The sequence below is a fragment of the Pseudochrobactrum sp. B5 genome, assembly GCF_001939785.1.
Lineage (GTDB): Bacteria > Pseudomonadota > Alphaproteobacteria > Rhizobiales > Rhizobiaceae > Pseudochrobactrum > Pseudochrobactrum saccharolyticum.
Genome location: NZ_MOYL01000005.1, coordinates 230,685 through 287,936 on the forward strand (window position 1 = coordinate 230,685; position 57,252 = coordinate 287,936).

Consider the following 57,252-nt stretch of genomic DNA (forward strand, 5'->3'; position numbering starts at 1 on the left):
AGGTCTGATAAATAAGTATATGCAGAACAATGGGCTTTTAGAAACCGATCAACACTCCGTCTACAGTCTACGCCACACGTTTAAAGACCGCTTGAGAAAGCACGGCATCCCTGAAGAACTACAGCACGACTTAATGGGACATAAAGATCAAGGAATGGGTTCCCATTACGGAAATGGTTATCCGCTAGAAGAAACCGTGACATATTTACAACGAATGAGTGCCGATTGGAAATATCTCTCTTTGAATGATAAAGAAAATCGACTTTCTAGATAAATACTTTTGTTAGCAGGCTCTGCAGGTCATTCACCCTCATCGCACAACCATTCGTGATGAAGACCAAAGTCAGGACTGCATAACAGAAGGGACATCGATGCATTGATCAATGCATGATAAATACAAACACATTGACCTTGATAACTATAAAGCATGCCTGCAAGAAGTCGGGGATATGCTCAGAAAAAATAATGATCATAACGGTTTTCGAAAAATCACTGCTGAATGGAACGCAGTCAAAGCCTATGAAAACTCGATGATTGCACCATGGGATTAATACGCTTCCCGTAATTCATGCGTATTCGTTGCCTGATAATACCTTCCGAAGGCAACACTCAGCAAACCACTCTCATCGATAAATACCAGACAGAGGAACTTTGCCTCTGCAGCATGAGCACATGTTATTTCTGGTCGGTGCAGCAAGATAAATACAACGTAGATGTTCGGCAAAAGTACTTTACTGCTTCCTGCATACTTGCCTCATCACACAGTAAAGTTCTCTTTGTTGTTCATAACAGAGCAAAAAAGCAATAGAACTAATATCACCATAGCCCAATGCGTCCTGATAAATCAGGGTCACATCATTCATTACTTCTGAAAAGAATTGAGATCAATGTATGAGCGGCACAAGCTATTTCCAATAGCAAGTATCGAAGGCAAAAATGCATCGAGAACGTGGAAATAGATTTCATTTACATTCAACAGTTCAAGGATTTCCTTGCACTGATGGTATACTATTATGAGAAACAATATGAGAAAAGTATTTTTACATGAAGAATTAGTAACGCACATTCCGAACTTGATGAATGCATACGGACGATTTCAGTACCATTCAGAACCAGACAAAATATGGTCACTGGGGAATGAAATTGATCACCAAAAACACGTTTACGAACTCACCGCACACTTTAACAACACTGATAGAAGAACGACTGAATTACAGTTCGGTATGGATAAGATGTGCTGTGACTTTCACAGCCATTTAAGTCGCTCACTACTGGGGAACAACTGGACTATTACTAAGAACCTTCATAAGCAGCCAATGCTGGTATGCTTCTTTGATCACGAAGGTACAAGACAACGTCAAAGCCTAGCCCGCAGCGTATACCCACATATTCATGGTCTGTTGCTCATTCATGATGCCACCTTCGAAAAGTTTATAGATATTACAGAAAAACGCCCCAACGAACGACGGTACTTACTGCAAAAGCCATGGGCTTTCAAAGAAGTGTCATTCAAACCGACGTTCAACGGCGTCGAAGGAATGAAGGAGTTTGTAAGTTACGCGTTGAAGTTTGACAAATCCAGTGCGAAATCTGGCAACAACCTGTTCCCATGGGATATCTATCCAAAATCCAACAAGAAATGGAACTCCGCTCTGAACGAAATTCCAGAGAACGAACTGAGATATTATAGCAGTGCACTGAAGCGATACCGGAATTAATCATCAATAGACATCATCGCGCAACCATAGCAGCGAATAAATACTCAGTGGGATATAATTGCAAAATACAAGATTTCCGATATTTATGGGGCATTAACAAGGACTCGGTGCAATTCCGAGTGGCTCTTCTGGCCGCCTATCCGCCAGACAACACTGCAACGGCATTCTTAAAAGCCAAATTTTCAGTTCGTTGCATCAGTGTGTAAAATTCCCAATGCTAAGATTAAAAGAATACCGCAGTCAGTGGTTTTCAAACATTCGTGGCGATATCTTATCGGGTATCGTTGTTGCTCTCGCTCTTATTCCTGAAGCGATAGGGTTTTCTGTTATTGCAGGCGTGGACCCCAAAGTTGGTTTGTATGCTTCATTTGCAATTGCATGTGTGGCAGCTTTTACCGGTGGTCGCCCTGCAATGATTTCAGCGGCTACAGCGGCCACAGCTGTCGTCATGGTATCACTCGTTAAAGAACATGGACTGCAATATCTTTTCGCAGCCACAATCTTAATGGGTATTCTTCAGATACTTGCCGGAGCATTAAAGTTGGCGCGGGTAATGCGTTTTGTTTCCCGTTCCGTCATTACCGGCTTTGTAAATGCACTGGCCATTTTGATCTTTATGGCTCAGCTACCGGAACTGATCGATGTTCCGACACAAACCTACTGGATGATTGCAGCCGGACTGGGGATAATCTATCTTTTCCCTTATCTGACCAAGGCAATCCCCTCGCCATTAATCGCAATTGTCGTACTGACGTTCATTGCATGGTCAACTGGTATGGAGTTACGGACAGTCGGTGATTTAGGGGAACTCCCTTCAGCTTTTCCAATTTTCGCCTTGCCACAAGTACCCCTCACCTTCGAAACTCTGCAGATCATATTCCCTTATTCCGTAACACTGGCATCTGTTGGCTTGCTTGAATCATTGCTGACAGCTCAAATTGTTGATGACATGACTGATACGCCCAGCAATAAAAATCAGGAATGCTACGGACAAGGAACAAGCAATATAGCTTCTGCACTTATCGGCGGAATGGGTGGCTGTGCCATGATCGGCCAGTCCGTGATCAATGTGTCGTCAGGCGGTCGCGGCAGACTCTCAACATTTGTAGCAGGCGCGTTTCTTCTTTTCCTGATTGTTGTGCTTAACGATCTTGTCAAAATCATTCCAATGGCAGCACTTGTTGCAGTAATGATTATGGTTTCAATCGGAACATTTTCTTGGCGCTCTGTGCTTGATCTGAGACGCAATCCGCTGCCTTCTTCAGTCGTCATGATTGCTACAGTTGTAACAGTCATTACAACGCATGATTTGGCAAAAGGCGTCATCGTTGGAGTGCTGTTATCAGGCATATTCTTTGCTGGAAAAGTTGCTAAACTTTTTACTGTTACCAAACAAAGCGACGAGAGCACAAACACACTTACCTATATGGTTGAAGGACAGATTTTCTTCGCTTCAGCTGAGAGTTTTATCCATTCTTTCGATTTCAGCAGCACACACGCTCTTATCATGATTGATGTCAGCCGAGCGCATTTGTGGGACATAACTGCTGTTGGGGCTCTTGATAAAGTCGTCTTAAAGCTTCGATCTTCCGGAGCACAGGTCGAAGTACGCGGTTTTAACCGTGCAAGCGCAGATATGATCGACAAGTTTGCTCTGCATGACAAAGCAGAACGACAAGCCGCCAGTAATTCGCTTCATTAAAAACAATGCTGGCATAGTCGAAAACTATGCCAGCACTCCCCCTCAGGTAGCCCCCCCTAATAATTTATCATTTGTGTTGACACAGTCCATATATCTATTATTCTAGATATATGGAAAATGAAACAGCAATCACTGCACTCGCAGCCTTAGCACAGGCCACACGACTGGAAACTTTCCGGTTGCTGGTCAAACACGAACCGAACGGTTTACCGGCAGGTGAACTGGCACGTGTATTGGATGTGCCCCAGAATACAATGTCAGCCCACCTGTCCACGCTGTCCCGCGCAGGATTGATCAAAGGAGAACGTCAGAGCCGGTCAATCATCTACCGTGCTGATCTTGATACATTTCGGGAACTGACGCTTTTCATGATCAAGGATTGTTGTGGCGGCAGTGAAGAACTCTGCACTCCCCTTATCCGGAGTCTTACGCCCTGCTGTACGTCAAAGGAGCAGCCGGATCATCCAGTCTGAATCCTCCTGCATAACAATCTGAAATTCACTGATTATCACAACTGAATAAGGCCGGTTTCGCTCCATGGCATAAAACCAGCCAAGGAAAAGCCATGTCTGTCTTTGAACGATATCTGACACTCTGGGTTGCCCTATGTATCATCATCGGGATTGCCTTGGGGCATCTGTTTCCCACAGCCTTCCATATGGTCGGGGCAGCAGAGATTGCCAAGGTCAATATACCTGTTGCCATCCTGATCTGGCTGATGATCATTCCCATGCTGCTCAAAATCGACTTCTCAGCGATGCGTCAGGTCGGCCAGTATTGGCGTGGCATCAGTGTGACACTCTTCGTCAACTGGGCAGTCAAACCCTTCTCTATGGCCTTGTTGGGTTGGCTGTTCATCGGTTGGCTGTTCCGGCCATATCTCCCGCAAGACCAAATCGACTCTTACATTGCCGGACTGATTATTCTGGCCGCAGCGCCATGCACAGCAATGGTCTTTGTCTGGTCTAACCTGATTAAGGGCGAACCCCATTTCACCCTGTCTCAGGTAGCACTGAATGACGCGATCATGGTCATTGCTTTTGCCCCGATTGTCGGCCTGCTTTTAGGATTATCAGCGATCACAGTGCCGTGGAATACACTGATTTTCTCAGTGGTTTTGTACATCATCTTTCCCGTCATCATCGCACAACTGATACGACGACGCAGCCTGCTCTCCAAGAATGGTAGCCAGCCCTTAAACAAACTGCTGAAGGCATTACAGCCATTATCGCTGATTGCTCTTCTTGCCACGCTTGTTTTGCTGTTTGGTTTTCAGGGGGAACAGATCATCGCCCAGCCACAGATCATCGCCATGCTTGCTGTACCGATCCTGATCCAAGTCTATTTCAACTCCGGTCTGGCCTATCTCCTGAACCGGATGTCGGGCGAACAACATTGTATTGCAGGCCCGTCTGCCATGATCGGCGCCTCAAACTTCTTCGAATTAGCCGTTGCTGCAGCCATCAGCCTTTTCGGCTTCAGTTCCGGTGCCGCCCTTGCAACTGTTGTGGGCGTATTGGTGGAAGTCCCCGTTATGCTCTCCGTTGTCTGGATCGTGAACAGATCGAAAGGCTGGTATGAACAAGGCAATAATCAAACGAAGACAGGTGATATCTAATGTCCGTTATAATCTATCACAACCCACAATGCGGAACTTCACGCAACACACTCGCCATGATCCGCGCCAGTGGTGAAGAGCCTGTCATCATTGAATATTTGCAAACGCCACTATCCAAAGAACAACTCTCAGAACTTGTTGCTGCCATGAAAATTTCCGTGCGGGATTTGCTGCGGGAAAAAGGCACGCCTTTTGCCGAACTGGATTTAGCCAATGCGAAATGGTCGGATGATCAATTGCTGGATTTCATTGTGCAACATCCGATCCTGATGAACAGACCGGTCGTAGCGACACCTCATGGCACAGCCCTTTGTCGCCCGTCAGAACGTGTTCTTGATCTTCTGGAAAATCCCGCTGTCAACTTTACCAAAGAAGACGGGGAACAGATCACTTATGAGCGGAAGGACAGATAATCGTGACACTGCCCAATCTTGACCTGCAGGCGTTTCGCACACCCGATTACGATAAGCTCCAAGCACCTTTACTGACACATAAACCGCGCATCCTGCTTCTATACGGGTCGCTGAGAGAACGTTCTTACAGCCGCTTCTTAACACTGGAAGCACAGCGGTTACTGGAGTTTATGGGGGCAGAAACACGGATATATCATGCCGATGGCCTGCCATTGCCAGATGACAGTACTGCTGATCACAGCAAGGTTCAGGAGTTGCGGGAAGCAATGGTGTGGTCAGAAGGACAAGTCTGGACCAGTCCTGAACGCCACGGCGCAATGAGTGCTGTCATGAAATCACAAATTGACTGGATACCTTTAGCGGGCGGTTCTGTACGCCCGACGCAAGGTCGCACACTGGCACTGATGCAGGTTTCCGGCGGCTCTCAGTCTTTCAACGCTTTGAACCAAATGCGTGTCTTAGGTCGATGGATGCGCATGATTACAATCCCCAACCAATCATCAGTCGCCAAAGCATGGCAAGAGTTTGATGACGCCGGACGCATGAAACCCTCTTCATTCTATGAAAGGGTTGTTGATGTCATGGAAGAACTCATCAAATTCACTATCCTGACACGGGGCATATCTGACCACCTTACCGACCGTTACAGTGAACGAAAAGAAGCCGCAGAGAAACTGGAAACCCGTGTTTCGTTGAAATCCATATGACCGATCAGCGCCTTCCTGCTTATGCAATACTGAGCCTTGGCCTCACACAAATCATCGGCTACGGCACACTCTACTATTCATTCAGTGTGCTGGCTCCGTCCATTGCGCATGGCTATCAGGCAACAACGGAATGGGTCTATGGAATATTATCCATAGCACTGCTAGCAGGTGGTGTGCTGGCACCGTGGCTGGGCAAACTTATTGACCGCTTAGGTGCTGCACAAATTATGACAGTCGGCTCTGCTTTTGCAGCGCTTTCTCTCATCCTTTGCGCAGTCTCCCCCAATTCGCTGGCCTTCATTGTAACGCTTACAATCGTGGAGATTGCAGCCAATCTTGTACAATACGGCGCCGCCTTTGCACTGCTTGTGCAGATCAAACCAGTGGTTGCCCAGCGCAGCATTGTCTATCTGACACTGATAGCCGGTTTTGCATCCACCATCTTCTGGCCACTCACATCATTACTACTGCAATGGCTGACATGGCAGCAAATCTATCTGGTCTTTGCCGGTCTCCATCTGGTGATATGCCTGCCGCTGCATTATTCCCTGACACGCACCAGCAAAACAACTCATGATCAACGTAAGAATGACGGCAAAGCAATACCTTCTGTAGCTGGCGTACTGCCTTTGGCATTAAGACGTAAAGGTTTCGCAGTACTTCTAACAGCTTTCAGCCTGCAAGCATTGATATCCTCTGCAATCCTTGTTCATATGATCCCGTTACTGGCCATATTGGGCTTGGCAAAATCAGCAGTCTTTATCGGCGCTGTGTTCGGACCATCGCAAGTCGCCAGCCGCCTTATCAATATGATGGCGGGAAAAAACCTATCCCCCGTGAACTTAGCCGTCATCGCAGCCTCGTTCATTGCCTTATCCGTTATGATATTGATGATCGGCGCACCTTATATTCCTGCAGCAATATTATTCGCCTGCTTGTTTGGTTTCGGCAATGGTCTGTTCAGCATTATAAGCGGTTCCCTCCCGTTATATTTATTTGGAAGCGCCGGATATGGTGCGATGCAGGGAAAACTGATGTCTGCGAGATTGGTGCTATCTGCCATAGCGCCATTTGCCATGGCTTTCGCATTTAAGAATACGAGTGTTTACATCACTCTGGCGATAATCATCGTCGTATCGATAGCGGGAGGCGGTCTGTACTTCATAATAAAGCAAGACTTACAGAGCAGAGCTTTGAATTGAGCCTATTACGCACTTAGTCTGTAAGCTAGGCCACATAGCATAGCACATTTCCAATTATTTATATTTTCGCCCCGCCTTCATTGGCTGCGGTGGCAGTGCGTCTTTATCAGGAACTTCAAAAAGCTCACTGACTGTCACTTGCAGTGCATCAGCCAATGCTTCCAGTGTCGAAATCGTGACGTTCTCTGTACCCCGTTCGACCCTCCCTACATATGACCTGTCAACATTTGACTCCAAAGCTAACCGCTCCTGAGAGAAGCCTTTAGCCACGCGAAGTTTCCGTAAATTCCAACCGATAATCTGTCTTGCGTTCATAGAACGATTAACAGTATAGACGGCTTGACAATCGACGGACTGCTGGGCACATATTAATTTTCAGCACACGTTAGTGAATCCAATGGATTCACATAACAATGTCGGGGGCAAATGAAGTGCAGAGCGAAGCGATCAAACGTATCGGGTCAATCAGCCAATCAGCTGCAACCCATCAGAAACATACGCAACACGACTAAGGTCGGAAAACAAAGGTCGCTTCGATGGCATACCCAATTCAAATGATAGAACCAGTTACCCATAGAACAGCAGTTGGTTTCAAAGGAATTTCTTGGACCTGCTTATTCTTTGGTCCATTCCCCGCATTGTTTCGCGGTCACTTTGTTGGTTTCTTAGTCATCCTACTTGCCGTTCTCTGCACCTTAGGCCTTGCAAGTATTGTGTTTATGTTTGTTTACAACAACTGGCATTACAATTGGCTTGTATCAAAAGGTTTTAAACCAGCGGGCGCCGCTATGGGCATGGGAATGATGGCCAATCAGAACATGATCAATGTTCATGTTGCCGAGTCCAAATAATACCTAACCAGACAACTTTCGAACTAAACAACTCAAGCAGGGGCAATTATGAAAATCCTACTACTCGCAGCAAGTGCACTTTCAGTTTCAACCACATTTGCAGTTGCAGCTGACGCTATTGTAGCACCAATCAATGAACCGGCAGCCATTACGACAGATTCACCTCGTTGGTTTATTGATGCAGGCGTCGGTGGTGCATGGTCAAATGCAAATGCACTCCACTTCATCAACCCAATTGGCACAGCTTTTACTGACAATGTAGTATCAGGCGACCGTATCCACCTGAACGATGTTGATAAAAAAGACAGCTCCGTCGGAGCAGTATTTAGCGTAGGCTATATGCTGGCACCTAACTACTACGTTAAAGGTTCGTATCGTTATTTCGGTCAACACGACTATAGCGGAAATGCGACCTTCAGTGGCGATGACTACGATCAAGACCTTCGCGTTCGCGCACATGGAGTATTCGTAGGCGCAGGTTATATCCATGACCTCACAGACCGTTTTTACGTAGATGCATTCGGTGAAATCGGCGCGTCTTTCTTGAAAGCCTCTGCCAAGCAGGGCGAAAACCTTTATCCTGACGATTTCGCTTCATTCCCATCTAAAAGCCAGACAAACTTTGCTGGCGGCCTCGGTCTTGGCGTTGGTTATAAAGTTACAGAAAACGTAGACTTCACTGTTACAGGTACTTACCACTGGCTCGGCAAAGCTGAAACAAACAAGGCACTTAACGTTCAATATATGAATGACGGGGAAATGCTGAAAGCCAAGAACATTGGTGTCGCAGGTGTTACTGCCGGTATTCGTGTGAAATTCTAATAACTAAAATGGGCAGTTTAACTGCCCATTTTCATAACATGTTTTGGCATGTAAACCTTTCGCATAATCACAAGAGAACATCATGCATAAATTGCTATTGATAAGTGCCGCAACATTCATTGTTTCAAGCAATGCTTTAGCGGCAGATATAGGTGTTACCTTTGAATGGGGTCCAACAAAAAAGTGCTTTGATTCAAAGTCACCGCCAATCAAACTCTCCAATGTTCCACAAGGCACGGCAAAACTCTTGATCAAAATGATAGATCAAAATGCATCGAGTTTTGATCATGGCGGCGGCAGCGTAGCCTTCAAAGGACAGTCACAACTTCCTTATGGCGCCTTTAAATACAAAGGTCCATGCCCGCCATCAGGAACGCACTTCTATAAAATTACAGTAAAAGCTGTTGATGCATCCGGTAAGACTTTAGGCTCTGGTTCGGCAACTCAGCCCTTTGCAAAGAAATAATCTCCCCCTCCCCCTGCATATTACTGGAGGGGGGGTCATACACATTGATAATCCATAATAAACATTTACAACAAGACTTGCGTATTATTCTTCAGCCGCGAAAGGGTTGATCTGGAACATCCGGTTGCCTGTATGATGCTATTCCAGCTTTGGCCGCTTTCAAGCATTTTCAATATAGCCTGATTACGGGATTTATTCTCCGGACGCCCTTTATACAGCCCTTGCTCTTTAGCCTTGGCTATTCCCTGCTTCTGCCGTCTACGACGATCTTCATAGTCTTTACGGGCAATGGCCGCGATCATGTCCAGCATCATATTATTAATGGCTTCTGACATACGGGCAGTGAATTCATCTGTACTTGAAACGGCCATTCCCCATGATGTCGGCAAATCAAGAGCAACCACTTTAACCTGTCTGTCGCGAATTTCAGACTTCAAACGTTCCCAGTCCATAGCATTCAAACGACTTAAGCGGTCCACCTGCTCTATCAGCAAAATATCACCTGCCTGACAGTCAGATAACAGACGAAAAAGTTCCGGACGGTTTAGCGATGCGCCACTTTCATTTTCAATATACGTGGCTGCAATCTTCAGGCCTTTATCGCTAGCGAACCGAAACAAATCATCTTTCGCCCTGCTAGCATCTTGTTCTTTCGTCGATGCACGAAGGTAAGCTCTCACAAACATACGAACCACCATAAAGTTCCATTTACATGGTTCCATTATAGGTGGTTCGTTATAAGTAATCAAATGATATTTATGGAACCAAGATCAGTACGGTTCGCTTAAGGCATAGACAAATTGAACCACAAGAAACAATCAACAGATCACAAAGGATCATGTTTCTGATCGTTATTCTTTTTCCATTTTAGCCCACGTATGATCCTGATGTTCAATCTGAGCCATACAATCAAAACAAGAAATATTATCGCTGTAGTGCTCCAGCGCAGACAAATGTTCTTTATCAGTCAGGCGCTTTTCACAGTCATGTATTCTGTCCCCCTCACAAACCGGATTAAAGTAGCCTTTTAGTACGTATTTTTGCTTATCCGTCAGCGTATCAACCCCGCGTGCAACCGCCTGCGCAGCAACACCTTTAGCAGCATCACTTTCCAACAAATCCCTTTCGGATAAGATTCGTAGTATACTCTCTTTAATTCCCATAACTTCCTCCGCTTGTTACCTACGTACATTCTAAATAAAATATATATGATCAACATAGTTGATCATCACTTTGACAATCCAACGGACTTAGTCGTATGAACGTATCGAATCTCGCAGGCATTTATGCCATCGCATATCAACACGCGCCTGATCTTCCGTACCGTAGCACCACCCTGATTTTTCCAATGCCTGAACCACGGCACTCCGCCGTACACAAGCCTTCATAGTTTTTGGATCATCCGGATTACTCCCACGACAAATAGTTTCCTCAGCTTCCCATTGCATAATCAGTTTTTTCACACCCTTCACAAAGTACGAAATCTTTCCAGCATGATCTAACTCCGGTTTAGCGGCTGGTAGAGCTTCAAGTCCTTTTGCAGAACCATCCCACTCACATGCAACTAAGTCACGTCCATCAATTCGAATGTTCTTGCTCGACAATACATCAAGAAAAAATTGCTGCTCACCTATATCTTCAAATTCTCTGCAATCAGCTTTCACATAAAAACGCCCATTTCGAACCTTCTTCACCTCAGCAACCAGACAACTAACTTCCGGAAAGGAAAATTGACGCCCATTTTGTTCAATAGACAATTCGACAAAATCCAGCTCTCCTTTCTTAAGAAGGGTGCAGTCTGCCTTCGATGAAACAAAACTCCCTTCACTAATGGGCAATTGACTCTGCGCTACGGCACCCTCTGAATAAGTAAAAGTGAACAAAACGAACGACAATATGTATGAATAATTCTTCATCGAACACCTAAAAGCGATAAAAGATTGCTTTCTTTATTAATTCACATTTTATTTTTTGGAATCACTATGACAACAATAGGATACGATATTATTGGTGATATTCATGGAAATAGTACAAAATTACACAGTCTTTTATTTAAGTTAGGGTATACTAAGGCTAATTCTTATGGGTACACCCATTCCGAAAGGAAAGTAATTTTCCTTGGTGATTTCATTGATCGCGGACCGCAGCAACTTGATACCGTCCTGACGGCCAAAGCTATGATTGAAAACGGCTCTGCCTTAGCGGTAATGGGTAATCACGAATACAACGCCATTTGCTATGCCACGCCAAATCCATACGACCCCAAAGACTATTTACGCACCCATTCAGGGAACACTGGGAAAAAGAACTTCCAGCAACACGCTGCATTCCTGAATGGGGTGCAACATGATTCCGTTCTCTACAATGAACTTATTTCGTTCTTCAAGGCACTCCCCCTCTGGCTTGAAATTGACGACATCCGCGTCGTTCACGCCTGCTGGAATATGCAGAAACAAAAACAACTGAGGCCGTTCTTAACCAGCGACAACTGTTTGACAGAGGCAGGCATTATTGAGAGCGCCAAAGAAGGCAGCGTAGCCTTTGAAGCAACTGAATTGCTCTTGAAAGGACTGGAACTCCCCCTTCCCAGCGGCGTGAAGTTTCAAGACGCAGATGGTTATGAACGCCAATCTGTACGCCTAAAATGGTGGGACAACACCGCTAATGATTATGAATCCCTTGCGCTTTTGCCAAAAGCCATAACCCAGACCCTGCCAAGGGATATAATCCCAAACCTTGATGCTTATCGCTACAATGAAGATACTATGCTTTTCATTGGTCACTACTGGTTAACGGGCAAGCCAAAACCATTATCTTCCAATGTCATTTGCGTCGATTACAGTGCTGGTAAAGGCGGCGATCTCGTTGCTTATCGTCACGACATCGCGCAACCCTATTCAATCAATAACTTTATAACGTAAGCAATTTAATCGAGACTTGGACAAACAGCAAAGCATGGATATCGAAGGCATTACGCTTGTGATTCAATATCGTGATAATTCCCTTATATGCCAAGGCACAAATTCAGCATATTCTTATCTACCCCGCACGACTGGTTTCAACGATGTTGCTTCTGAATGCATCATCACCTAATCTTGCAATCAGCAACATATAGCGAGGGCCGTTATGAGAGAAAAAATTCATAAGCTTATCGTCGACGCCGTTACTATTGACCACACACTTAAAGAACCATTTTCAGCACATGATGTGCGTCGTATATGCCCCGGCTGGGGACTTCCCCGTTATTATTCTTATCTCGCTGCCAATTGCACTGAACATAGTATGGGAGAGGTAGCACTTTATATGAGGGTTGGGCGCGGAAGATATTCACTTAATAAATTCTCCCAACATACGGATACGAATTAGTATGCACTCATCCCGATTGCAAAGCCTTCCGTTCCCTTGCTAGTGTGAATGTCAAGACACACCTTACAGCTGCAGAACTAGCGTGTAGCATCATATAAAATGGCAATTGCTAAACTGTCTCTTGCAACTAGCTTCACAGAAGTACATTTCACCATAATACAAGATACAGTATATTCCACATGCACTAAAAAATGCATATCGCACCTCTCCATTACACTAGCATTTCAGCAACACTATATCTGACCATGTAATGGTGCGAGCATAGTCATGTCGTCTGGTTTTCATAGCCAGATAATCAATCACTACCCCCTGAACAAACCTGACCATCAGCTCGAAGGCCTTACGGCCATACACCAATTTGCTTTCACTTTTACAGGCAGATCAGCAAGGAGAATAAGAATGATACTTGAAACAGCGAAAGCGATTGCGCGAAAGTACCATCAAGGGCAGGTTGATAAAGCAGGCGTTGATTATTTTTCATGGCACTTAACCGCTGTCGCATCACAGATTAACGACAACGAACTAGCGAAAGCAATCGCTTATCTCCATGATATCATAGAAGACTGCGATATAGCACCAAAGCAACTTGAATCCGAATTAATGGCAGGCGGAATTACTGAACAGAGAGCTTTGACCATTTCACGCGTTGTGCAGCTCTTAACGAAGCCAGATGTCGACTACTTTGCTTACCTTGAAGCGGTCAAAGCTGACCCATTAGCGAAAATCGTAAAGCTTGCAGACCTAACCCACAATATGGATCGATCCCGCCTGAATTCCTTATCTGAAAAAGATGAAATGCGCCTTGCGAAATATGCAAAGGCATATGTTTTTTTGACTGATAGACATAACAATCCACAGCCAACACCGTAAGACAAACCTTCTACTTCAAAAATTCATCACAATTATGGTACAAAAAATGGTACAAAATTCATTTTTTGAATTTTCAATATATCTATAAAAATCAATATATTAATAGATTTAAATGAGAAAACAGAATCCCGCTCTCTCCGCCAGTTATCAAGTTTAAACATTTAATGCATCTGAATAGTTCACAAGTATCGGCTAGATACTCACCAACTCCCTTTGAAAACCGATAAATCTCTAAAATATAGCCGACCATACTTATTGAGGATCTATTAACATACATAACGTTGATTCAAACAATCAGCTCGCCTTAACTCCCACCCCTAAAAAACAAGGTTAAATTATTCTTAGGCCTCATTTTTACAATCCATTCAACTTAGACATATTTTATTTCAATTTTGACGACGCAGCTACACCTACTACTTTCTATACCCGCCAAAAAAGTAATCATACTTAGAAAGATCTATTTTTTCATCAATATAGTTTTGAAAAAAATTCGCCATTTCTTCGTCAAAAAAATATGTATCAAATATTGAATCATATGTATTTTTATTTAAAATCCTACGGATATCGCTTACAGAAATTTTATCAATCACATACTCTTTTATAAACTTATCACCGTCTTTCTCATAAATCTCGACAGACCAAGTTATGGCACTATAGTCTACATTTCCGCTCATAATCTTGTCCCCATACCTAAGGTTTAACCATCTAAGGCAATCAACGAAATTACCACTCTTTCATGGATAGAGCTAATCAAAGATCGATTCTAAAACACATCAATCATCTAGTGCGTTGATCCCGATATTTAGGCACCTTATGCTTTCATCATCAAGATGATTAACCGGCCAAAAAACTGGTATATGTAAGGCAATGATCGAACCAAGGCAGGTCAATCTCTGATGTCCGTTACAATTTATCATAACCCTGCATGCGGTACTTCACGCAATACACTCGCCATGATCCGCGCCAGCGGTGAAGAGTCTGTCATCATTGAATATTTGCAAACGCCACCTTCCAAAGAACAACTGTCAGAGCTTCTTGCAACCATGAAAATCCCGGTGCGTGATTTATTGCGGGAAAAAGGAACACCTTTTGCGGAGCTGGATCTGGAAAATCCCAAATGGTCTGACGATCAGTTGCTCGGTTTCATTGTGCAGCATCCCATCCTGATGAACAGACCGATTGTCGTGTCACCACGTGGCGCTGCGCTTTGTCGTCCGTCAGAGCTTGTTCTCGATCTTCTGGAAAATCCGGTTGCCAGTTTCACCAAAGAAGACGGCGAACAAATTACTCATGTCATTTCTCAATTGTGACCTGCAGACATAAAAAGGCGACCGGAAAACCGGCCGCCTCATGCACTGCATATCGATAATAATTATTCGAAGTCTTTATCGCTATAGAGCTTTGTTTTCTTCACTTCTTCAATGTTTTTCACACCACCCAGCATCATATTGATGGTCAGCTCTTTATTCAGCTGCTGGATCACGGAGTTGACACCTTCCGACCCGCCGAGATTAAGGCCATAAAGGATCGGACGGCCAACAGCGACCACATCCGCGCCGCTTGCCAGTGCCTTAAACACATGTGAACCGCGACGCACACCACTGTCGAAAACAATCGGAACGCGCTTATTCACGACCTTGGCAATCGAAGGCAGAACATCAAAAGAAGCAGGACCACTGTCGAGCTGACGGCCACCGTGGTTGGAAACCCAGATACTGTCTGCACCGGCTTTAATCACCACGTCAGCATCTTCCGGCGACTGAATACCTTTCACAATCACCGGCAGACCGGTCATGTCTTTTACATATTTAATATCGGCTGGTGTGAATGCCTGTTTGGCCTGTGCATAGATTTCACTGATGCCTGCACCTTTACCGGTTTTGGAACCATCATCATTCTGCTTGGCAAACAGTTCCAGATTGGCAAAGCCCAGCGGGAACTGGAAGTTATTCTTGATATCGTCTTCACGATAACCGCCGACCGGTGAGTCAACGGTCAGAATAATCGCCTTGGCACCGCTGTCTTTGGCACGTTTCAGAGTAAATTCGTTAAACGCTTCATTCTTGCTCATATAGAGCTGGAAGAAGAACGGATTACCGTCGGATACCGCAGCCACTTCTTCAATGGTTTTATTGCCATAGGTGCTCAGAGAGAAGATCGAACCCGCTTTTGCCATGCCTTTGGCCGTAGCGATTTCACCATCCTGATGTGCCAGCCCCTGTGCCGCCATCGGTGCCTGAATAACAGGGGTTTTCAGATCAATACCAAGATAATTAGTCTTCAGATCAATGTCTGACAATTCAATGCCCTGCATGACGCGCGGCATAATATATTTCTTGTCAAACACCGAGGTGTTGGAGCGCAGATTCTGCTCATTTTCTGCACCGCCACGAATATAGCCGAATGCGCCTTTATCCATATTGGCCTTAACCTGAGCTTCAAGTTCACCCAGATTGGTGATCTTGACAGGGCCTTCCGCGGTGCTGGCTTTATAGTCAGCGGCATGAGCAACGCCAAGGGAAAGAGCAAGCGCAATTGCGCTCAGCGAGACTGCATATTTTTTGCTAAGAAATGTTTTCATCGTACAAACTCCCGGCTTTGCGCCGATTGACTGTTTACTGTTTGACAGCTTCTGCCTGAATTTTCAGAGTGACCATTTTCTCCATGCCTTCTTTGACAAGGAAATCCACGCCCCATTTGGTGCGGTCGATTGTAACTTCGAAGTCACCGCCACAAACTTCAGCATTCAACATCGGGTTCTGGTAGCAGTTGAACTTGGTCGCCTTGAGCTGCACAGGATGTGTCTGGCCTTTGATAGTCAGATTACCGTCAACCGAAACCAGCTTGTTATCAGCGACATTCCACTTGGTAGATGTAAAATCGATTGTCGGATACTTCGCTGCATCAAGAAGATCAGCGCTTTTCATATGCGCATCGAAACCCTTGATGCCTGTATTCAAAGTATCGACAGGAATAGACACTTTCACAGAACCGGTCTGCGTTTCCGGTGAATAGCTGATGTCTCCTTTAATACCGTAGAAGCCACCGGTATTGGTGGAGGTATTAAAGTGATCAATATAAAATACTGCCTTTGTATGATCGGGATCCAGCTTATAGTCAGCCGCCTGCGCAGCAGAAACGGTCAGCAAAGAAGCAAGAAGCGGTAATATAATTTTCTTCATTTTTGTTATTCCTGTTTTAGGCATTCGATAATTAGTACAGCAAATGCGATCTTCAACCGGCGTGTGGCACAAAACAGAATGAGCCACTCTGCTTTGTTATCATCCGGTTCAAACCTGCATTTCGACATGCACTGTTTTCTGTGGTGGAGAGCTAGGGAATGAACTGAAAACCAGTTCCGCTCGTATGGCTAAACAATAAGCCTCTGGCGCGCTGCTGAGTAGAGCGGATTTTAATAAGCACTGTTCTAAAAACAGGACAATTATTCAGTACAGACTAATAAGATCAGAAATTCGACCTGTACGGATGATAAAAAAGCGCCAAAATGCGCTTTCTATAGTGGTAAAAGAGCTGTCAGAGCGACGTCTGTAAAATCTGCCGGATCTGCTCGAAATCCGTCATCGTATCAATATCGGCAAAGGCCGGTGCAGCGATTTCTGCAAATTCTGCCTGAGGCAAAAGACTGCGCGCTCCGCCCTCACCTGCAAGCGGCAAATTTCTCAAATGCTCTGTCAGGCACAAAGCCGGAGGGCCGCTATAATCACCGGATGAAGATGCAATCACCGGCGCTGTGCTGTGCGCAGCCAAATGCAATAAATGCTCAATATGAGAGTGCGGCACCAGCGGCATATCCGCAAGACAAATCAGCACCCGTGACTGCGCCTGAATTTCCGCCAGACCGCGATGCAGGGAGCCAAGCATGCCTGCCTCAACATCTTCTGTCAGCGCCAGCGTAAAGCCTGCATCCGCATAGGCATTCGTCCACGGCGCAAAGCTACGGCAGGTTACAATCCGTTTACCCCATGAAAACCCGTCAAGCACCTGCAATATGTGATGCGCCACAGGCTTGGTGCCGAGCATAGCATTCAGCTTATCGCCATCCGTATAGCGCGAACCTGCCCCTGCCCCCAGCACCAGAACAGCAACCGAAAACGCATCAACCATGACGCACATCCTTGGCTTGTTCTGTCTTACGCGCCATGATCTCTGCCAGAACCGATATAGCTAAAGAGCGTGCATCACGCACGGGTCCAAACAGGCCTATTGGCGCGGACAACCGCGCAATCTGCTCTTGTGAAAAACCGTCTTTCAGCAATTGCGCGCGCCGCACTTCATGGGTGCGCCTGCTGCCGAGACAGCCGATATAAAAAGCTGTGCCGTTCAATGCCTGCTTCAATAATGGTAGTTCCTTATCAAGATCATGCTGAAGAAATACCACGGCCGTCGCTTCATCTGTATCCGCAGGCAGTGTATCGCGCATAGCCTCGACATTCAGTGCTGTCGCAGCCTGGTAAAGCACTTCACTTTCCAGCCCCTGCCCCAGCAGCACAAGGCGCAATGCAGGCGGCAGAGCAACAGCGAACTGGCCTTCATGCCAGCCGGTGTTGCGCGATATTTCGGAACAGGTCAAAGACTGGTGCTGAGGGTGATAGAGCAATGCTGCACTCTGTCGGCGCGCATGATAGCCCAGCACCGCATCCAGTGCCTGCGTATCCCGCAGCACATGGATAGCCAGCACAATCCCGCCGCCGCAGGGCAGCACCACATCAAAATAGGAAGACCCTTTGCCGAGCCGCAATATTCTGTCCTGCTGCTCTGCCAACGCCTGCACAGCCTCGCGTGCAACGACACCTTCAACACAGCCACCGGAGACCATGCCGCAATAACCGCCATTCGCAGTAACGGCCATCATCGCACCGGCAGCACGGGAAGACCCGCCGATAATTTCCGTCAGCATAACCAGCGCGCAAGGTTTGCCCTGCTGCACAGTTTCATGCGCAAAACGCAGCACATCAATCGTCTGATCTGTATGAAATAAGCGATGCACATCGACTTTATCGGGTACGATACCATCGTCCATAGCAATGATGCCTTATAAAAATTATGTCTCAAAAACAGACCGGCGGATTTGCACCCGCCGGTTTAAACAAGTTGATTTAGTGGCTTGCTTTTTCTATGTCCTGCACGGTGATATTGGCAGGTTGGCCGCCCCATTCAGCGCGCATATAATTGACGAGATCAGCAATTTGCTGCTTTGTCAGCGCATCTTTGAAGCCCGGCATCGCCTGCATCACTTCACCATTGCCAAGGCGCTGTTCGGCAATACCATCCACAATCACATGGATCAGATTGCTCGGATCAGCCAGCATCGCACTGGTATTAGTGGTCATTGCCGGTGCAATATGCGGCTTGCCTTCACCATCCACACCATGACAACCGGCGCAGACAGCCATATAGGCATCACGACCGCTCTGACGCAGTGCAGCATCAATCGCAACCGGTGTCTGCTCAGGCGCTGCCGGAAGCTTGTCGCCGGTCAGATAGGTCTGAATAGCGGCAATATCCTCATCCGTCATATATTGGGATGAGTGCAGCAATACCGGATACATTTCCAGTGTCATTGTGCCCTGTGGCGACATACCGGTCTTGAGGAATTTACGCAGATCCTCAGCCGTCCAGCCACGGGCAGCAAGCGCTTCAGGCTTCAGGCTCGGACCTGTAATTTTGCCCAGCACACTGCCTTCATAGGCTGATGCCAGCTTCAGACCGCCGATCGCATTACGCGGCGTATGACATTCCTGACAATGACCGAGAACATCGGTCAGATAAGCACCATTGGCCTGTTCCGGTGTGGCATTGGCAGGCATTTGCAGCTTCGGATTGACCAGATTCCAGTAAGACAATGCCCAGCGCTGATTAAACGGGAAAGACAGGCCCAGTTCCGGATTGGCGCGTTTTACCGGCTGCTGATCCATCAGATAGGCATAGATCGCATCGGAATCTTCCGGACGGATTGTGTGATAGGACACATAAGGCATCGCCGGATAAACCCGTTTGCCGTCTGCCCGTACACCATCCACCACCGCATGATAGAAATCAGCCGATGTATAATTGCCGATACCGGTTTCTTTATCCGGCGTAATATTGGTGCCGTAAATCACGCCGAAAGGCGTTTCAATCGGATGACCGCCGGCATAAGGCGCACCGTCCGGCGACTGGTGACAGGCCGCACAATCAGCAACAGCGGCAAGATATTTACCGCGCTTGATAAGCTTGGCTTTATCTTCACCACTTACAGCCAGACGCTGTTCGGCCGCCTTATCATCATAGGCAGATTTTGCCGGCCAGAACGGTACGGAGGCCGCAACCACACCACCGACAACACCAAGCCCGAGAATCCATTTGATTACTGGTTTCATTTAACAAGCCCCGGCGTGTTCATGACAACATCATGCACCGCACTGTAATAACGGACATAGCCGGTGCAGCGGCAGATATGATCATTGAGGGAATCTTCGATGACCTGCTTCACGTCTTCTTTTGCCACAGGCTCTTTCTGCAAACGCTCCACCAGAACGGTAGCAGCATTCACAAAGCCCGGTGCGCAATAGGAGCACTGGAAGGAGAAATGATCGAGGAAAGCTTCCTGAATGGCAGAAAGCTTCAGCTGACCGTCTTCACCCTTGGTCGCGTGGCCTTCAACCGTGCGAATAGAACGGCCGTTGAAATAATGGGCACCGGTAATGCAGGTGCGCATTTCGCGGCTGGTACCATCCGGCTCGTCCACAATCACGGTACAGGCACGGCAAAGTCCCTGTCCGCAGCCAAAACGGCTGCCGGTCAGGTCTGCATATTCATGCAGGAAATCCACCATCGACAATTCTTCAGGAACCGTCATCGGTCCTACCTGCTGACCGTTGATGTTCAGCTTGATTTCGCGTGTCGGGATACTCATGACAATGCCTCTTTAATCTTTTCTTCCGTCAGCGGGAGTTCGCGCAGATATTTGCCAACGGCATGCGCAACCGCATTGGCGACCGCAGGAATGGTTGGAATCTGCACCACTTCTGCAATGCCTTTCGGATGATCTTCCTGTTCTGTAACCGGCAGAATATTTGCCGTCTGGTTCCAGACAGCTACATCCTTGCCGCGTGGCAGACGATAGCGGTTGAAGTTCCAGTCACCGCTGCCGGGACCGTCTTCATAGAGCGGCATGCCTTCATAAAGCGCATGACCGACCGACATTCCGATACCACCCTGCAACTGACCGGATACGAATTCCGGAACCAGCACACGACCGCAATCCATGGAGGAATGATGCGACAGAATTTTCACTTCGCCGGTACCGCGGTTAACACTGACTTCAATCAGTGCCGATGCCGGTGCAAAACGTGACCAGCTGGCATTATCCACCTGCGGGTCCATGTAATGCACATTGCGGCGCTCAATACGCTGCCACTGATCGGAACCGGTCTGAATTGCCAGACCGTCAATCGGACGACGACTGGTTTCACCGAGAATATCATAATCGGCTTCACCCCAGCCCCAGCGGTCAAAGGCGTGAACCATCGCACCGGTAATGCCTTTCAGCTCATAGGCTTTGGCAGCAAGTTCTGCCAACGTCAGCGCACGGCCATCGGCAAGCGTAAACTTCTCATCTTTCCACGAGGCAGCGGCTGCCTCTTCCAGCGTGACATTCCACAACGCCGCTGCCGCAGGCAGAATACCGCGCTCATAAATGAGACGACCTGCTTCATGGGTACCATGAGTGAAGTAGAATGCACTATTGGTTGCGCTCGATGCCGAAGCCATTGCCGGTGTCCAGCGCGGATCCGGCGACATCTCATCCTGATGGGCTTTATCCATCACAAACGGATTGAGCGTGGCAAACATTTCCAGCGGTGCCCAGTCAAGAGCAGCACTTTCAATCTCATCGGCCGGTTTACCCAACCAGCGCGAGCACATCAGTGCCTGCGTGCTAACCGCACCGGTGCCGATTTCCACGGCAATATGATGCAGACGAATTTTGCCTTCCGGTGTCAGAACAATCGAGGCTGCCACAGCTTCGTTCGAGTTACCGAAGCCTTTTTTAGCAATCGCATAGCCAACGCCGTATTTCAGAGCAGGGTTTTCTGCTTCGAACTCTGCTTTGCGCTTAGTGCGATTTGCCCAGACCGGATGCGCACGATCAGCTTCGATCATTTCACGCATACGGCACAGGCTCAGCGGGAATGCACCGGCAGAGCTGCGTTCCCCGTCCTGCAATGCATTGATCAGACGCAATTCCATCACGTCCACGCCCAGCTCTTCAGCCAGTTCCTCGACCAGCATTTCTGTACCGAACTGTGCTTCCAGCGAGCCGAAACCACGTACAGAACCGGACATCGGCGCACGGGATGAATGGGCAATGGCGGCAATATCGTTTTTAGGGAAGTAATAAATTCCCTGCGCCGCACCGGCAGCAACCTGTGTGACCGGTGTTGTATAGTTCTGACGGCCGCCGCCATCCAGTTCCAGATCAGCTGCAAGAGCCTGCATTTTCAGCGTCTTGCGGTTAATGCCGAGACGATATTTCATGCGCAGCGGGTGACGCTTGATCGCTGTCTGGAAATGCTCTTCACGATCCAGTGCCAAACGCACCGGACGACCTTCAGCAAAGAGTGCAGCAACAATACCGTAATAAGGGAACGGGCTGTGTTCCTTGGTACCGTAACCAACCGTATAAGCCGGATGGCCTTTCAGCTCGCGCACATCAAAGGTGCTTTTCTTGAGCATGGCAGCGGTGCCGGTCATCACCTCATGCGGGCTCTGGCTCGCCATAACAATTTCAAGCTTGCCAGATTTTGCATCATACCAGCAATTGCAATTGTCCGGCTCAAGCGCTGCCGCATCAATGAACGGCGAATAATATTCGCGCTCGATCACATGCCAGTCTTCAGGCGGCGTGTTCAGCTCTGCGCGAATACCCTCGGCATAAGCCATGCCGCGTCCCATTGCATCGCCAGATGCATCAGCTTTCGGCCAGTTGACATCATTCTTGTCATAGGTTGCAAAAACATAGCCGTCATCGACCGGATTAAACAGGTCTTTCTCGGCCTTAGCGCCACCTTCGCCCTCAACACGGACAAAGCGGAAATTGGCCAGCGGGCCCTGTTCAACAGGCGCGGTTGTTTCACCATAGCGGATGATCTCATCACGCTTGGTTTTATAAATGCGCTTGGCAACAGAGAAACGGGCAAAATCACGATAAATCAGGATTGCCAGCGGGTGACCGAGAAACAACGGTACTTCGCCTTTCGGCGACAGCATTTTCTGGCCGTAAGTATAAGGATCGTAGAAATCCAGACCGGCTTTAACCGTGTCTTCGGCGGTTACCAGATAATCCGGCTGCAGATCTTCACCCAGCAAAGACAGATCAATATCAAGGAACGGTGCATCGGCTCGGGTTGACCAGACCACGAAAGCATGCGCCTGATCTTTCGGCCAGCCTGTCATATCCTTGGCGCGGATATCACGGGCAAAAACCTTGGAACCTGTCACCTTTGCCACGCCGTCAACACGACGCTTGAGCTGGGTTGTGCCTTGCGGGAGCGGTAAGTCCAGAATCTGTTTTTCAAACAATGCAGCACGGGCTGCACGGATCGGAAGAATAGTGACCGCAATTCCGGACGCTGTAAACTTGAGAAAGTCCCTGCGTGTCGGTGTCATATGAATTACTCCCAGCGTTACTTACAATATTACAAAACAATCTTTGTCCGAACCGGCTCTTCCGACGAAGAAGCGGTGAATTCAGATCTGAATTTTACTGAAACTACTCAACATTACGTAGTATTAAATATCCGGAATTAGAGCACAGGCAGATTAAATCAATGCCTGCATATTTATCCGTCCGGATATAGATTTGGTGTATTTATGCCTTACTCAATCATCATTCTTCAAACGAAATTACCATCGACGAGAATGAGTGAAATCTGCGCAAACCCGACCAATATTCAGCTAATATAATAGGGCTAACACATTTTAGAACAGTTTCAAGATCACGAAAACGAGAACATTTAACACGTTGATTTTAAAGCGGTTTTCCATAAAAAATAGCCTTATATTCCTACGAATATAAGGCTATTTTTGACAATCGAATCTAAAAATCACGAACAATCAGGTATTTGGGACGTCAAAACAATTATACTTGAGTAAAACTATCCAGTATTATTTTAAAGCGACGGCTCTTCACCCGGTGCCAGCGTCATAACATCCGCCCAGTCGGGATGGCGGCGATATTGTGCCCGAACATAAGGGCAAAGCGGCAGAATGCGAAAACCATTTTTACGTGCATCTTCAACCATATAGGTCACAAGTGCGGCAGCCGCACCGGTACCGCGCATGGAATCCGGCCCGCCGGTATGATCCGCACTGATAACGCCGTTCGCGCGGCGGGTAAAAGTAATCTCGGTTTCGCCTTCAACACCGTCAACACGCGCCACATAGCGCCCGTGGCGTGTGTCTGTGTCTTCCTTGCTCATTCGAATATCAGTCATTCAACCCTCTCCTTTTGAACTTGTGGTCTGTCAGCTTGCCTGTTTCAGAGTAAGTGCTTCCAGCATATCCGCACGGGTAAACGGCGCACCGAAAACCGGTGTACCCGTATCAAACATCCGGCTTTCTATCAGAAGCCCCGCATCCACCGGATCAAACCCAATCCGGTCGATAAATCCGGCAACCTGCCTGCGGGCCTCCGCATCATTACCGGCAATGGCCAGCGCACGGCGTTGCGGGTCACCGCTTGGTCGGGCTTCCTCATCAATCTCATGATAGCCCATATGGTTGAAACTGCGTACCAGCCGCGACTGCGGCAGGAATTTCTGGATCACTTCGCTACTCGAAGTTCCTGTTTCAAACTCAGCAAGAGTTCCGTCTGTCGGTGCCCAGTAATTCATTGCATCAATAACGATTTTGCCCGCCAGCAGTTCCGGCTGCAGTTGACGATATTTGGACAAAGGCAGCGCAAGGATGACGATATCGCTTTCTGCAATCACGTCCTGCGCGGTTGCAGCAACGGCACCCGGCACCATGATTTCGAGCAACAGCGCAATCTCTGCCGGTGATTTGGATGTCGCAATCTTCACCGCATAACCCGCCGCAATCGCGCGACGGGCTATAGCGGTGCCGACACGGCCGGCACCCAGAATACCAATTGTTTTCACTTCGGTGATCTGCATATCAGCAATCTCCTGCTATTTGAAAGCGTATCCCGAAAAGTGGGAACCGGTTTTCGGATAAGATACGCGCAGAAACAAACGGACGGAGTATTTCCAACAATTCGGTTTAAACCGAAAATACTCAATCCACGCCAAGCTCCGCATCAACCAGAGGCTTCACTTTGGTTCCCAGCAATTCAATCGAACGCAGAAAGTCTTTATGCGGCATCTGCCCCACATCCATCTGGAAAAACTGGCGCATATGCCCGAGCTGTTTCTGCAAGGTGATAATACGTTCTGCAATTTCTTCCGGCTCACCGGCAAAAATCGCGCCACCGCCGCTGGCTTCACTGTCATAATGCGAGCGTGGCGGTGGTGCAAAACCACGGATTTTGCCCAGCTGTTCCATCACCGCATGCCAGTGCGTCCAGAAAAAATCCTTGGCTTGTTTGGCATTCTCGCCAACAAAACCCGGTACTGCGACCGAGACTTTCAGCTGCTCCGGAGCAATCTCAGCCTGAGCGCCCGCACGGCGGTACAACTCGGCCAAAGGTGCAAAACGCGCAGCCTGCCCGCCGATAATTGCATAGGAAATCGGCAGTCCGAGAATACCGGCACGCACCGATGAATGCGGATTACCACCGGTTGCCAGCCAGATCGGCAGCGAGCCGCTTTCAGGACGCGGCACAACCAGCGCCTCATTCAAAGCCGGACGGAATTTGCCCTGCCATGTCACGCTTTCGCTCTCATTGATCTTCAACAGCAGATCAAGTTTTTCCGCATAAAGCTCGTCATAATCATTCAGGCTATGACCTAAAAGCGGGAAAGACTCCGTCGAAGAACCGCGACCGGCTGTGATTTCTGCACGTCCGTTCGACACCGCATCCAGCGTCGCAAATTGCTGATAAATGCGTACCGGATCATCGGTGCTCAGCACGGTTACCGCGCTGCCCAGCTTAATATTTTTGGTTGTGGCTGCCGCAGCACCAAGAATAACCGTTGCCGCAGAAGCAGGCATTTCCCGTGTATGGTGTTCACCAATACCGAAATAATCCAGCCCCACTTCATCGGCCAGCTGAATGGCTTCCAGAAGGTTGCGTGTTGCATCTGCCGTTGAGCCCAGCTCACCGGTCTGTGCATTTTTCTGTACGTCGCCGAAACTATAAACACCAAGTTCCATAATACTGGCTCCTTTCAGTGCGGCATCTCAATGCCCGCACTTTGAATTTTCTAAATATGTGTCGCTGTCTGTTTATCAACCGGCTGTGCCGGTGCGCCCTTTGAGCAATTGCGCAAATGGCGTGACCGTCTGGCTGAGCTGCACACCGGAATCCCGCTTGCGCTGATCGCCAATATTCGGGACAAAACCACCGACACCGCTCTTTTCCGCTACAACCAGCGCTGCAAATTCACTGGCTGCACGTTGCACGCGCGAAGACAGATCATGTCCGGCTTCACCGCTGCCAAAATCTTCAGTCGCAGCGAATACACCGGTCGGCACAACTGTCGCCCGCAGGTAAGAAAATAACGGCCGCAAAGCATGATCCAGCACCAGCGAATGGCGTGCGGTTCCCGCTGTTGCCGCAATAATCACCGGCATATTGTTCAGTGCATTGGTATCCAGACTGTCAAACAGCATTTTGAACAATCCGCTATAGCTGGCGGTGAAAACCGGCGTGACCGCGATCAGCCCGTCAGCCGCAGAGATTTTCTCTTTAACGTCTGAGAGATGCGGTGTCGGAATGCCACCGGTCGCCATAGTCGTGGCCAAATCCATAGCCAGTTCACGCAGCTCGATGACCTCGATCTGCGCCTCTTCACCACGCGCACCGATTTGCGCGGCTGTTGCCTGTGCAATCTGATCTGCCAGCATACGGGTTGATGATGGCTGTGACAGACCTGCACTCAATACAAGAATACGACGTGTCATAATTATCTCCGTTCATTGGCAGGGAAGGAGCAGAGATATCCCTGCCCCTTAATCAAACCTGCCTCAGGCTGGCTGTTCTGCGCTTTCAACCGGAATGACCTTACGGTGTTTGCCGCCCTCGCCCTGTGCACGCAGGCTTGCATGACTTGGCGGATCGCTCGGAATATGCGCCGGACGCCGTGCTTCAAACTCTTTGCGCAATACCGGCACCACTTCCGTGCCGAGAAGCTCAATCTGTTCAAGCACCATCTCTTCCGGCAGACCGGCATGATCGACAAGGAACAACTGACGCTGATAATGACCGGCATAATCAGCAAAACTCAGTGTTTTCTCGATCACCTGCTCCGGCGAGCCGACAGTCAGCGGGGTCATTTCCATAAAATCTTCCATGGATGGTCCGTGACCATAGACCGGCGCATTATTGAAATAAGGCCGGAAATCACGAATGGCATCCTGACTGTTTTTCCGCATGAAAATATGCCCGCCAAGACCGACAATCGCCTGATCCGCACTGCCGTGACCGTAATGTTCAAAGCGTGAGCGATACAGATCAATCATCTGCTGGGTATGTTCCTTGTTCCAGAAGATGTGGTTTGCAAAGAAACCATCTCCGTAGAACGCAGCCTGTTCAGCGATTTCCGTACTGCGGATTGAGCCGTGCCATACAAATGGCGGCGTATCATCCAGCGGTGCCGGAGCCAGCGTAAAACCGCGCAAAGGCGTGCGGAACTGACCCTGCCAATCCACTGTTTTCTCACGCCACAAACGGCGCAGCAGATGATAATTCTCAATCGCCAGCGGAATACCCTCGCGGATATCCTTACCGAACCACGGATAAACCGGCCCTGTATTGCCGCGCCCCATCATCAGATCAACACGACCATCGGCCAGATGCTGCAGGATCGAAAAATCCTCCGCAATCTTCACCGGATCATTGGTGGTAATCAGCGTTGTCGAGGTCGTCAGCTGAATCTTGCTGGTTTTAGCCGCAATCCAGCCGAGCATGGTCGTCGGTGAAGACGGCACAAATGGCGGATTATGATGTTCGCCGGTAGCAAAAACGTCGAGACCGACTTCTTCCGCCTTCAGCGCATATTTCATCATCGACATCAGCCGCTGATGTTCGCTCGGGGTTTTGCCGGTTGTCGGATCAGTTGTTACGTCACCGACGGTAAAAATTCCAAACTGCATGAGTACACCTGTCCGTTTGTTCCTGTGTCAGGAATAAGCACCAAAGTGCGTTGTTGACAGAAACATAATCAGTTCAGATTTTTGCAGTAGTCAGTAGAATTGCACTAGACTGTCCTAAATATCAGACAAACTCTCATCATCAGCGCCACTCACCAGATTGGCCATCAGACGGAATGCCCCCGCAACCAGCCTGTCCATCTGGTGATGCAGCACAAGACTGGTATGCGTATGCCGCCCTTTGCCAATCCGTGCAGACAGTAGCGCACCGGTTAATGGCTGCTCATTAGCATCATGCATCGACAATAACGGCTGATAGGCCTCATCCCAATGAGAGGCGAAATACAGCCCGCGCTCTTTGTTCCAGCCCTGCCAGTCTTTATCTGTTATGCAATTCGGCCAGTTGAGCAATCTGTGCTCCGGTGCCAGAACGGTGACAGTCGCTGCGGGATCAGTCACCCGCCAGCGCAGTGAGGGCGAGCCGATTTTCAATGGACGCACTGGTGTTGTCTGCGGGTTCCAGCCATCGGTCGGACGATGATAAAGCGTCAGCAAATGACCGCCATTTTCAACATAGTTATGAAGGTGCACGGTTGCCTCAGCTAGATCGCGCCGCAGACCGAAGGCAAAAATACCGACAACGATACACGTAAACTGCTGCAAATCACCGGCCAGATATTTTGGCTCCAGTTCCGTTACATCAAGCCCCATACGGCTCAGCCACAGACCAACACGATCAGCACCACCACCGATATAGCCGATCTTTGCGCCCTGTGGCAGTTTCAGATCCAGCACCAGCACATTCAATAATTCCGGCTCGCGATACATCACCTGCCCGATATGCGGATAGGCAATTGGCGTCTGCCGCACTGCATCACGACCGGCAATTTGTGCTTGTAAGCGGAACAGTCCGGCTTCCCGTTTTTCCGGTGCATGAAGTGTCGTGCTATCGGCGCTCTGCACAACCGTCCAGCCACCGGTGCTGATAAAACGCACAGGCTGCGGATCACCACTGACAGTTACATTCACCGGCCATTGTGTCTCGCCTGCCGGATCAAGCGGAACAATTACCGCTTCCGGCTCAATCCGCACAGATTGGGCAGGCACCAGCGCAAATTGTTCCGCAAGATCAAAACTCGCTTTGGCCTGATAGTCAGAGAACTGTGCCGTTACCCGAAAATAGAATTCGCCATTACCACCAAGCGAAGACCAGACCGGCCGATAAAGCGGACTGAAAGCCGCCTCTGCTCCGGCCTTTATATCAAAGGACTGAGTGGTCGCGGTTGTCTCATGCACATAAGCCGCACAATGTTCCGGCAAAACCGGCTCAACCTGCGCCTGATATTGCGCATGATCAGCGCCAAACCGCACCTGCAACAAAGCTTCACCGGCAGGTGACATCACCGGCGGGTTCAGCTCCGCACTATCAAAAATCGCTGCAGCTTCAATCAGTGCTGCATCAATCTCGGTCTTTTTCCGCAACAGGCGATGATCCTGTGCATATAGAAAATCTGTTGGTGCATTAGCTCGGACAGTATCAATATTGTGCGCAGCCGATACCAGAGAAGCGATGATTGCATCACGGTCAGGGAACGCGGCAATGGCACTATCAATCGCTTTTTGCGCAGCTTGCAATGCTTGAACGATAGGTTCAGGCATCTCCGCATGAGCCGCTAAGGTTGCCAGATCAGCTGGCAGATTATCCAGAACGGAAACCTCCGCACCGGTCTTCTCTGCCAGCAACAGATGCAGTGGCCATTGCGTTTTTGGCTCTTCCGGCCAATGTCCCATACCCTGCGAGGCATGATAATAACGCGACCATTCCCCGATGCGGTCATAATCCGCACCCGTTGCCGGTTCGCGCTTGTCAGCATGGACAATCACAGTCGCTTCAGGTGGCGGCACTTCATCATCATAAGTATCGCCCCCGCCAGACCATGCAGGCAGATAATATTTGGTGACCTGCCAAGGCTTGAGCCCTTGCGCAAAATGCTCAGGAAAAGCCTGATCGTCAGCAGCCAGCGCAATCGCTCGTTCTGCCGCGCGGGTCATCGCACGGTGATGACCATGCTGACCCGGCACATCAAGAAATGTCGGAATTACAATATCCGGCCGCTCACTGCGATAGGCACGCACAAGACGCTCGACAATACGCTCCTCACCCCAGCGGTCAAAAGTCCGGTCACCATCTTTGGAAAAGCCAAAGTCATGTACCGCATCATCAGGCCCGTGACCAAGCCAGACAATATCGCAATCCAGTATCCGTGCGGCTTCTTCCATTTCACGGGAGCGCATCAGCCCCAATGCACCGCCGCGTTCTGGCCCCAGTGCATTCTGCCCGCCCTCACCCCTTGTGGAACAACCGACAATCACCCGCATACCCGCACCAAAACGGAAATAAGCCAGTAACCCGCTTTGCTCGTCATCGGGATGTGCGCCGGTATTCATCACTGTAACCACCGAGCGCAACCGGCTCAGCGCATGATGCAGGCGCATAAGAGCCGGTGCCGATTTTTGTCGTTCAATATGTTGGCGGTCAGTCAGCACCGGATGCCTCCTCACAAAGATGAATTACAAGTCAGCGAGCGTATCCAGTTTCGGGGTCATCGCTTCAAACAAAGGCAGAGCTGCGGCACCCAAAGCCGCCGTAAATTGCCCGGTATGACCGCGCAGCACACGCGGCAAAGCACGGCTGCGGCGACTCGCAACGGAAATCGGCAACTGCCCCATCCGTGCAATCAATCCGTCGATAATCGTATCGGGTAACATACCGCCCAGCACTACCGTTTCCGGATCGAGAATATTTTCGATCATGGCAATCATCGGCGCCAGATAGAGTGCGGCCTCGTCCATCCATTCCATCAGCACCGGATGGGCGCTGTCATGCAATTTCTGCAGATCATCAAAATCTGTTTCCGTCACGCCCGCCAAAGCCAGCTTTTCCCGCAGGACATACAGTGAGGCGTAGCGCTCCAGACAACCGGACTGACCACAGGGGCAGGCTCGCCCTTTTGGCGCCACCACAATATGTCCGATTTCACCGGCATTGCCGAAAGCGCCGCGAAACGGCACACCGTCCTGAATCATGCCAAGACCGACACCGGCGCCGAAATAGATCATCGCAAAAGAGGAAATGGCATGTCCCGCACCAAACAGGCGCTCTCCCACCGCTGCCGCATTCGCGTCATTCTCGATGGTAACCGGCTCACCGCAAGCCTCACCTAAAATGGCTGCCGCATCCACATCTGACCAGCCGGGCAAAGTGGTCGGCCCGACAGAAGTCATGCCTTCAATATCAAACGGCCCCGGCATCACCACCCCGACACCCAGCAACGGTGCGGAAAACTCCGCTTTCACAGTATCAACCTGTATACGCAACAAGCCAGAAAGCGCGTCAGGGCTGGTATCATGCACGGGTGTAATATGGCGGGAACGGGGTTGCCCTGTCAGATCAAGCACCGTCGTCACCATGTGATCGGATGCCATTTCAACACCCATCGTTACAGCGCCGTCAGGATTGACTGCGAATTGTTTAGGCGGCTGACCGCGGCCGGATTTGAGCCTTCCGGTCTCCATCAACAGATTTTCACAGACCAGTTCATCGACAATATTCGCAATTGCCTGAGCCGTCAGATGGGTCAGGCGCGCAATATGCATCCGCCCCAAAGAGCCGTGCTGACGCACAATATCCAGCACCACCCGACGATTGTGATCGCGGATTCGCTCGGGGTTTTTACCCAAAGTAATCAGCTGTGTGCCTGATTCTATGCCCGATTGTGTACCTGCCGGCTGTGCGCCCATGCTGCTCCGTCCTGCCCGTCTCAAAAAATGATAAGCGAGAGCCTTCATAACCGCAATAGATTAACTCAAGTAAATTATCTTATTGACAAAAGCCTGTAAAATAGTGACCGTAGAGGGCAGCTCTGCGGAGGAAAACGCATCTGAAGGGGCAAAGCTGCCAACCGGTCTTTGACGAGATGCAATTTCCGAACACTGATCGCTGACGCATGTCACCCCAAAACGGGCTGCCGTTTCGGAAACAACATGCACAAAACTGTATTTTTGCCTGATACCGGCAACAGCCGGAGGTCATAAGGGGAGGTTCACATGCGTAAACTATTATTTGCGGGATTGCTCGCAGGCTTCAGCACAATGGCGCTCAATGCAGCGCAGGCTGTTGAAATTGAATATTGGCAATATGTCTTTGAATCGCGCGTTAAAGCGATGGACAAGCTGATCGAGAATTTCGAAAAAGCCAATCCGGACATCAAGGTCAAGCACACCACCTTCCCTTATGATGATTATCAGACCCGCGTGATTGCCGCCAAAATGGCTGGCAACAGCCCTGATGTCATGCAGCTTTTCTACGGCTGGCTTGATAAATTCGTAGCAGGCGGAATTTTGCAGCCGCTGCCAACCGATACATTCCCGCATGATAAGATCGAAAGCGATTTCTTCCCGATCACCAGTGCGATGAAGCGCGGCGAAGACTATTATGGTCTGCCGACTGCCGTGCGCTCACTGGCGCTGTTCTACAACAAGAAACTGTTTGAAGAAGCCGGTCTGGATCCGAAAAACCCGCCAAAGACACTGGATGAACTGGTTGCAGCAGCGGAAAAAACAGCCAAGCGCGATGCAAACGGCAATCTGACCACCGCCGGTATTACTCTGGATATGGCCGGACAGGATCACCATTGGTGGCGTGAAGTGCTGATCCGCCAGTATGGTGGCGCGCCTTACACCGACAATGACCGCAAAGTCACCTATGATTCCGAAGCCGGTGAAAAGGCTCTGAAATTCTACACCGACCTGCAGACAGAGAAAAAAGTCGGCGAGTTGAAATTCATGGATGAAGGTCAGGCTGCGTTCCGTGCAGGCATGGCTGCCATGACTGTTGACGGTACTTTCCGCCTCGGCGCATTCCGTACCATCAAGGATTTTGAATGGGGCGTTACCGAACTGCCGGCCAATGCTGAAGGTGTGCGTTCCAACTATGCCAGCTATTTTGCAAACGGTATCGGTGCCAATGCAAAAGGCGAAAAACTGGAAGCTGCCAAGAAATTCCTGAACTATATCTCCTCGCCGGAAGCGATGGAAATCTGGCTCAAAGAAGTTGGTGAACTACCTGCACGTCGTGCGGTTGCCCAGACTGAAGCCAATCTGGCAGACCCGATCTACGGCCCGTTCCTCAGAGGTCTGGACTATGCGCACACCACCATGTTTGTGGATGAAGCAGCCCAGCGTCAGACCGCTATGGATATGGTGAACCGTGTGGTTCTGGAAAAACAGCCTGTGAAAGAGTCGCTGGCTGAAGCTGCAAAAGCAGAACAGACCATCATCGATGATGCGCAGTAATCTCTGAAAAGACGGTGTGCCGCTGTCATCAATCGGCGGCACACCGGAATATCGTTTCATCATCTTCAGACTGCATGAAACTGCGGATGAGTTCCGGCTCTCCGCCAGAATATTTCCGGTATGTGCTGAACCTCCGGCTATATTCCCCAAATTTGTTTGACGCATAGTCCCGCAAAACCGCATCGCATTTTGCCGGATATGCTTCCGTACCATAAGGTATTTTGAACCATGACTGTGACGGCTGCCCGCTCCGGTGATACTTTCTGGAACCGCCTGCCCATGCGCACAAGGCGGCTCATCTGGGTGTGGAGCTTTCTCGCCCTGCCTATTCTGTTTTACACGGTCATCCGGTTTTATCCCACGGTTGAGGCCTTCTGGCTGTCGCTGACCAACTGGGATCTGATGAAACCGCCGAAATTTATCGGCCTTGCGAATTATGAAAAACTGTTCGCTGATCCACAATTCTGGAAAGTGTTCAAAAATACATTCACTTACTTGCTTATCGGCACGCCGGTCAGCCTGTTTCTGGCTTTTGTGATCGCCTATTATCTTGATCGCGTGCGCTTCATGCACGGGCTGATCCGTGGTCTGTATTTCCTGCCGTTTCTCACCACTGCCGCGGCAATGGGCTGGGTGTGGCGCTGGTTCTATCAGCCTGCTCCGATCGGCGTGATCAATAATATGCTCAATACTATCGGCCTGCCGCAGCAGACATTCCTGCGCTCGGTGGATCAGGCGCTCTATTCCATTATGGCAACATCCATCTGGGCTGGTCTCGGCTTCCAGATCATCATTTTCATGGCAGGTCTGCGCGCTATTCCGAACACCTATTATGAAGCCGCCCGCATTGACGGCTTGGGTGAATGGGCAATCCTGCGCAAAATCACCATTCCGCTGCTGAAACCGACAACCGTGTTTCTGGTCGTCTTCTCGTCCATCGGCTTCCTGCGCATTTTCGATCAGGTCTATAACATGACCACCTATGATCCGGGCGGTCCGCTTGGCTCCACCAAGCCACTGGTGCTGATGATCTATCAAACCGCCTTCTCGTCTTACGCCATGGGCTATGCCGCTGCGCAGACAGTCGTGCTGTTCTCCATTCTGCTGGTTGTCTCACTGTTGCAGCTGTGGATCTTGAGGGAAAAGAAATGACCGCTGAAACCAAAACACCGGCACTCCCGTTTGCAAATATCCGGCCAGGCCGCGTCCTCACATGGACACTGCTGTTTATCGGCGGCATCATCATGGTCACGCCACTGGCCTATATGTTCTCCACCTCGTTCAAAACCGCCAGTCAGGTCTATGATCTGCGTCTGATACCGGCTGACCCGACAGTGCAGAATTATGTCACCATTCTGGCAGACGGCCGCTTCCTGCGCTGGTTCTTCAACTCGATGTTCGTCGCGGTTGTCGTCACATTATCCAATGTGTTCTTCGACAGTCTTGTCGGTTACACATTGGCAAAATTCCAGTTCCGTGGCCGCCACTTCATCTTCCTCGCCATTCTGTCAACGCTGATGATCCCGACCGAAATGCTGGTGATCCCTTGGTATCTGATGTCCAGCAAACTCGGCTGGCTCGACAGTTATTGGGGCATCATGTTCCCGGGCATGATGACGGCTTTTGGTACCTTCCTGATGAAGCAGTTCTTTGAAGGCGTGCCGAATGACTTTCTCGAAGCTGCCCGTGTGGATGGCCTGAACGAATTCCAGATCTGGTGGAAAGTGGCCATGCCGCTGGTCACACCGGCACTGTCGGCTCTGGCAATCTTCACCTTCCTCGGTAACTGGACGGCCTTCTTCTGGCCGCTGATCGTCACCACCAGCAAGGAACTCTACACATTGCCTGTCGGGCTTTCGAGTTTCGCGGTCGAGCAATCGATCCAGTGGGAAATGATTATGACTGGCGCCGCTATCGCCACCCTGCCAACCCTGCTCGTGTTCCTGTTGCTGCAGCGCTATATCGTGCGCGGCGTCATGCTGGCCGGCCTGAAGGGATAAGGATACTATAATGTCTGTAAACGATCCGCGCCTTGCCGATAAAAGCGTTTTCCCTGATCCGGTCTACAAGGAGACCGTGCTGAAACCGCTTTTTGACGGCGCTAAAACCCACCACGTGGAAAGCTTCCGCCGCATTGACCGCGCCCATCTGGTCATGTTGACGGAAACCGGCATTCTCGACGAGAAACAGGCATCGGCAATCGCCGGTGCGCTGGAGCAGATCGACCGTGATATTGATCCCGCATCGCTCACCTATACGGGTGAGGTTGAAGACTTTTTCTTCCTGATCGAGAAAGAACTGAAGTCCCGCCTCGGTGCGGATATTGCCGGTCGCCTTCATACCGCACGTTCACGCAATGATATCGACCACACGCTGTTCAAGCTCGGCCTCAAAGAACATATTGATATTCTGCTGGCCAAATCCCGTCATCTGCTCGATGCGATGATTGAAACTGCAAACCGCGAGCAGGCAACACTGATCGTTGCCTATACGCATGGTCAGCCTGCACAGCCTTCAACCTTCGGCCATTATCTGTCCGCAGCAATTGAAGTGTTGATCCGCGATATGCAGCGTTTTGCAACAGCGCGTGAAATCGTCAACCTGTCACCTATGGGCGCGGCAGCCATCACCACCTCAGGTTTTCCCATCGACCGCGCACGCGTGGCTGACCTGTTGGGCTTTGCCGCGCCTTTACGCAATTCTTACAGCTGTATCGCTGCTTCGGATTACATCACCTCAACCTATTCCGCGATTGAGCTGATGTTTATCCATCTCGGCCGTCTCATTCAGGACTTCCAGTTCTGGACGAGCTTCGAAGTTGGCCAGATCTATGTGCCGAATGCTTTTGTGCAGATCTCTTCGATCATGCCGCAGAAACGCAATCCGGTGCCGATTGAGCATATGCGCCATCTGGCAAGCCAGACTATGGGTCGCGCCCGCACTGTGCTGGATGTGATCCATAATACGCCTTTCACCGATATGAATGACAGTGAAGGCGAAACACAACAGATGGGCTATGAAGCCTTTGCTTCTGCTGGTCGCGTTCTCGATCTGCTGGCAGCCTTTGTACAGGCCATCCGTATTGATCCGGCACGTGTTGCCGACAATATCCGCCGTTCCTGCATTACCATTACCGAACTGGCAGATTCACTGGTGCGCATTGAAGGTCTGTCCTTCCGTCAGGCGCATGAAATTGCAGCAACCGTGGCTAAAGCCGTTGTCGCCAAAGGCGGCGGTCTGGCACAGGACGGCTATGAGCCGTTTCTTGAAGCCTTCAAACATGCGGCAGGCAGAGACCCGTCTTTCGACCGTGCAAAGTTTGAAGAACTGGTTTCGCCGGAGCATTTCATCGCTGTGCGTGATCGTTTCGGCGGCCCTGCACCGGAACCGATGGCACAGGCACTGACAGCATATCGCGATCAGGCCAATGCTTTTGCAAGCCTTGCAGACACACAAGCCGCAGACGAGGCCAAAGCCGCACGCGAACTCAATGATAAATTTCAGGCCTTGGTGGAGAAACGCTGATGGCAACGATCGAACTGAACAAGCTGGTGAAACGCTATGGCAAGGTTGAGGCCGTGCGCGGCATTGATCTGCAAATTGCCGACGGCGAATTTGTCGTTTTCGTCGGGCCTTCCGGCTGCGGCAAATCCACGACGCTACGCATGATTGCCGGTCTGGAAGACATTTCCGGCGGTGAACTGAAAATCGGCGATGAAGTCGTCAATGAACGTGACCCAAAACAACGCAATATTGCGATGGTGTTCCAGAATTATGCGATCTATCCGCATATGACTGTCCGTCAGAATATCGGTTTCGGTCTCTATACCTCCAAAATCTCCAATGCGGATAAGAATGCCCGTATTGAAGAAACCGCAAAAATTCTCGGACTTGAGCCATATCTGGATCGCCGCCCTGCCGCCCTTTCCGGTGGCCAGCGTCAGCGCGTTGCTATCGGCCGTGCGATGGTGCGCAATCCGTCTGCCTTCCTGTTTGATGAGCCTCTGTCCAATCTGGATGCGCAGCTTCGCGCCCAGATGCGTATTGAGATCAAGCGTCTGCACCAGCGCCTCAAGACCACAACCGTCTATGTAACCCACGATCAGGTGGAGGCCATGACCATGGCTGACCGTATTGTGGTGATGCGCGACGGAAACATTCTGCAGACCGGCACACCGACCGAGCTTTATGAAAATCCGGTTGATGTCTTTACCGCCCGCTTTATCGGCAGCCCGTCGATGAACCTGATCTCGGGCCGTAAAAACGGCAACAGCGTGGAATTCGCAACGGACGGCGATGTTCTGGTCGGTATCCGCCCGCATGATCTGATGGTTGTCACCGGCAATGATGCCTCTGCACCGGCAGGCATTGAACTGACCGGCACCGTCACCGCGGCTGAACCGCTGGGTCCTGAAACACTGGTGCATATTGATGTACAGGGCACCGCAGTAATCGCTACTGCATCGGGCAAATTCATTCCGGCCACCGGCAGCACGCTGACTGCACGCGCAGCCAGTGGCAGTCTCTATCTGTTTGACAAGGCGACAGAGAAAAGTCTGGGACGTCTATGAGTTTGAAAGACAATCAGCATCCGGCCGTTCTCAGCATCGGGCGGATTTACTGCGATCTGATTTTTACCGGTCTGGCAGCTTTACCGGAACCGGGACGTGAAGTCTTTGCCGATAATCTGAAAATGGCAGCCGGTGGCGGTGCCTATATCACCGCCGCGCATCTGGCGCATACCGGCCGCACAACCGCGCTTGTGGCACGGCTCGGTCTGGATGCTCTGTCCGCCGGTCTGGCACCGGAGCTGGAAGCCGCAGGCATTGATCTGCAATTTCTGGAGCGCTCGGCAGATGCCGGCCCTCAGGTGACTGTTGCCAGCGTCATCGGCAATGACCGTGCTTTCCTGTCACGGCGTGCAGGCACTGCACTGCCTGCAACATTGGATGCCGCGCTCAACTGGTCACAGGCTGGTCATTTGCATATTGCGGAATATGCAACGCTGCATGAGATTCCTGATCTTGTGCGCCGTGCCAAGGCACACGGCCTCACAGTCTCGCTTGATCCAAGCTGGGATGAGACCCTGATCTATGATCCGGCTCTGCTTACGGCTTGCGCAGGTATTGATATCTTCCTGCCGAATAAAGAAGAAGCACTGGCGATTACCGGTTTTGAAGATCCGCAAGACGCTCTCGATAAACTCGCAGAAACCTTTCCCGTCACCGTATTAAAAGGCGGTGCGGAAGGTGCATGGCTGCGCTCACATGAGCATAATCTTCACGCCAAAGCCGAGAATGTGCCGGTTATTGATACCACCGGTGCAGGCGATGCCTTCAATGCCGGTTTCATCAATGCATGGCTTTTAGGCGCAGATGCACAAACGGCGCTCAATGCCGGTATTCAGTCCGGCAGTCTGGCCGTGCAGGCAGCCGGCGGCACAGCCTTCTTACAAAAACAGGAGATCAGTCCGGTGGGCTGATCTCCCTCATTTACGCGATGCTTAAACCGCGTGTTGCAAAACACTTAAACCGCCGTCGATTGTCAGGCAGGTTGCGGTCATAAACGGACACTCATCTGAAATCATAAACACGGCCGCCATCGCGATTTCCTGCGTGCTGGCAATGCGCCCGCCCGGATGCAACCGCATGGTTTCAGCTTTTGCTGCCTCTGGGTCAGGAAAACTGTTCCAGTAATCCACATTCTTCTGCGTCAGCACATAGCCCGGTGCAATGGCATTCACTCGTATCTGCTGCGGCGCATATTCCAGCCCCAGAGATTTGGTCATACCCAGCAAGGCATGTTTCGCCAGCGGATAAGGAAATGTGTGCGGGATAATCGTGAAGGAATGGGTGGAAGCAATATTGAGAATAGCGCCGCCGCCCTGCTCAATCAAACGCGGCAGCACAGCCTTACAACAATTCCACGCGCCTTTCAGATTAACGTCGAAGCAACGGTTCCATGCTTCATCATCCATTTCCAGCGGTTTGCTGAAGACATTGATCCCCGCATTATTGACCAGCGCATTAATCTGCCCGATTTCCGCATCGGCCCGAATGAAAGCATTCTCAATCGCTTTGGCATCGGAAATATCCGCCTGAGCAAAGCCCACCGTAACGCCGCTTTCCCGTAAGGCCAGCACTTCTTTTTCCAGCAATGCCCCATCCGTATCAATCAGGAACAGCGCCGCACCTTCGCGGCCAAAACATTGCGCAATCGCAAGGCCGATCCCCTGTGCTGCGCCGGTGACAACAATGCGTTTTCCGATCAGACGATCAGCCATGATATTTATCCTTTTCGAACGCCCGCATTACCATTCAGCGAAACTGCCATCTTCGTGACGCCACACCGGATTGCGCCAGCGATGGCCGGTTTTAGCCCGTTCAATCACATAGGCTTCATCAACATCGACACCCAGACCCGGCCTTTGCGGAATAGCCACAAAGCCGTCTTTGTAATCGAAGACCTCACGATTGGTGATGTAATCCAGAATATCATTATCCTGATTATAATGGATATTCAGGCTCTGCTCCTGAATGAAGGCATTATAACTCACCGCATCAATCTGCAGGCAGGCAGCCAGAGCAATCGGCCCTAACGGGCAATGCGGCGCCAGTGCAATATCATAGGCTTCAGCCATTGAAGCGATCTTACGGCATTCGGTGATCCCGCCCGCATGGGACAGATCCGGCTGGATAATATCCACATAACCGCCGGAGAGAATATTCTTGAAATCCCAGCGGGAATAAAGACGCTCCCCCAGAGCAATCGGCGTGGACGTATGATTAGCGATCTCTTTCAGCGCTTCATAATTCTCGGATAAAACCGGCTCTTCAATAAACATCAGCCGGAACGGATCGAGCGCTTTGGCCAGCACTTTCGCCATCGGGCGATGCACGCGGCCATGAAAATCCGCCCCAATCCCGACATGCGGGCCAACCGCATCACGCACTGTACCAATCGTCTCGACAATCGCATCGATCTTGGCATAGCTGTCAACGATCTGTAGCTCTTCCGCTCCATTGAGCTTCAATGCTGTAAAACCGCGTTCCACCATTTCCTTGGCATTGCGTGCCACATCAGACGGACGGTCGCCGCCGATCCAAGAATAGACTTTAATCCGGTCGCGGCATTGTCCGCCCAGCAACTGATGCACCGGCACATTCAGTGCCTTGCCTTTAATATCCCATAGCGCCTGATCAATACCGGCAATGGCACTCATATGCACAGCACCACCACGATAAAACCCGCCGCGATACATGACATTCCAATGGTCTTCGATCAGAAACGGATCTTTGCCGATCAGATAATCAGACAGCTCATGCACCGCCGCTTCAACTGTCAGCGCACGCCCTTCAACAATCGGCTCTCCCCAACCGGAAATACCCTCATCGGTTTCCACTTTCACAAACAGCCAGCGCGGCGGCACAATATAGGTCGTGAGCTTGGTGATTTTCATTCTGTTACCCTTTTATAGACCTGATTTTTGAATGTGCTCAGGCTGCAAACGAATGGTTCCTGACAGGCTTTCAGCAGGCTGCAATATTTTCAGATCACCATAACCGTCACGGCAATGATCGCCCGCCATATGAGACATCGGCTCCAGACAAAAATAATCCGAGCGGGATTGCGGCTCCGGCACACCATGCGGCGCATAGAGAAAAAACCGGTCAAATAACGGGTCGGCACTCATGGTCAGAGCTGTATTCTGTTCCGGCCAGACAAGTGTCGCAGTGCCGTCCCAGCCCTCAAACCCGTTATTCACCCAATGATCGGGGATTTTTTTCATGCTGCTGAAATTCAGATCATCGGGAATATTGACGCGGTTTTCCGGTAAATAACCCGCACCTTGCGTCCACATTTTCTGCGCGTTGAGCTGTAGCTGCGTTTGCTCAGTCAGATGAAAATAAGGATGCCAGCCAAGGCCGAACGGCATGGCTCTGTCCCCTTTATTCGTCACACGCATGGAGAGAGTGAAACCGGTTTCATCCAATGCAAAATTCTGTTCCGCTTCGTAGATAAAAGCAGCATCGGCTTTGTCATAGGTAAAGCGCAGCACAAGCCGGCTCTCTGACTGCTCTGCAATCTGCCAGAGACCTTGCCAGCTTTCGCCATGAATATAGAGCGGATCATCATCTGTATTCGCCTGAAAATGATAGTCCCGCCCCTCAAAACTGAAGTGATTTTGCGGAATACGGTTGCCGAACGGAATAAGCGGAAAACCACCTGTTTCAACCGGTATTGCATCGGCATGTTTTGCTTCACGCAGCAAAGGAATAATCCGCCCCTGATCGTGCCACCACAAGCCATGTACCGTGCCGCCCTGACTAGCAATATGCGTTTCAAACTGTTGGTTTTTCAACGTGATGATGCTCATGGCAACCTCCGGTCAGATGATTTTGACATCGGGTTCAAACCTGCCCTGAAACGGCAGATCCATGATGAATATCGCCCCCACTGGCTCTTGCTGTCGCGCTGCGTCATCCAGCCCGACCCATGCGGATGTCACCAGCATCTGGCTGGCAGTTTTGCCGATAAAAGCAGGACAGCTCGGCTGAGAAACCGGCAGAGCAATTGAACGCAGAAAACTGCCATCCGGTGCATATCCGGCAATCTGCGATCCACCCCACAATGCAACCCAAAAATTACCATCCGCATCCACAACCGCACCATCGGGATTGCCTGCGGGAAAATCATTGAGGAACAGTTTCGGCTCCCCAACCGGCAAACCATTCTCAGGGTCAAGCGGCACACGCATCACTTGACGTAAAGCTGTATCGGCAAAATATCCGGCCGTGGCATCCGGTGAAAAACAGATCGCATTGCTGATCGTGATATCATCGTAAAGCTTGCGCAATTCACCTTTGAAATACCAGTAGATTGCGCCTGCACCCTGTTCAGCCTGCCAGCCCATTGTGCCAAGCCAGAATGCCCCTGATGGGTGCACACGCGCATCATTGGAGCGGGTCAGTCGGTTATCCGCTTCGATTTCACAATGCAGAGACAGGTCGCCCGTTGCCACATCGCGCAGATACAGGCCGCGCTCTGTGAAAAGGAGCTGGCGATACTCATCCACCCGCGCAAGGGCACTGGCGGCAAAAGGCAGATCATGTTGCCTGCTCACACCGTTTTGAAACTGATATTCGCAGAGTTTGGATTGCAGAATATCAAACCACCATGCCGTATCTGTATGCGGGTCATAGACCGGCCCCTCACCCAGCTTACACAAAGGTGCATTCAACGCAGCGGACACAAATATCTCAGCCATGCGCACCACCAAACACCTCATCATAGGCTGTGATTGTCAGACGGGCTTTTGCCTGCACGGTTTCCGCACTATCCCCCGATCTGTAAAGGCTGGAGCCTATGCCGAATGTCCGCACACCCACGCGGGCATAATCTCCGAAATTCTGGTCGGAAACACCACCAACAGCCCCGACAACAGCATCCTTCGGCAGAATGGTTTTAATCGCCGCGATGCCTGAAGGGCCAAGGGAACCGGCAGGAAAGAACTTCAATGCGGAAGCGCCATTGCGGATCGCCAGCAGAGCTTCACTCGCCGTATAACAACCGGGCATGGTAATCAGCCCGCAGGAAGTTGCATGGCGGATAACATCGGCATCCGTATTCGGGCTCACCATAATCCGCCCGCCAATATCTGCCAGCCGCTGTGCATCTTCTGTTGTCAGCACGGTTCCGGCACCGATCAGCACTTTGTCACCGAATAACCTCACCGCGCGCTCAATCGAAACCCACGGCTCCGGTGAGTTCAGCGGAATCTCAATAATCTCGAACCCTTCTGTAATCAGAGCTTCAAGCACCGGCTCAACCTCATCATTGCGGATACCGCGAATGATCGCCACCAATGAGCGTTTCAAATTCGGCCAGATGACAGATGACATTGTGCTTCCCTCTCCATCACGCATGATATGTTACCGGCCACACTCTGGCTGCCGCCACAAATAACCCCTGCCGGACTGCAATCTCGCCATCCAGCAGAGTGATGCTGAAACCGTTTTTCTCCAGAGCGGCCTGATACAACCGGCCGAGTTTCCCCGAAGCCACCAGCCCGATTGTACCCGCGCCATAAAGCTGTTTTGCCCTGCCCGCCTCTGCGCCGATCAACAGACCGGAAAGATGAGCGGCTCCCTCAGACTGCTCTTCAAAACCAAGCAGTTGTGCTGCACGGATACCAAAAATATCCTCGGCCATCCGTGCCGGTTCCGCGCATGTCTTTTCAACAGCACGGAGAAAAGCAGGTGTATTTTCATCAAAAGCCACACCCGTATCCACCGCATGTCTGAGAATAGAATGTTGAGACAGTACCGCAAAGAGTTCACCGCTCATGAAAGTCGCAAACTGCGTCACAACACCGTTTTCCAGCCTCGTCCATTTACTATGCGTGCCGGGCATACAGATCAGACCATCAGGCATCGATGTGGCAATACCCGCAAGCTGGGTTTCCTCACCGCGCATCACATTGGCTGCGGATGCATCACACTGCGCAAGTCCGGGCAAAATACGGATATCGCGTGTCTGGTTTTCTAATTTGAGCGCATAATCTGCCAGACCATCAAGCTGAGCAGGCAGGCTGATATAAGGTGCCTCCGCCCAGCCTTGCCGTGCACCGGCCATACCGCAGATCATAACCGGCAGATCCGGCCCCGCTTCCAGCTTATGCAAATGCTTTTCCAGCACCGGTGCAAAACCCGTTGAGGCACAATGCATCATACCTTCATCACTGCGGCTTTCCCCCAGCACATGCCCCTGTGCATTTGTCATCCAGAGGCGAAAACTGCTCGTTCCCCAATCGACCAATGCGTAAACAGCGTCACTCATCAGTGTTCATCCTCTGAAACCGATCATGTTTGAGCGCAGATTATCCAGCAGCACAGCAATGAGAAGAATGCAGCCGCGCACAACATATTGGTAAAATGCCTGAATATTCAGCAGGTTCATGACATTCTCGGCAATCCCCATAATCAGCACGCCAACAATCACGCCCAGCATTGCAGCACGACCGCCAGCCAGAGAAACACCACCAAGAACACAAGCCGAGATGACAGATAATTCAAGTCCTGTTGCCGCATTCGGCTGACCGGATGTGATACGCGATGCCAGCAAAATACCGGCAATACCGCAGACCAGCCCCTGCAGGGCAAAAATCCAGATACGCATGGAATCCACATTCACACCGGCTAGTCGCGATGCTTCGGGATTACCGCCGATTGCCAGCGTATTCTTACCGAAGACTGTGCGGTTGAGCACAAATCCGAAAATGACAAACAGCAGTCCCATCACCCAGATCGGCGTCGGAATGCCTAAAAATTTTGACAGTGCCAGCTGATAGAAAGACGGATCATTAATACCAACCGCACGGCCATCACTGGAGATCAGCGCCAACCCGCGCACAATCTGCATTGTCGCCAGCGTGGTAATCAGCGCATTGATACGAAATTTCGCAATCACAACACCATTGAACAGCCCGACGATAAAACCGCCTGCCAAAGCGGCCAGCAATCCGAGAAAAATAGAACCGGTAGCATTGGACGCCATCACCGCAATCATGCCGGTAAAGGCGACAGTGGAACCGACGGAAAGATCGAAATCGCGCGATGCAAGACAGAACATCATCGTGCAGGCAACAATGCCGATGGTTACCACCGATTGCAGAAGCCCGAGCATATTCCGTTCAGTCAGAAAATTAGGGACTGTCAGCGCCACCACTGCAAAGGCCAGCAGAAAAATCACCACAAGCCCTTGTTCACCAAGCAGAATTTTTTTAATTGAAACCATCGTTCAGGATACCTTTTGTAATGATCCGGCTGCCGTTTCAGCGACGGTCTTATCCGGTAGTGCCGCCGTGAGAATGGCGCGGTCATTAAAATCAGCACGATCAAATCCGGCGGCAATCCGCCCTTCGCACATCACCATAATCCGGTCTGAGATGCCCATGACTTCGGGCAGTTCGCTGGAGATCACCACAATCGCCATGCCGCTTTCAGCAAGCTGATAGAGAATTTCATAAATCTCTGCCTTGGCGCCCACATCAATACCGCGCGTAGGCTCGTCAATAATCAGTACCTTGATATTCTGCTCGGCCAGCCAGCGGCCGAGAATAACCTTCTGCTGGTTGCCGCCGGAGAGATTGACGATATTCTGTTTGCGCGACGGCGTACGCACCCGTAATTTTCCGATATAGGTTTCAGCCAGTTCCGCCTCTTTTTTCGGGCGGATCAAGCCAAACGGGGAAAAATGTCTGCGGGCAGAAATAGCGATATTTTCTTCAATCGAACGCCCCTGAACAATACCATCAAATTTACGGTCTTCAGGACAAAGGACGATACCTGCACGGATGGAACTGCGCGGATCATCTGCAGCTACGGTAACACCTTCAACATCCACCCTGCCGGTACGCCGGTGATCGGCACCATAAATCAGGCGGCTCATCTCGGAACGTCCGGCACCGATCAGACCGAAAAATCCTAAGATTTCACCGGCACGCACCTCAAAATTCACAGGCTCCGGTAATTTACTGCCGCTGAGATTTTCAACCTTCAGCAATATATTCTGGCGAATATCGCGACCGCGCCAGCCCCAGATATTATTGATCTCCCGCCCCACCATTTCAGAGATAATCTGGTCGCGGGTAACATTCTCAAGACTCGGATGATGGGCGGCCAGTTTGCCGTCACGCAGCACAGTCAGACTATCGCAAAGCTGGAAAATCTCATCCAGACGATGCGAGATATAAAGAATGATCTTGCCCTCAGCCTTCAGACGGCCGATCAGGCGAAACAGGATTTCGCTCTCCCGAGATGACAGGGATGACGTCGGCTCGTCGAGCGCGATGATACGCGCATCGAGCATCACAGCTTTGGCGATTTCAACCATCTGCCGCTCACCGATCGAAAGCTGTGCAACCTTGGTGGCAGGGTCGATATCAATACCGATCATCCGCAATTTTTCGCCGACAGCACTTACCAGCGCTTTAAAACTGATAATGCCCGCTTTGGCAGGAAAGCGCCCGAGCCACAGATTTTCCGCAACACTCAGTTCCGGCACCAGTTGCAGTTCCTGATGGATAACGATCACACCGGCATGAAAAGCATCGCGCACGGATGCATATTTCTGCACCACACCATCAATAATGATCTCGCCGCTATTCGGCTGCTGATCGCCGGAAAGAACACGGATGAGCGTGGATTTACCCGCCCCGTTTTCTCCCATCAACCCGTGGACAGCCCCTTGAGCAACACTGAAAGACACATCTGTCAGCGCCTTAACACCGGGATAGAACTTTGAAATATTTTTAAAGGTCAGAAAGTCAGCCATGCCGCACCTGTCTCTCAGCAGTGGTTGCACCACTTGAACAATAATTTCTGAGAAATGGGGGCCAGAACGCTGTATGCTCCGGCCCCGTGCAGAATTACTCGATGCCGAGTTCCTTGCGGACTTCCGCGTAATTATCGCGCAAGGCTAGCTGACCGGATGTCAGAATGAGCTTTTCAGGCTCTTTTCCATCCGCCAGCCACGCATACATATTCATCGCTGTTTCGTAACCATGACGCTTTGGCGAGATGATTACAGTGCCGTAGAAACCGGTCGGGCTAGGCTTTTTAAACTCATTAATCGCAGATTCCGCACCGCCGATACCAACCGCCACAACATTCTCTGACGGAATGCCAACGCTTTCCGTTGCGCGTACCGCACCAAGCACGGACTCATCATTGAGGCCAACAGCAACCCAATATTTGATATCCGCATTCTTGTTGAGAACAACAGTGGATGCATTCAGCGCGGCCTCAGTATCGGTTTTTGCCTGTGGCGCCGCAAAAATATTGGCTTCCGGCAATCCGTTTTCTTTCATAACAGAAAGCGCGCCTTCGACGCGGTCAACGGCAGTCGGCAACTGGTCATAGGAAACACGGATTGCACCGACATTCTTCCAGTCCCAGCCACGTTTTTTGACTTCTTCGCTGATGGCGCGGCCAACTTCCTCACCGATTTTGGTGGCGGAAATCCCCATATGCGCCACATCTTCCAGCGGCTTGCCATCCGCACCGACAAGACGGTCATCGACAGTCATCAATTTCAGACCATTGGCCTCGGCCTTGGCAACAATACCCGGCCCGAGCTTCACATCCGGCGTACAGATGATCACACCGGTAGCGCCCTGTGCAGCCAGATTATCCAGTGCAGACTGCACTTTCTCACCGTCTTCCGCACCGATTTTGACAAGAGTGAAACCTTTTTCCTTTGCCGCTACATCGGCAAATTTCCACTCATCCTGAAACCATGGTTCTTCCGGCTGCTTTACAACAAAGCCGATTTTCACATCCGCCGCATAGGCTGCAGATGCTCCTGCAACAGCCGTGAAAACCACACCGGCCATCATTCCGGCTAAAGCAGCCGTTTTTAAAAAGCGCATATCTTTCCTCCCAAAGATTGCACGTCATCTCAAGCTCCCACAGCCTTGTCATGACGCTGATGTCCTCCATCAACGGTCACGCTAAAACAAATCATCATACCAGTCAATAATTCTTGTATGATGATTTAAAATTGTTCATTATACATAATTAAACAACTGAGTGCCTTGCGGTTTCCGTCTGTCAAACCCTATGACTATGATCAGAGCCTGCATTAAAGCCGGAAACTGAACAACCGGATGGCCGGATTAAAACGAAAGAAAAGCCGTGACCGAAATGTCTGAGCAGAGCCTGAATGCCCCTTCCCGTACAACGCGGCCAAGGGTACAAAAAAGCATCACTGCGACGCTCGCCGCTGACATTCTCAATGGCCGCTTCAAGCCGGGCTCAATGCTGCCCCGCGAAAATGATCTGTGTGAAGAATATGGCGTCAGCCGCACGGTCATCCGCGAAACGATAAAAACACTGGAGTCCAAAGGGCTGGTGCGCGGTAAGCCGCGTATCGGCACAGTTGTGTGCGAACAAGACGACTGGAATCTGCTGGATCAGCAAGTGCTGGACTGGCTGGGGCCGCGCATCGTCGATCTGGATTTATTGCTCTGCGTTCTGGAAGCCCGCCGCGCGATTGAACCGGTCGCTGCCGAACTGGCAACACAACGCGCATCCGCCATGGATATTGCGGCGCTGGAAATAGCATGGAACCGGATGAATGAGGCGGGCAGCGATATTGAAGCCTTCACGCAGGGCGATGTTGACTTCCACATCGCTCTGTTGCGGGCAAGCCATAATCAGGTCTTTCGCCAGCTTTGCGGCATTATTGAAGCCGCATTGCGCTATACGCTTTACACATCCAATGATGCAGTTGCGAGCCGCGATGAGGCCATTTCCGAACATCTGGAACTGATTGAAGCCATACGGCTGCGCGATAAAGAACGGGCGCGCAACAGTTCCAATAAAATGCTGGATCTTGCTGCACGCGATCTTGGTATGAAAGACAAGTAAAACGGCCAGCACAATTGAGCACAGGCCTTATAAGCGAAAACAGCTCAGCGATTATGATAGGCTTCGGCAGCAGCACAAAATGCTGCCAGCAGATGCACATCGCCTTCCATCTGCTTATATTCCGGATGCCATTGCACACCGATGGCGAAGCTCTTTTCCGTGTGCTCAATCGCTTCAATAATACCGTCTTCAGCCGTAGCTGTCACACGCATCGGCGCTTTAACTGTGCGAACAGACTGGTGATGCGAGCTATTCACATGCTGGCCGGTTGTGCCAACCAGTTTCGCCAGCAAGCTGTCTTCTTCAATTGCAATACTGTGCCCTGCACGTTCCTTGCCACCGGCATTTTCTGTATCTTTCGAAACGGAATGTTCCAATGCGTCTGAGACTTCATCCGGAATATGCTGCACCAGTGTTCCGCCAGCAATAACAGCCAGCAGCTGATGACCGCCGCAAATCCCCAGCACCGGCATATCGCGCTCCAGCGCACCGCGCAGAACAGCCGCTTCAAATTCTGTCCGTGCCGGTTTCAGACGGATCGTGTCTGTGCGCGCTTCTTCGCCGAACATCGCAGGCGGCACATCAAAAGCACCACCGGTTACAACCAGCCCATCGATCATATTCAGATAGGTTTCAGCCAGTTCTGTGAGATGCGGCAAGGCAACCGGCGCAGCACCCGCCTCTTCAAGGCAGGACAGATAATTCTGGCGGATTGCATACCATGGAGAATCCGAAAATCCGCCGCCCTCTTCGCTGTCGAGTGTCACGCCGATGATCGGCCGGAATAGTGTTTTCTGTGTCATTGTGCCGTGCTTTTATAATGAAATTTCTGTGCCTGAATGAATACGTCCTGTTGAGCGAAAACAAGCGCTATTATCATCTGGCCTCATGCATTTTTGCGATCAGCAATCGCCTTACCTGCACATCATAGTCATACTTGTTTTTATTACATTTTCGCATTATATTTCAGGCAGTCGTCTTAAGGAGATTTATGCGCAGCATCCTTCATCGTTGATCCTCTGCTTATGCAGAGCCGCCTGTCACACACAGGCTCCAACGGCTTGCGCCCGACTTTCTCTCCTTATCAGGACAATTCCCATGATGACTCAGATCATGCTGCCATGTGTTGGCGGTTTCTGTGCACTGTTCGTCCGTTTCCAACAACGGAGACAGCCATGAATATTTCACGTTTTGAACGCCGTATTCTCGATATGCTCGCCAAAGGTGGCCGTATCGAACCGGAAAAAGACGACAATGGCAAAATTATTGATGTCGATTTCATCTCCCGCGAGGGCTGGTTTCTTGACGGTACAGATTTACAAACCTTCAAAAAACTGCGCGCCAAACGGCTGATCGCCTCGTTTAACGGCAGTGCTTACCGCATTTCCAAACAGGGCATTCAAAGTCTGCAAATCGCCCGCAATGCATAGATAAAAAGCGCAGCACATCACATGCTGCGCTTTTTAATTTTTAGTCTAATGACAGGCGCTGTGAACCGCTGATCTTGTTCTCCGCCCATTTGGAAAATTTGAGGATCGGATAACAATAAACGAAATAAACCAGCGCAATCAGCCCGTAGATAAACAGCACATCACGCGGGAAACGCAGCATCGACACTTCGCCCTGACGGGTCAGTTCGGCAATCCCAATCACCGAGAGAATGGCAGTACTCTTAATGATAATAACATAGACAGAGCTCATCGGCGCAATGGTCAGTTTCAGTGCCTGAGGCAAAATCACATGCCACAATTTCTGCAACTGGCTCATACCGACCGCTGTGGCAGCTTCCCACTGACCACGCGGCACGGCATCAATAGCACTGCACACAATTTCAGCCACATAGCAGGAAGTATAGAGCGACAGTGCCACAAAGGCCGCCGTGGTGGAATCCCAGCTCAGCCATTCAATCCCTGTATTTGGCAGCACGAAATAGAAAACATAGAGCTGCACCAGAAATGGCGTACCGCGCAAAATATGCACATAACCGCCAAAGAGCTGTGTCAAAACAGGAATACGGTAACTGCGTATAATTCCGATCACAGTCCCGATGATTGATCCCGCCAGAATTGCGACCAGCGAAACGGTAAAAGTTTCTTTGAACCCCTGCCAGAGAAACGGCATCACCGAGACTGTAAGCTTCCAATAATATTCAAACATCATATCAGCCTTTCGCAGCCCAGGCAGGACCTGCCAGCTTCTTTTTCACATGATGCGAAAGGAACAGCATCACACAATAGATAGCGAGATATCCGGCAGCGATTGTCAGAAAGCTCTCATTCGGGCGCACGCGCTCACTGTTGAGTAGCAGCCCCGCACTGGTGAATTCGAACACCGTAATCAGCGACAACAGCGATGTATCTTTAATCAGCACGGCCGTCTGGCCGAGCACAGGCGGGATCACATTGGCAAAAGCCTGCGGCAATACAATATGGATCAGCCGCTGTCCGTAACTCATGCCCACAGCTTTGGCAGCTTCAACCTGTCCGCGCGGGACTGAACCGATACCAGTACGGATAATTTCGGACATATAAGGCGTACAGTTAATAACCAGCGCGGCAATGCCAAGCCACATTTCCGGCCATTTGGCAGTAAACGGCAGCAGAACCGGCAGACCGAAATAGACCAGATAAATCTGCACCAGCAGCGGGGTCGAACGGATGAATGTGACATAAGCCTGTATCAGATTGCGCAGCACTTTCCACTGCGTAAACATGATAACAGCCATGATCGTGCCGAGCACAAAAGACAGCACAAAACTCACACCGGTTGCAATCAGCGTATTGCCCAGACCTTCTGCAAAGCGGTCGAGATACTGCGCAACGATGCGGTAATTGAAATAATCAAGAATGAATGATGACATTATCCGGTCCCGGATATTTCACGAAGGCAGACAGTCTGCCGCGGCGCAAAATATTTAAAACAGTAAGGCTCCTGCCCGCCCGAATGGCAGGCAGGAGATGGCTTCTGTTACTTGTGGTCTTTTTCCCACTCGGTGGTGTTCCACCAGTAATTGACCATCTGGTCGAGACGCTTGTCAGAGGTGATCAGTTCAACATAATTGTCGAGCCAGAACTTCAGATGCGCTTCATCAGGGCGCACGGCAAAGGCCAGCGGGTTTTTGACAATAATGCCGTCAAGAATTTTCAGATTACCAAATTCATTGACGAAATTGGTGACGTTGCCAAGATCGGAAACCGTTGCATCAATACGACCGGCAGACAATGCCTGTGCCACGGCAGCAGTACCGCCGGTGAACTCTTTCAGCGTTGCCTTTGGCATGAACTTTTTAATGGCTTCACTGTATGAGCTGGCCTGTGTCGAGCCGATATTCAGACCTTCCTGATTGAGGTCTTCCCATTTGGCCAGCGGTGAATCATTCTTCACGACTGCAACGGTTTCTTCGTAGAACATCGGACGGGAGAACAGCAACTGAGCCGCACGCTGCGGGGTCGGTGTCATGTCGGCGGCAATCATATCCACTTTGCCTGCCAGCAATGCCGGAATAAGACCTTTCCAGTCATAATCCTGAAACACGACTTTAACGCCGAGATCCTCACCCATCATACGGGCAAGTTCTACGGCCAGACCGGTTTGCTTGCCATCTTTATTGATGAAGCTGACCGGTGCACCCTGCGTCTGCACGGCAACACGCAACTCACCGCGCTTCAGAATTTCTTCCATAATGTCTGCTTTGGCAGTGCTTGCAGCACCGACAGACATAGCGGCCACACCCGCCAGCATTCCGATCGTCAGAGCGATTTTTTTCAGAAATTTCATAATGTTCTCCTCACTATTATATGGATTTACCCTTATTTACGGGCATTCATTTCCGTAACTTTCAACAGACGTCTCCCAACGTCTGCACACTCCCCTTAAAGCACCTGTTCGAGAAAATGCTGTGTGCGCTGATGAACCGGCTTGGAAAACAGCACATCCGGCGTTCCGGTTTCGACAATCTGCCCTTCATCCATGAAGATCACACGATCAGCCACCTCACGGGCAAAGCCCATTTCATGGGTGACAACCACCATGGTCATGCCGGATTTTGCCAGTTCTTTCATCAGATCGAGAATGCCGCCAACCATTTCAGGATCGAGCGCCGAGGTTGCCTCGTCAAACAGCATCACTTTCGGGTTCATCGCCAAGGCGCGGGCAATCGCCACGCGCTGTTGCTGGCCGCCGGAAAGCTGACTCGGATAATGCCCTGCACGTTCCGCAATACCCACACGCGCCAGCATATCCTGCGCAATTTTCAGCGCCTCCGCCTTGGAGCGCTTCAGCACCACAGTCTGTGGCAGAACCACATTTTCCAGCGCTGTTTTATGCTGAAACAGATTAAAATGCTGAAACACCATGCCAATTTCCGAACGGGCATGATTGAGATCAGTCTTAGGATCGGAGATTGCCAGATTATTGACGGTGATCGTGCCGCTGTCGATAGCTTCCAGTGCATTGAGCGTGCGCAGCAAAGTGCTTTTACCGGAGCCGGAAGGACCGATAATGACCAGAACCTCACCCTTCTCTACGGAGAAAGAGACATCGCCCAGTGCACGGTGAGCTTTGCCGCTGCTGGTCGCAGGATAGGTCTTGCTGACATGCTCAACTGATATAAAAGTCATTATTTCCCCTCTATAACGCTGTCTCTTACGGACAGTTTTGCGTTATCCTTATTGAATTCTGTTTATTTTTCGTCAGGCAAAAATCCGTAAAATGCGACAGCAACATCCCCTGTCAGGATAATTCTATCATCAGCACATAACTCGACCTGTAAAGCCCCGCCCGGCATTAAAACACGGAATTTTTTCTGATTTGTGCGCCCGCTGCGTACCGCCGCAACCGCTGCTGCGCATGCGCCGCTGCCACAGGCTTCAGTGAGAATACCGGGACGTTCATAAACCACCAGTTTCAGCAGCGCCTCGTCACCTTCAGACGGCAGCAGTTCAGCCACACCAATATTCGCCTGCTCCGGCAGATAGGTACTGTTTTGCACCACAGAGGCCTCAAGCGGCACATCCACGGCATCAAAATCCGGCACGAAATAAACCAGATGCGGATTGCCCATACTGACGGCAAAAGGTTCGGACAACGGGCCGTGGTTCAGACGCCCGTTATGGTTCGCAAGCGGCCCTGCCAGCGGAATGGCCTGCCAGTCTGTGACAGCAGGCGCCAGATACAGGCTGATACGCGGCTGCCCGTTTTCAGCCTCTGCCATACGGGCTTCGATCAAGCCACCAAGCGTTTCTAAAATGACGGAATTTTTGCCTGCTTCCTGCATCCAGAGAAAAGCGGCACAACGGCTGGCATTAAAACAGGCCGGAGCCTCCATACCATCCACATTATAAATGCGCATCCGCACATCAGCGCGGGCATTTTGCGGGGCTTCCAGCACCAGCAACTGATCGCCGCCGACACCGCGATGACGATCGCAAATCTGCGCAATCAGAGCTGCCTGCGGCCGGAAAGACTTTTCCCGACCGTCAACAAGCACAAAGTCATTCCCCAGCCCGTGGGTCTTGACGAAGAAAATTCCTGCTGCGCCTGTTTGCGCCGCTTCGGAATATGGCCTCATATTTCCCCCTCTCTTCGGGCTGCTTCGACAGCAGTCTCAGGAAACGGCCTCCCAACCGTTCCCTTTATGCTGGCCGGATCTTAGAGATCCCGTACCTCTTGTCTCCTTACGCGATCAAAGATCGCGTTCCAGCATAAGTGCATCTTCTACCGTCCACTGACGGCGAACCAGTCGGAATGTATCACCCTCAACCAGCACTTCCTGAATAAGCGGACGCGCATTATAGGTTGAAGACATTGTTGCACCATAGGCACCGGCAACACCAAGCATCACCAGATCACCACGCTCCAGCGCAGGCAAACGGTCGAATTCGCCGAATGTATCCGAGCTTTCGCAAACAGGGCCAACCAGATTAACCGGCAGAGTTTCCGCATCGGCTGCCGGTTCACGCACCGGCCAGACCGGATGCACGGCATCGTAAAGTGCCGGACGCATCAGATCATTCATCGCTGCATCAACGATGGAGAATTTGGCATTGCCCTGATTTTTGCCATAGAGAACTTTGGTCACCAGCGCACCGGCTTCGGCAATGATAAAACGACCCGGCTCCATCGTCAGTTCGCAATCAATATCACCAAGCGTATCTCGGATTGTCTGTGCATAGGCATCGACATCAATACCGGCAGAACCGTCATAGGAAACGCCGAGGCCACCGCCGAGATCAAGACGGGAAATATTCAGGCCTTTGGCGCGGATTGCCCGTGTCAGCTGTGCCAAGCGTTCAAAAGTCTGACGATATGGCGTGACATCGGTAATCTGCGAACCGATGTGAACGGCAATACCAACCACATTGATTTCTTCGCGGGCAGAGGCGGCCGCATAAGTATTCAGCGCATCAGCATAGGCAATGCCGAATTTGTTCTTGCTGGTGCCGGTGGTGATTTTAGGATGGGTCAGCGCATCCACATCAGGATTGATACGCAGCACAACGGTTGCCACTTTACCAAGCTGGCGGGCAACACGGGAAATCGCATCCAGCTCTTCGATGGATTCAATATTCAGCTGATGCACACCGGCATTGAGTGCCGCTGCAATTTCTTCATCGGTTTTGCCAACGCCGGAGAATACGATTTTATCCGCAGGCGAACCGGCCGCCAATGCACGGTGCATCTCACCGCCGGAAACAATATCCATACCGCAGCCTTCACCGACCAGCAAAGACAACAGCGACAGGTTGTTATTGGCTTTCACCGCATAGCAAATCTGCACATTGAGTCCGCTCAGCGCAGTGCGCAATCTGGCAACACGTTCACGTACAGCAGCAGCCGAATAGACATAAAACGGCGTGCCGTATTTTTCTGCAATTGCAGAGACAGCAACGTTTTCAACGCTTAAAGCCCCGTTTTTATAGCCGAAATGCGCAACATGCGGACGTGAGAACTCAGTGGTCATTCTACCCTCAAACACTCGAAGCGGAGGGTCTCACAAGACACACCGCTTCATCATTACTTACATCAAGCTATCAGACATCCATCTGCGGTCAAATTCATAATAATCTCTTTATTATTCATTTTCGATATGCTTAATACTGGAAAGGTCTTGCTGCCAAAGGGGAGATTTTATGCGTCTGACACACCGCCAGCTGGAAATTTTTCAGTCGCTGATGCACACCCTCAATGTAACTGAAACGGCAGACCATCTCGGCTCCTCGCAGCCAACCATCAGCCGCGAGCTGAAAGATCTGGAAGCAACACTCGGCTTTACGCTATTTCACCGTGATAACCGACGGCTAAAACCCACACAACAAGCTGCCGCGCTCAACGTGATTGTGCAGCGCTCCTTTGTAAGCATTGAAGAAATTGCCCGTACAGCACGCGCTATTCGCGGCGATAATTTACAACGCGTATCCGTTGCCTGCCTGCCCGCCTATGCCCATGCGATTATTCCGCAGGCCACCAAACTGTTTCTCAACGAACATCCGCAAGCCTCTGTGAAAATTCACTCGCTGGAAGAAAGCGCCCTCACCCGCGACCTGCTGAGCAAATTCTTTGATGTCGGCATGGTAGAAGGCAATATTACCCTCAGCGCTTCCGCAACACGCGAGCTTTATACCGGTGATCTTCTGTGCATCATGCCTGCCGGTCATCCGCTGGCGGATTATGATATACTCGATATTGAGCAATTCTCCGGTCATAACTTTATTTATTATTCCGATGAGGATTACTATCGCCGTCAGGTCGATCAGTGGTTCAGCAATGCCGGTATCAGCCGTAAACTTATGATTGAGGCAACCACCGCGTCCTCCATCGGTTCTCTGGTAACAGCAGATATTGGCATATCCGTCATCAACCCGCTAAGCGCATTAGCCTTCGAGGGACAAAATCTGCTGATCCGCCCGATCCGCCATTCTATCCCTTATTATGTGAATGTCTGGCAGCCGGAAGATATCCGCCGCGGTGCCCTTGGCGCAGAATTTGTGCAATCAATCGTCAGTGCCGTTGAAGAACGCGTTGCAACACTGCGACAGCGTAATCTATGCACATGAACATTGCAGTATCAGGATAATATTCTCAAGAAACGACATCACAGAGCAAGCAATACCAAACAGCGTCGTTTTTCCTGCACTTGCCTGCTTTCTTGTTTAAAAACAGAACTCTATAGTACGGCAAATTCGAACCAAAGAGGATTATCATGGTCAATCCGGTTTTCGCAGCATCCGGCATATCTGTTTTTGAAATCATGTCGAGACTGGCCGCAGAAACCGGCGCCATCAATCTCGGACAGGGTTTTCCGGAAGGGCTGGAGCCGCAGGAACTGATTGCCGCTGCAACAGATGCTCTGCATAACGGTTCCCATCAATATCCGCCGATGCTCGGCCTTCCTGCCCTGCGCAAAGCTGTGGCCGACAATGCCCGCCGGTTCTTCAATATTGAGGCCGATTGGGAAAC

General features: G+C 50.4%; 59 protein-coding genes and 1 other annotated feature (2 of these 60 running past the window's edge). Of the genes, 24 read left to right on the forward strand and 35 right to left on the reverse strand.

What is annotated here, in order from left to right:
- The 8 genes from BKD14_RS15275 to arsK all read left to right on the forward strand — a co-directional run.
- On the forward strand, positions 1-274 hold the final stretch of the coding sequence (locus BKD14_RS15275; RefSeq protein WP_075657081.1) for a DUF6538 domain-containing protein. The gene continues 1,085 nt to the left of window position 1, outside the view; only the last 274 of its 1,359 coding nucleotides appear in the window; its start codon lies beyond the left edge, outside the window; its stop codon occupies positions 272-274.
- Positions 275-1,025: 751 nt separating this feature from the next.
- Positions 1,026-1,718, forward strand: a complete 693-nt coding sequence (locus BKD14_RS15280; protein ID WP_075657082.1) for a hypothetical protein — start codon at positions 1,026-1,028, stop codon at positions 1,716-1,718.
- A 97-nt stretch (positions 1,719-1,815) separates the two neighbouring features.
- Positions 1,816-1,871 (forward strand) — a sequence feature (sul1 is cis-regulatory element that is thought to sense ions involved in sulfur or methionine metabolism; They are found in Alphaproteobacteria).
- A gap of 61 nt (positions 1,872-1,932) precedes the next feature.
- Entirely contained in the window at positions 1,933-3,420 is a 1,488-nt protein-coding gene (locus BKD14_RS15285) for a SulP family inorganic anion transporter (protein ID WP_075657083.1), read from the forward strand.
- A gap of 110 nt (positions 3,421-3,530) precedes the next feature.
- Positions 3,531-3,893 carry a metalloregulator ArsR/SmtB family transcription factor gene (locus tag BKD14_RS15290; protein WP_075657084.1) on the forward strand — a complete coding sequence of 121 codons (363 nt, stop codon included), beginning with the start codon at positions 3,531-3,533 and terminating at the stop codon, positions 3,891-3,893.
- 92 nt (positions 3,894-3,985) lie between these two features.
- Complete coding sequence (arsB, locus tag BKD14_RS15295; RefSeq protein WP_075657085.1) at positions 3,986-5,038, forward strand: ACR3 family arsenite efflux transporter; 1,053 nt, start codon at positions 3,986-3,988, stop codon at positions 5,036-5,038.
- Positions 5,038-5,451, forward strand: coding sequence for an arsenate reductase (glutaredoxin) (arsC, locus tag BKD14_RS15300; RefSeq protein ID WP_075657086.1), 414 nt, complete (start codon positions 5,038-5,040; stop codon positions 5,449-5,451). The genes arsB and arsC (BKD14_RS15300) overlap by 1 nt, the downstream gene beginning before the upstream one ends.
- Positions 5,448-6,158 carry an arsenical resistance protein ArsH gene (arsH, locus tag BKD14_RS15305; RefSeq protein WP_075657087.1) on the forward strand — a complete coding sequence of 237 codons (711 nt, stop codon included), beginning with the start codon at positions 5,448-5,450 and terminating at the stop codon, positions 6,156-6,158. The genes arsC (BKD14_RS15300) and arsH overlap by 4 nt, the downstream gene beginning before the upstream one ends.
- Positions 6,155-7,360, forward strand: coding sequence for an arsenite efflux MFS transporter ArsK (gene arsK / locus BKD14_RS15310; RefSeq protein WP_075657088.1), 1,206 nt, complete (start codon positions 6,155-6,157; stop codon positions 7,358-7,360). Before arsH ends, arsK begins: the two co-directional genes overlap by 4 nt.
- 54 nt (positions 7,361-7,414) lie before the next feature.
- On the opposite strand, the gene BKD14_RS15315 is transcribed toward arsK, so the two are convergent.
- Positions 7,415-7,675 (reverse strand): helix-turn-helix transcriptional regulator, encoded by a 261-nt coding sequence (locus BKD14_RS15315; RefSeq protein ID WP_022709229.1) that lies wholly within the window; start codon positions 7,673-7,675, stop codon positions 7,415-7,417.
- A gap of 221 nt (positions 7,676-7,896) precedes the next feature.
- On the opposite strand from BKD14_RS15315, the gene BKD14_RS15320 reads away from it, so the two are divergent.
- The 3 genes from BKD14_RS15320 to BKD14_RS15330 all read left to right on the forward strand — a co-directional run bounded on the left by BKD14_RS15320 (position 7,897) and on the right by BKD14_RS15330 (position 9,499).
- Positions 7,897-8,211, forward strand: a complete 315-nt coding sequence (locus BKD14_RS15320; RefSeq protein WP_210215520.1) for a hypothetical protein — start codon at positions 7,897-7,899, stop codon at positions 8,209-8,211.
- A gap of 48 nt (positions 8,212-8,259) precedes the next feature.
- Positions 8,260-9,033, forward strand: coding sequence for an outer membrane beta-barrel protein (locus BKD14_RS15325; RefSeq protein WP_075657089.1), 774 nt, complete (start codon positions 8,260-8,262; stop codon positions 9,031-9,033).
- 82 nt (positions 9,034-9,115) lie between these two features.
- Positions 9,116-9,499, forward strand: a complete 384-nt coding sequence (locus BKD14_RS15330) for a phospholipid-binding protein (protein ID WP_075657090.1) — start codon at positions 9,116-9,118, stop codon at positions 9,497-9,499.
- Positions 9,500-9,564: 65 nt separating this feature from the next.
- On the opposite strand, the gene BKD14_RS15335 is transcribed toward BKD14_RS15330, so the two are convergent.
- The 3 genes from BKD14_RS15335 to BKD14_RS15345 form a co-directional block, all read right to left on the reverse strand.
- The gene (locus BKD14_RS15335; protein WP_075657171.1) at positions 9,565-10,185 is read right to left on the reverse strand and encodes a recombinase family protein; all 621 of its coding nucleotides are present in this window, start codon (positions 10,183-10,185) and stop codon (positions 9,565-9,567) included.
- A 165-nt stretch (positions 10,186-10,350) separates the two neighbouring features.
- Positions 10,351-10,662, reverse strand: coding sequence for a hypothetical protein (locus BKD14_RS15340; RefSeq protein ID WP_075657091.1), 312 nt, complete (start codon positions 10,660-10,662; stop codon positions 10,351-10,353).
- A gap of 87 nt (positions 10,663-10,749) precedes the next feature.
- Positions 10,750-11,415: a hypothetical protein gene (locus BKD14_RS15345; protein ID WP_075657092.1), complete on the reverse strand. Its 666-nt coding sequence runs from the start codon at positions 11,413-11,415 to the stop codon at positions 10,750-10,752.
- Between the two features lie 66 nt (positions 11,416-11,481).
- Between BKD14_RS15345 and BKD14_RS15350 the strand changes: the two genes are divergently transcribed.
- Entirely contained in the window at positions 11,482-12,420 is a 939-nt protein-coding gene (locus BKD14_RS15350; protein ID WP_083647214.1) for a metallophosphoesterase, read from the forward strand.
- A gap of 844 nt (positions 12,421-13,264) precedes the next feature.
- Positions 13,265-13,735 carry an HD domain-containing protein gene (locus BKD14_RS15360; RefSeq protein WP_075657094.1) on the forward strand — a complete coding sequence of 157 codons (471 nt, stop codon included), beginning with the start codon at positions 13,265-13,267 and terminating at the stop codon, positions 13,733-13,735.
- 413 nt (positions 13,736-14,148) lie between these two features.
- Here the strand turns inward: BKD14_RS15360 and BKD14_RS15365 are convergent, their stop codons facing one another.
- Complete coding sequence (locus tag BKD14_RS15365; protein WP_075657095.1) at positions 14,149-14,409, reverse strand: hypothetical protein; 261 nt, start codon at positions 14,407-14,409, stop codon at positions 14,149-14,151.
- Between the two features lie 222 nt (positions 14,410-14,631).
- On the opposite strand from BKD14_RS15365, the gene arsC (BKD14_RS15370) reads away from it, so the two are divergent.
- The gene (arsC, locus tag BKD14_RS15370) at positions 14,632-15,045 is read left to right on the forward strand and encodes an arsenate reductase (glutaredoxin) (protein ID WP_075657096.1); all 414 of its coding nucleotides are present in this window, start codon (positions 14,632-14,634) and stop codon (positions 15,043-15,045) included.
- A gap of 62 nt (positions 15,046-15,107) precedes the next feature.
- Here arsC (BKD14_RS15370) and BKD14_RS15375 read toward each other — a convergent pair whose 3' ends face one another.
- The 14 genes from BKD14_RS15375 to BKD14_RS15440 all read right to left on the reverse strand — a co-directional run bounded on the left by BKD14_RS15375 (position 15,108) and on the right by BKD14_RS15440 (position 31,810).
- Entirely contained in the window at positions 15,108-16,316 is a 1,209-nt protein-coding gene (locus tag BKD14_RS15375; protein ID WP_028233538.1) for a lactate oxidase, read from the reverse strand.
- A 34-nt stretch (positions 16,317-16,350) separates the two neighbouring features.
- Positions 16,351-16,917, reverse strand: a complete 567-nt coding sequence (locus tag BKD14_RS15380; protein WP_022710570.1) for a YceI family protein — start codon at positions 16,915-16,917, stop codon at positions 16,351-16,353.
- Between the two features lie 352 nt (positions 16,918-17,269).
- A complete protein-coding gene (locus tag BKD14_RS15385) occupies positions 17,270-17,860 on the reverse strand; it encodes an NTP transferase domain-containing protein (protein WP_075657097.1) in 591 nt (196 codons plus the stop codon).
- Positions 17,853-18,776 carry an XdhC family protein gene (locus tag BKD14_RS15390; RefSeq protein ID WP_075657098.1) on the reverse strand — a complete coding sequence of 308 codons (924 nt, stop codon included), beginning with the start codon at positions 18,774-18,776 and terminating at the stop codon, positions 17,853-17,855. The genes BKD14_RS15385 and BKD14_RS15390 overlap by 8 nt, the downstream gene beginning before the upstream one ends.
- Positions 18,777-18,852: 76 nt before the next feature.
- Complete coding sequence (locus tag BKD14_RS15395; protein WP_083647202.1) at positions 18,853-20,115, reverse strand: cytochrome c; 1,263 nt, start codon at positions 20,113-20,115, stop codon at positions 18,853-18,855.
- On the reverse strand, positions 20,112-20,651 hold the full coding sequence (locus tag BKD14_RS15400; RefSeq protein ID WP_022710574.1) for a (2Fe-2S)-binding protein: 540 nt from the start codon (positions 20,649-20,651) through the stop codon (positions 20,112-20,114). The genes BKD14_RS15395 and BKD14_RS15400 overlap by 4 nt, the downstream gene beginning before the upstream one ends.
- Positions 20,648-23,404 (reverse strand): molybdopterin cofactor-binding domain-containing protein, encoded by a 2,757-nt coding sequence (locus BKD14_RS15405; protein ID WP_075657099.1) that lies wholly within the window; start codon positions 23,402-23,404, stop codon positions 20,648-20,650. The genes BKD14_RS15400 and BKD14_RS15405 overlap by 4 nt, the downstream gene beginning before the upstream one ends.
- A 503-nt stretch (positions 23,405-23,907) precedes the next feature.
- Complete coding sequence (locus BKD14_RS15410; RefSeq protein ID WP_022710576.1) at positions 23,908-24,231, reverse strand: GNAT family N-acetyltransferase; 324 nt, start codon at positions 24,229-24,231, stop codon at positions 23,908-23,910.
- 30 nt (positions 24,232-24,261) lie between these two features.
- Positions 24,262-24,912 carry an NADPH-dependent F420 reductase gene (locus BKD14_RS15415; RefSeq protein ID WP_022710577.1) on the reverse strand — a complete coding sequence of 217 codons (651 nt, stop codon included), beginning with the start codon at positions 24,910-24,912 and terminating at the stop codon, positions 24,262-24,264.
- Between the two features lie 121 nt (positions 24,913-25,033).
- Positions 25,034-26,071, reverse strand: a complete 1,038-nt coding sequence (locus BKD14_RS15420) for an LLM class flavin-dependent oxidoreductase (protein ID WP_075657100.1) — start codon at positions 26,069-26,071, stop codon at positions 25,034-25,036.
- Between the two features lie 75 nt (positions 26,072-26,146).
- A complete protein-coding gene (locus BKD14_RS15425; RefSeq protein ID WP_075657101.1) occupies positions 26,147-26,821 on the reverse strand; it encodes an FMN reductase in 675 nt (224 codons plus the stop codon).
- 63 nt (positions 26,822-26,884) lie between these two features.
- Positions 26,885-28,012, reverse strand: a complete 1,128-nt coding sequence (locus BKD14_RS15430; RefSeq protein ID WP_075657102.1) for an LLM class flavin-dependent oxidoreductase — start codon at positions 28,010-28,012, stop codon at positions 26,885-26,887.
- Positions 28,013-28,126: 114 nt separating this feature from the next.
- Positions 28,127-30,556 (reverse strand): PIG-L family deacetylase, encoded by a 2,430-nt coding sequence (locus BKD14_RS15435; protein WP_075657103.1) that lies wholly within the window; start codon positions 30,554-30,556, stop codon positions 28,127-28,129.
- Positions 30,557-30,580: 24 nt separating this feature from the next.
- Positions 30,581-31,810 (reverse strand): ROK family protein, encoded by a 1,230-nt coding sequence (locus BKD14_RS15440; RefSeq protein ID WP_075657104.1) that lies wholly within the window; start codon positions 31,808-31,810, stop codon positions 30,581-30,583.
- A gap of 306 nt (positions 31,811-32,116) precedes the next feature.
- Between BKD14_RS15440 and BKD14_RS15445 the strand changes: the two genes are divergently transcribed.
- The 6 genes from BKD14_RS15445 (at position 32,117) to BKD14_RS15470 (ending at position 38,846) form a co-directional block, all read left to right on the forward strand.
- On the forward strand, positions 32,117-33,364 hold the full coding sequence (locus BKD14_RS15445; RefSeq protein WP_022710583.1) for an extracellular solute-binding protein: 1,248 nt from the start codon (positions 32,117-32,119) through the stop codon (positions 33,362-33,364).
- Positions 33,365-33,592: 228 nt separating this feature from the next.
- Positions 33,593-34,516 carry a sugar ABC transporter permease gene (locus BKD14_RS15450; RefSeq protein ID WP_022710584.1) on the forward strand — a complete coding sequence of 308 codons (924 nt, stop codon included), beginning with the start codon at positions 33,593-33,595 and terminating at the stop codon, positions 34,514-34,516.
- On the forward strand, positions 34,513-35,364 hold the full coding sequence (locus BKD14_RS15455; protein WP_075657105.1) for a carbohydrate ABC transporter permease: 852 nt from the start codon (positions 34,513-34,515) through the stop codon (positions 35,362-35,364). Before BKD14_RS15450 ends, BKD14_RS15455 begins: the two co-directional genes overlap by 4 nt.
- A gap of 10 nt (positions 35,365-35,374) precedes the next feature.
- Positions 35,375-36,889, forward strand: coding sequence for an argininosuccinate lyase (argH, locus tag BKD14_RS15460; RefSeq protein WP_075657106.1), 1,515 nt, complete (start codon positions 35,375-35,377; stop codon positions 36,887-36,889).
- Complete coding sequence (gene ugpC, locus BKD14_RS15465) at positions 36,889-37,935, forward strand: sn-glycerol-3-phosphate ABC transporter ATP-binding protein UgpC (protein WP_075657107.1); 1,047 nt, start codon at positions 36,889-36,891, stop codon at positions 37,933-37,935. The genes argH and ugpC overlap by 1 nt, the downstream gene beginning before the upstream one ends.
- Positions 37,932-38,846, forward strand: coding sequence for a sugar kinase (locus tag BKD14_RS15470; protein ID WP_075657108.1), 915 nt, complete (start codon positions 37,932-37,934; stop codon positions 38,844-38,846). The genes ugpC and BKD14_RS15470 overlap by 4 nt, the downstream gene beginning before the upstream one ends.
- A 21-nt stretch (positions 38,847-38,867) precedes the next feature.
- Here the strand turns inward: BKD14_RS15470 and BKD14_RS15475 are convergent, their stop codons facing one another.
- From BKD14_RS15475 to BKD14_RS15515, 9 genes are all read right to left on the reverse strand, one after another.
- Positions 38,868-39,647 carry an SDR family oxidoreductase gene (locus BKD14_RS15475; protein WP_075657109.1) on the reverse strand — a complete coding sequence of 260 codons (780 nt, stop codon included), beginning with the start codon at positions 39,645-39,647 and terminating at the stop codon, positions 38,868-38,870.
- Between the two features lie 27 nt (positions 39,648-39,674).
- A complete protein-coding gene (dgoD, locus tag BKD14_RS15480; protein ID WP_075657110.1) occupies positions 39,675-40,823 on the reverse strand; it encodes a galactonate dehydratase in 1,149 nt (382 codons plus the stop codon).
- A 12-nt stretch (positions 40,824-40,835) separates the two neighbouring features.
- Positions 40,836-41,741, reverse strand: a complete 906-nt coding sequence (locus BKD14_RS15485) for an aldose 1-epimerase (RefSeq protein ID WP_075657111.1) — start codon at positions 41,739-41,741, stop codon at positions 40,836-40,838.
- 12 nt (positions 41,742-41,753) lie between these two features.
- Positions 41,754-42,632, reverse strand: coding sequence for an SMP-30/gluconolactonase/LRE family protein (locus tag BKD14_RS15490; RefSeq protein WP_075657112.1), 879 nt, complete (start codon positions 42,630-42,632; stop codon positions 41,754-41,756).
- Positions 42,625-43,266, reverse strand: a complete 642-nt coding sequence (locus BKD14_RS15495; RefSeq protein ID WP_075657113.1) for a 2-dehydro-3-deoxy-6-phosphogalactonate aldolase — start codon at positions 43,264-43,266, stop codon at positions 42,625-42,627. The genes BKD14_RS15490 and BKD14_RS15495 overlap by 8 nt, the downstream gene beginning before the upstream one ends.
- A gap of 16 nt (positions 43,267-43,282) precedes the next feature.
- Positions 43,283-44,203 (reverse strand): 2-dehydro-3-deoxygalactonokinase, encoded by a 921-nt coding sequence (locus BKD14_RS15500; protein WP_075657114.1) that lies wholly within the window; start codon positions 44,201-44,203, stop codon positions 43,283-43,285.
- 6 nt (positions 44,204-44,209) lie between these two features.
- Positions 44,210-45,160, reverse strand: coding sequence for an L-arabinose ABC transporter permease AraH (gene araH / locus BKD14_RS15505; protein ID WP_075657115.1), 951 nt, complete (start codon positions 45,158-45,160; stop codon positions 44,210-44,212).
- 3 nt (positions 45,161-45,163) lie between these two features.
- A complete protein-coding gene (gene araG / locus BKD14_RS15510) occupies positions 45,164-46,699 on the reverse strand; it encodes an L-arabinose ABC transporter ATP-binding protein AraG (RefSeq protein ID WP_075657116.1) in 1,536 nt (511 codons plus the stop codon).
- A gap of 94 nt (positions 46,700-46,793) precedes the next feature.
- Positions 46,794-47,795 (reverse strand): arabinose ABC transporter substrate-binding protein, encoded by a 1,002-nt coding sequence (locus BKD14_RS15515; RefSeq protein ID WP_075657117.1) that lies wholly within the window; start codon positions 47,793-47,795, stop codon positions 46,794-46,796.
- 274 nt (positions 47,796-48,069) lie between these two features.
- Between BKD14_RS15515 and BKD14_RS15520 the strand changes: the two genes are divergently transcribed.
- Positions 48,070-48,795 (forward strand): FadR/GntR family transcriptional regulator, encoded by a 726-nt coding sequence (locus BKD14_RS15520; RefSeq protein WP_075657118.1) that lies wholly within the window; start codon positions 48,070-48,072, stop codon positions 48,793-48,795.
- Between the two features lie 44 nt (positions 48,796-48,839).
- On the opposite strand, the gene BKD14_RS15525 is transcribed toward BKD14_RS15520, so the two are convergent.
- A complete protein-coding gene (locus tag BKD14_RS15525) occupies positions 48,840-49,598 on the reverse strand; it encodes a gamma-glutamyl-gamma-aminobutyrate hydrolase family protein (protein WP_075657119.1) in 759 nt (252 codons plus the stop codon).
- A gap of 372 nt (positions 49,599-49,970) precedes the next feature.
- Between BKD14_RS15525 and BKD14_RS15530 the strand changes: the two genes are divergently transcribed.
- Positions 49,971-50,225: a YjhX family toxin gene (locus BKD14_RS15530; RefSeq protein ID WP_028233546.1), complete on the forward strand. Its 255-nt coding sequence runs from the start codon at positions 49,971-49,973 to the stop codon at positions 50,223-50,225.
- A gap of 40 nt (positions 50,226-50,265) precedes the next feature.
- Here BKD14_RS15530 and BKD14_RS15535 read toward each other — a convergent pair whose 3' ends face one another.
- The 6 genes from BKD14_RS15535 to lysA form a co-directional block, all read right to left on the reverse strand.
- A complete protein-coding gene (locus BKD14_RS15535; protein ID WP_022710601.1) occupies positions 50,266-50,952 on the reverse strand; it encodes an amino acid ABC transporter permease in 687 nt (228 codons plus the stop codon).
- A gap of 4 nt (positions 50,953-50,956) precedes the next feature.
- Entirely contained in the window at positions 50,957-51,655 is a 699-nt protein-coding gene (locus tag BKD14_RS15540; RefSeq protein ID WP_022710602.1) for an amino acid ABC transporter permease, read from the reverse strand.
- A 107-nt stretch (positions 51,656-51,762) separates the two neighbouring features.
- On the reverse strand, positions 51,763-52,572 hold the full coding sequence (locus BKD14_RS15545) for an ABC transporter substrate-binding protein (protein ID WP_083647204.1): 810 nt from the start codon (positions 52,570-52,572) through the stop codon (positions 51,763-51,765).
- 95 nt (positions 52,573-52,667) lie between these two features.
- Positions 52,668-53,414 carry an amino acid ABC transporter ATP-binding protein gene (locus tag BKD14_RS15550; protein WP_075657120.1) on the reverse strand — a complete coding sequence of 249 codons (747 nt, stop codon included), beginning with the start codon at positions 53,412-53,414 and terminating at the stop codon, positions 52,668-52,670.
- Positions 53,415-53,476: 62 nt separating this feature from the next.
- Entirely contained in the window at positions 53,477-54,364 is an 888-nt protein-coding gene (dapF, locus tag BKD14_RS15555) for a diaminopimelate epimerase (RefSeq protein WP_075657121.1), read from the reverse strand.
- A 114-nt stretch (positions 54,365-54,478) separates the two neighbouring features.
- Positions 54,479-55,756 carry a diaminopimelate decarboxylase gene (lysA, locus tag BKD14_RS15560; protein WP_075657122.1) on the reverse strand — a complete coding sequence of 426 codons (1,278 nt, stop codon included), beginning with the start codon at positions 55,754-55,756 and terminating at the stop codon, positions 54,479-54,481.
- A gap of 169 nt (positions 55,757-55,925) precedes the next feature.
- On the opposite strand from lysA, the gene BKD14_RS15565 reads away from it, so the two are divergent.
- Together BKD14_RS15565 and BKD14_RS15570 are read left to right on the forward strand one after the other, a co-directional pair.
- Entirely contained in the window at positions 55,926-56,849 is a 924-nt protein-coding gene (locus BKD14_RS15565; protein WP_075657123.1) for a LysR substrate-binding domain-containing protein, read from the forward strand.
- 146 nt (positions 56,850-56,995) lie between these two features.
- Positions 56,996-57,252 carry the beginning of an aminotransferase gene (locus BKD14_RS15570; RefSeq protein ID WP_075657124.1) on the forward strand. It continues 904 nt past the right edge of the window, so only the first 257 of its 1,161 coding nucleotides appear in the window; its start codon is at positions 56,996-56,998; its stop codon lies beyond the right edge, outside the window.

What these genes read in the sequence shown, in the direction of transcription:
- BKD14_RS15280 (WP_075657082.1), top strand. Translation starts at nt 1,026, where the DNA reads ATGAGAAAAGTATTTTTACATGAAGAATTAGTAACGCACATTCCGAAC.
- BKD14_RS15285 (WP_075657083.1), top strand. Translation starts at nt 1,933, where the DNA reads ATGCTAAGATTAAAAGAATACCGCAGTCAGTGGTTTTCAAACATTCGT.
- BKD14_RS15290 (WP_075657084.1), top strand. Translation starts at nt 3,531, where the DNA reads ATGGAAAATGAAACAGCAATCACTGCACTCGCAGCCTTAGCACAGGCC.
- arsB (WP_075657085.1), top strand. Translation starts at nt 3,986, where the DNA reads ATGTCTGTCTTTGAACGATATCTGACACTCTGGGTTGCCCTATGTATC.
- arsC (WP_075657086.1), top strand. Translation starts at nt 5,038, where the DNA reads ATGTCCGTTATAATCTATCACAACCCACAATGCGGAACTTCACGCAAC.
- arsK (WP_075657088.1), top strand. Translation starts at nt 6,155, where the DNA reads ATGACCGATCAGCGCCTTCCTGCTTATGCAATACTGAGCCTTGGCCTC.
- BKD14_RS15315 (WP_022709229.1), bottom strand. Translation starts at nt 7,675, where the DNA reads ATGAACGCAAGACAGATTATCGGTTGGAATTTACGGAAACTTCGCGTG.
- BKD14_RS15320 (WP_210215520.1), top strand. Translation starts at nt 7,897, where the DNA reads ATGGCATACCCAATTCAAATGATAGAACCAGTTACCCATAGAACAGCA.
- BKD14_RS15325 (WP_075657089.1), top strand. Translation starts at nt 8,260, where the DNA reads ATGAAAATCCTACTACTCGCAGCAAGTGCACTTTCAGTTTCAACCACA.
- BKD14_RS15330 (WP_075657090.1), top strand. Translation starts at nt 9,116, where the DNA reads ATGCATAAATTGCTATTGATAAGTGCCGCAACATTCATTGTTTCAAGC.
- BKD14_RS15335 (WP_075657171.1), bottom strand. Translation starts at nt 10,185, where the DNA reads ATGTTTGTGAGAGCTTACCTTCGTGCATCGACGAAAGAACAAGATGCT.
- BKD14_RS15340 (WP_075657091.1), bottom strand. Translation starts at nt 10,662, where the DNA reads ATGGGAATTAAAGAGAGTATACTACGAATCTTATCCGAAAGGGATTTG.
- BKD14_RS15345 (WP_075657092.1), bottom strand. Translation starts at nt 11,415, where the DNA reads ATGAAGAATTATTCATACATATTGTCGTTCGTTTTGTTCACTTTTACT.
- BKD14_RS15350 (WP_083647214.1), top strand. Translation starts at nt 11,482, where the DNA reads ATGACAACAATAGGATACGATATTATTGGTGATATTCATGGAAATAGT.
- BKD14_RS15360 (WP_075657094.1), top strand. Translation starts at nt 13,265, where the DNA reads ATGATACTTGAAACAGCGAAAGCGATTGCGCGAAAGTACCATCAAGGG.
- BKD14_RS15365 (WP_075657095.1), bottom strand. Translation starts at nt 14,409, where the DNA reads ATGAGCGGAAATGTAGACTATAGTGCCATAACTTGGTCTGTCGAGATT.
- arsC (WP_075657096.1), top strand. Translation starts at nt 14,632, where the DNA reads ATGTCCGTTACAATTTATCATAACCCTGCATGCGGTACTTCACGCAAT.
- BKD14_RS15375 (WP_028233538.1), bottom strand. Translation starts at nt 16,316, where the DNA reads ATGAAAACATTTCTTAGCAAAAAATATGCAGTCTCGCTGAGCGCAATT.
- BKD14_RS15380 (WP_022710570.1), bottom strand. Translation starts at nt 16,917, where the DNA reads ATGAAGAAAATTATATTACCGCTTCTTGCTTCTTTGCTGACCGTTTCT.
- BKD14_RS15385 (WP_075657097.1), bottom strand. Translation starts at nt 17,860, where the DNA reads ATGGTTGATGCGTTTTCGGTTGCTGTTCTGGTGCTGGGGGCAGGGGCA.
- BKD14_RS15390 (WP_075657098.1), bottom strand. Translation starts at nt 18,776, where the DNA reads ATGGACGATGGTATCGTACCCGATAAAGTCGATGTGCATCGCTTATTT.
- BKD14_RS15395 (WP_083647202.1), bottom strand. Translation starts at nt 20,115, where the DNA reads ATGAAACCAGTAATCAAATGGATTCTCGGGCTTGGTGTTGTCGGTGGT.
- BKD14_RS15400 (WP_022710574.1), bottom strand. Translation starts at nt 20,651, where the DNA reads ATGAGTATCCCGACACGCGAAATCAAGCTGAACATCAACGGTCAGCAG.
- BKD14_RS15405 (WP_075657099.1), bottom strand. Translation starts at nt 23,404, where the DNA reads ATGACACCGACACGCAGGGACTTTCTCAAGTTTACAGCGTCCGGAATT.
- BKD14_RS15410 (WP_022710576.1), bottom strand. Translation starts at nt 24,231, where the DNA reads ATGACTGATATTCGAATGAGCAAGGAAGACACAGACACACGCCACGGG.
- BKD14_RS15415 (WP_022710577.1), bottom strand. Translation starts at nt 24,912, where the DNA reads ATGCAGATCACCGAAGTGAAAACAATTGGTATTCTGGGTGCCGGCCGT.
- BKD14_RS15420 (WP_075657100.1), bottom strand. Translation starts at nt 26,071, where the DNA reads ATGGAACTTGGTGTTTATAGTTTCGGCGACGTACAGAAAAATGCACAG.
- BKD14_RS15425 (WP_075657101.1), bottom strand. Translation starts at nt 26,821, where the DNA reads ATGACACGTCGTATTCTTGTATTGAGTGCAGGTCTGTCACAGCCATCA.
- BKD14_RS15430 (WP_075657102.1), bottom strand. Translation starts at nt 28,012, where the DNA reads ATGCAGTTTGGAATTTTTACCGTCGGTGACGTAACAACTGATCCGACA.
- BKD14_RS15440 (WP_075657104.1), bottom strand. Translation starts at nt 31,810, where the DNA reads ATGGGCGCACAGCCGGCAGGTACACAATCGGGCATAGAATCAGGCACA.
- BKD14_RS15445 (WP_022710583.1), top strand. Translation starts at nt 32,117, where the DNA reads ATGCGTAAACTATTATTTGCGGGATTGCTCGCAGGCTTCAGCACAATG.
- BKD14_RS15450 (WP_022710584.1), top strand. Translation starts at nt 33,593, where the DNA reads ATGACTGTGACGGCTGCCCGCTCCGGTGATACTTTCTGGAACCGCCTG.
- BKD14_RS15455 (WP_075657105.1), top strand. Translation starts at nt 34,513, where the DNA reads ATGACCGCTGAAACCAAAACACCGGCACTCCCGTTTGCAAATATCCGG.
- argH (WP_075657106.1), top strand. Translation starts at nt 35,375, where the DNA reads ATGTCTGTAAACGATCCGCGCCTTGCCGATAAAAGCGTTTTCCCTGAT.
- ugpC (WP_075657107.1), top strand. Translation starts at nt 36,889, where the DNA reads ATGGCAACGATCGAACTGAACAAGCTGGTGAAACGCTATGGCAAGGTT.
- BKD14_RS15470 (WP_075657108.1), top strand. Translation starts at nt 37,932, where the DNA reads ATGAGTTTGAAAGACAATCAGCATCCGGCCGTTCTCAGCATCGGGCGG.
- BKD14_RS15475 (WP_075657109.1), bottom strand. Translation starts at nt 39,647, where the DNA reads ATGGCTGATCGTCTGATCGGAAAACGCATTGTTGTCACCGGCGCAGCA.
- dgoD (WP_075657110.1), bottom strand. Translation starts at nt 40,823, where the DNA reads ATGAAAATCACCAAGCTCACGACCTATATTGTGCCGCCGCGCTGGCTG.
- BKD14_RS15485 (WP_075657111.1), bottom strand. Translation starts at nt 41,741, where the DNA reads ATGAGCATCATCACGTTGAAAAACCAACAGTTTGAAACGCATATTGCT.
- BKD14_RS15490 (WP_075657112.1), bottom strand. Translation starts at nt 42,632, where the DNA reads ATGGCTGAGATATTTGTGTCCGCTGCGTTGAATGCACCTTTGTGTAAG.
- BKD14_RS15495 (WP_075657113.1), bottom strand. Translation starts at nt 43,266, where the DNA reads ATGTCATCTGTCATCTGGCCGAATTTGAAACGCTCATTGGTGGCGATC.
- BKD14_RS15500 (WP_075657114.1), bottom strand. Translation starts at nt 44,203, where the DNA reads ATGAGTGACGCTGTTTACGCATTGGTCGATTGGGGAACGAGCAGTTTT.
- araH (WP_075657115.1), bottom strand. Translation starts at nt 45,160, where the DNA reads ATGGTTTCAATTAAAAAAATTCTGCTTGGTGAACAAGGGCTTGTGGTG.
- araG (WP_075657116.1), bottom strand. Translation starts at nt 46,699, where the DNA reads ATGGCTGACTTTCTGACCTTTAAAAATATTTCAAAGTTCTATCCCGGT.
- BKD14_RS15515 (WP_075657117.1), bottom strand. Translation starts at nt 47,795, where the DNA reads ATGCGCTTTTTAAAAACGGCTGCTTTAGCCGGAATGATGGCCGGTGTG.
- BKD14_RS15520 (WP_075657118.1), top strand. Translation starts at nt 48,070, where the DNA reads ATGTCTGAGCAGAGCCTGAATGCCCCTTCCCGTACAACGCGGCCAAGG.
- BKD14_RS15525 (WP_075657119.1), bottom strand. Translation starts at nt 49,598, where the DNA reads ATGACACAGAAAACACTATTCCGGCCGATCATCGGCGTGACACTCGAC.
- BKD14_RS15530 (WP_028233546.1), top strand. Translation starts at nt 49,971, where the DNA reads ATGAATATTTCACGTTTTGAACGCCGTATTCTCGATATGCTCGCCAAA.
- BKD14_RS15535 (WP_022710601.1), bottom strand. Translation starts at nt 50,952, where the DNA reads ATGTTTGAATATTATTGGAAGCTTACAGTCTCGGTGATGCCGTTTCTC.
- BKD14_RS15540 (WP_022710602.1), bottom strand. Translation starts at nt 51,655, where the DNA reads ATGTCATCATTCATTCTTGATTATTTCAATTACCGCATCGTTGCGCAG.
- BKD14_RS15545 (WP_083647204.1), bottom strand. Translation starts at nt 52,572, where the DNA reads ATGAAATTTCTGAAAAAAATCGCTCTGACGATCGGAATGCTGGCGGGT.
- BKD14_RS15550 (WP_075657120.1), bottom strand. Translation starts at nt 53,414, where the DNA reads ATGACTTTTATATCAGTTGAGCATGTCAGCAAGACCTATCCTGCGACC.
- dapF (WP_075657121.1), bottom strand. Translation starts at nt 54,364, where the DNA reads ATGAGGCCATATTCCGAAGCGGCGCAAACAGGCGCAGCAGGAATTTTC.
- lysA (WP_075657122.1), bottom strand. Translation starts at nt 55,756, where the DNA reads ATGACCACTGAGTTCTCACGTCCGCATGTTGCGCATTTCGGCTATAAA.
- BKD14_RS15565 (WP_075657123.1), top strand. Translation starts at nt 55,926, where the DNA reads ATGCGTCTGACACACCGCCAGCTGGAAATTTTTCAGTCGCTGATGCAC.